Source organism: Caballeronia sp. INDeC2, from assembly GCF_023631325.1.
In the GTDB taxonomy this organism is placed as follows: domain Bacteria; phylum Pseudomonadota; class Gammaproteobacteria; order Burkholderiales; family Burkholderiaceae; genus Caballeronia.
The window spans coordinates 1-56,899 of record NZ_JALQDG010000031.1; the positions used below are offsets into that span (position 1 = coordinate 1).

At 63.6% G+C, this 56,899-nt stretch carries 53 protein-coding genes (1 of these 53 cut by a window edge); 16 read left to right on the forward strand and 37 right to left on the reverse strand.

The genetic code is table 11. The annotated features are described in order from the left end of the window. Positions 1-270 precede the first annotated feature (270 nt). Together NCS28_RS20255 and NCS28_RS20260 are read right to left on the reverse strand one after the other, a co-directional pair. Positions 271-645: a DUF4148 domain-containing protein gene (locus NCS28_RS20255; protein WP_250515554.1), complete on the reverse strand. Its 375-nt coding sequence runs from the start codon at positions 643-645 to the stop codon at positions 271-273. A gap of 369 nt (positions 646-1,014) precedes the next feature. Next, entirely contained in the window at positions 1,015-3,402 is a 2,388-nt protein-coding gene (locus NCS28_RS20260; protein ID WP_502801228.1) for a penicillin acylase family protein, read from the reverse strand. A 234-nt stretch (positions 3,403-3,636) separates the two neighbouring features. On the opposite strand from NCS28_RS20260, the gene NCS28_RS20265 reads away from it, so the two are divergent. Continuing rightward, positions 3,637-4,017 carry a nuclear transport factor 2 family protein gene (locus NCS28_RS20265; RefSeq protein WP_250515556.1) on the forward strand — a complete coding sequence of 127 codons (381 nt, stop codon included), beginning with the start codon at positions 3,637-3,639 and terminating at the stop codon, positions 4,015-4,017. Between the two features lie 35 nt (positions 4,018-4,052). Here the strand turns inward: NCS28_RS20265 and NCS28_RS20270 are convergent, their stop codons facing one another. Continuing rightward, the gene (locus NCS28_RS20270; RefSeq protein WP_250515557.1) at positions 4,053-4,358 is read right to left on the reverse strand and encodes a hypothetical protein; all 306 of its coding nucleotides are present in this window, start codon (positions 4,356-4,358) and stop codon (positions 4,053-4,055) included. On the opposite strand from NCS28_RS20270, the gene NCS28_RS33225 reads away from it, so the two are divergent. Both NCS28_RS33225 and NCS28_RS20275 read left to right on the forward strand, forming a co-directional pair. Continuing rightward, a complete protein-coding gene (locus NCS28_RS33225) occupies positions 4,357-4,488 on the forward strand; it encodes a hypothetical protein (RefSeq protein WP_284505307.1) in 132 nt (43 codons plus the stop codon). The two genes, NCS28_RS20270 and NCS28_RS33225, sit on opposite strands and share 2 nt — an antisense overlap. Before the next feature lie 35 nt (positions 4,489-4,523). Beyond that, a complete protein-coding gene (locus tag NCS28_RS20275; protein ID WP_250515558.1) occupies positions 4,524-6,653 on the forward strand; it encodes a phosphocholine-specific phospholipase C in 2,130 nt (709 codons plus the stop codon). Positions 6,654-6,702: 49 nt separating this feature from the next. Here the strand turns inward: NCS28_RS20275 and NCS28_RS20280 are convergent, their stop codons facing one another. Next, positions 6,703-6,879: a hypothetical protein gene (locus NCS28_RS20280; protein ID WP_250515559.1), complete on the reverse strand. Its 177-nt coding sequence runs from the start codon at positions 6,877-6,879 to the stop codon at positions 6,703-6,705. A 211-nt stretch (positions 6,880-7,090) separates the two neighbouring features. On the opposite strand from NCS28_RS20280, the gene NCS28_RS20285 reads away from it, so the two are divergent. From NCS28_RS20285 to NCS28_RS20300, 4 genes are read left to right on the forward strand one after another with little or no spacing between them, the layout of a single operon-like run. Continuing rightward, complete coding sequence (locus NCS28_RS20285) at positions 7,091-8,047, forward strand: HlyD family secretion protein (protein ID WP_250515560.1); 957 nt, start codon at positions 7,091-7,093, stop codon at positions 8,045-8,047. Beyond that, positions 8,044-8,988, forward strand: coding sequence for an ABC transporter ATP-binding protein (locus NCS28_RS20290; protein ID WP_250515561.1), 945 nt, complete (start codon positions 8,044-8,046; stop codon positions 8,986-8,988). The genes NCS28_RS20285 and NCS28_RS20290 overlap by 4 nt, the downstream gene beginning before the upstream one ends. Continuing rightward, positions 8,985-10,127, forward strand: a complete 1,143-nt coding sequence (locus NCS28_RS20295) for an ABC transporter permease (RefSeq protein WP_250515562.1) — start codon at positions 8,985-8,987, stop codon at positions 10,125-10,127. The genes NCS28_RS20290 and NCS28_RS20295 overlap by 4 nt, the downstream gene beginning before the upstream one ends. 10 nt (positions 10,128-10,137) lie before the next feature. Next, on the forward strand, positions 10,138-11,556 hold the full coding sequence (locus NCS28_RS20300) for an efflux transporter outer membrane subunit (protein ID WP_250515563.1): 1,419 nt from the start codon (positions 10,138-10,140) through the stop codon (positions 11,554-11,556). On the opposite strand, the gene NCS28_RS20305 is transcribed toward NCS28_RS20300, so the two are convergent. From NCS28_RS20305 to NCS28_RS20380, 16 genes are all read right to left on the reverse strand, one after another. Next, positions 11,549-13,078, reverse strand: a complete 1,530-nt coding sequence (locus tag NCS28_RS20305; protein ID WP_250515564.1) for a class I adenylate-forming enzyme family protein — start codon at positions 13,076-13,078, stop codon at positions 11,549-11,551. The two genes, NCS28_RS20300 and NCS28_RS20305, sit on opposite strands and share 8 nt — an antisense overlap. A 50-nt stretch (positions 13,079-13,128) precedes the next feature. Next, positions 13,129-14,031, reverse strand: coding sequence for an SMP-30/gluconolactonase/LRE family protein (locus tag NCS28_RS20310; protein ID WP_250515565.1), 903 nt, complete (start codon positions 14,029-14,031; stop codon positions 13,129-13,131). Positions 14,032-14,047: 16 nt separating this feature from the next. Continuing rightward, the gene (locus tag NCS28_RS20315) at positions 14,048-14,992 is read right to left on the reverse strand and encodes a 3-hydroxyacyl-CoA dehydrogenase (protein ID WP_250515566.1); all 945 of its coding nucleotides are present in this window, start codon (positions 14,990-14,992) and stop codon (positions 14,048-14,050) included. 26 nt (positions 14,993-15,018) lie between these two features. Then, on the reverse strand, positions 15,019-17,118 hold the full coding sequence (locus NCS28_RS20320) for an ABC transporter permease (protein WP_250515567.1): 2,100 nt from the start codon (positions 17,116-17,118) through the stop codon (positions 15,019-15,021). Between the two features lie 10 nt (positions 17,119-17,128). Then, positions 17,129-18,640 (reverse strand): sugar ABC transporter ATP-binding protein, encoded by a 1,512-nt coding sequence (locus NCS28_RS20325; RefSeq protein WP_250515568.1) that lies wholly within the window; start codon positions 18,638-18,640, stop codon positions 17,129-17,131. Between the two features lie 15 nt (positions 18,641-18,655). Next, complete coding sequence (locus tag NCS28_RS20330; protein ID WP_250515569.1) at positions 18,656-19,783, reverse strand: sugar ABC transporter substrate-binding protein; 1,128 nt, start codon at positions 19,781-19,783, stop codon at positions 18,656-18,658. 42 nt (positions 19,784-19,825) lie between these two features. Further along, positions 19,826-20,596: an N-acyl homoserine lactonase family protein gene (locus tag NCS28_RS20335; RefSeq protein WP_250515570.1), complete on the reverse strand. Its 771-nt coding sequence runs from the start codon at positions 20,594-20,596 to the stop codon at positions 19,826-19,828. Positions 20,597-20,610: 14 nt separating this feature from the next. Then, complete coding sequence (gene kce, locus NCS28_RS20340) at positions 20,611-21,543, reverse strand: 3,5-dioxohexanoate:acetyl-CoA acetone transferase (RefSeq protein ID WP_250515571.1); 933 nt, start codon at positions 21,541-21,543, stop codon at positions 20,611-20,613. Positions 21,544-21,558: 15 nt separating this feature from the next. Continuing rightward, complete coding sequence (locus tag NCS28_RS20345; protein WP_250515572.1) at positions 21,559-22,365, reverse strand: SDR family oxidoreductase; 807 nt, start codon at positions 22,363-22,365, stop codon at positions 21,559-21,561. Positions 22,366-22,400: 35 nt separating this feature from the next. After that, on the reverse strand, positions 22,401-23,114 hold the full coding sequence (locus NCS28_RS20350; protein WP_250515573.1) for a GntR family transcriptional regulator: 714 nt from the start codon (positions 23,112-23,114) through the stop codon (positions 22,401-22,403). Positions 23,115-23,300: 186 nt separating this feature from the next. Further along, entirely contained in the window at positions 23,301-25,220 is a 1,920-nt protein-coding gene (locus tag NCS28_RS20355) for a hybrid sensor histidine kinase/response regulator (protein WP_250515574.1), read from the reverse strand. Continuing rightward, complete coding sequence (locus tag NCS28_RS20360; protein WP_250515575.1) at positions 25,217-26,941, reverse strand: ATP-binding response regulator; 1,725 nt, start codon at positions 26,939-26,941, stop codon at positions 25,217-25,219. Before NCS28_RS20360 ends, NCS28_RS20355 begins: the two co-directional genes overlap by 4 nt. Next, positions 26,938-28,002: an anti-sigma regulatory factor gene (locus NCS28_RS20365; protein ID WP_250515576.1), complete on the reverse strand. Its 1,065-nt coding sequence runs from the start codon at positions 28,000-28,002 to the stop codon at positions 26,938-26,940. The genes NCS28_RS20360 and NCS28_RS20365 overlap by 4 nt, the downstream gene beginning before the upstream one ends. Beyond that, the gene (locus NCS28_RS20370; RefSeq protein ID WP_250515577.1) at positions 27,987-28,427 is read right to left on the reverse strand and encodes an anti-sigma regulatory factor; all 441 of its coding nucleotides are present in this window, start codon (positions 28,425-28,427) and stop codon (positions 27,987-27,989) included. Before NCS28_RS20370 ends, NCS28_RS20365 begins: the two co-directional genes overlap by 16 nt. Before the next feature lie 21 nt (positions 28,428-28,448). After that, positions 28,449-28,808, reverse strand: coding sequence for an STAS domain-containing protein (locus NCS28_RS20375; RefSeq protein WP_250515578.1), 360 nt, complete (start codon positions 28,806-28,808; stop codon positions 28,449-28,451). Between the two features lie 62 nt (positions 28,809-28,870). Next, a complete protein-coding gene (locus NCS28_RS20380; protein ID WP_250515579.1) occupies positions 28,871-29,788 on the reverse strand; it encodes an STAS domain-containing protein in 918 nt (305 codons plus the stop codon). A 373-nt stretch (positions 29,789-30,161) separates the two neighbouring features. Between NCS28_RS20380 and NCS28_RS20385 the strand changes: the two genes are divergently transcribed. Then, the gene (locus NCS28_RS20385) at positions 30,162-31,532 is read left to right on the forward strand and encodes a nucleobase:cation symporter-2 family protein (protein ID WP_250515580.1); all 1,371 of its coding nucleotides are present in this window, start codon (positions 30,162-30,164) and stop codon (positions 31,530-31,532) included. 131 nt (positions 31,533-31,663) lie between these two features. Continuing rightward, complete coding sequence (locus NCS28_RS20390) at positions 31,664-32,488, forward strand: alpha/beta hydrolase (protein WP_250515581.1); 825 nt, start codon at positions 31,664-31,666, stop codon at positions 32,486-32,488. On the opposite strand, the gene NCS28_RS20395 is transcribed toward NCS28_RS20390, so the two are convergent. After that, on the reverse strand, positions 32,485-33,303 hold the full coding sequence (locus tag NCS28_RS20395; RefSeq protein WP_250515582.1) for an exodeoxyribonuclease III: 819 nt from the start codon (positions 33,301-33,303) through the stop codon (positions 32,485-32,487). The genes NCS28_RS20390 and NCS28_RS20395 overlap by 4 nt on opposite strands. Positions 33,304-33,415: 112 nt before the next feature. Between NCS28_RS20395 and NCS28_RS20400 the strand changes: the two genes are divergently transcribed. Then, positions 33,416-34,609: an MFS transporter gene (locus NCS28_RS20400; RefSeq protein WP_250515583.1), complete on the forward strand. Its 1,194-nt coding sequence runs from the start codon at positions 33,416-33,418 to the stop codon at positions 34,607-34,609. Positions 34,610-34,613: 4 nt separating this feature from the next. On the opposite strand, the gene NCS28_RS20405 is transcribed toward NCS28_RS20400, so the two are convergent. Then, positions 34,614-35,618: an aldo/keto reductase gene (locus NCS28_RS20405; protein WP_250515584.1), complete on the reverse strand. Its 1,005-nt coding sequence runs from the start codon at positions 35,616-35,618 to the stop codon at positions 34,614-34,616. A gap of 129 nt (positions 35,619-35,747) precedes the next feature. Between NCS28_RS20405 and NCS28_RS20410 the strand changes: the two genes are divergently transcribed. Continuing rightward, positions 35,748-36,641 carry a LysR family transcriptional regulator gene (locus tag NCS28_RS20410; protein ID WP_250515585.1) on the forward strand — a complete coding sequence of 298 codons (894 nt, stop codon included), beginning with the start codon at positions 35,748-35,750 and terminating at the stop codon, positions 36,639-36,641. 7 nt (positions 36,642-36,648) lie between these two features. Here NCS28_RS20410 and NCS28_RS20415 read toward each other — a convergent pair whose 3' ends face one another. The 6 genes from NCS28_RS20415 to NCS28_RS20440 all read right to left on the reverse strand — a co-directional run bounded on the left by NCS28_RS20415 (position 36,649) and on the right by NCS28_RS20440 (position 42,290). Then, positions 36,649-37,527, reverse strand: a complete 879-nt coding sequence (locus NCS28_RS20415; protein WP_250515586.1) for an ABC transporter permease — start codon at positions 37,525-37,527, stop codon at positions 36,649-36,651. Next, a complete protein-coding gene (locus NCS28_RS20420; protein ID WP_250515587.1) occupies positions 37,524-38,345 on the reverse strand; it encodes an ABC transporter ATP-binding protein in 822 nt (273 codons plus the stop codon). Before NCS28_RS20420 ends, NCS28_RS20415 begins: the two co-directional genes overlap by 4 nt. A gap of 122 nt (positions 38,346-38,467) precedes the next feature. Continuing rightward, a complete protein-coding gene (locus NCS28_RS20425) occupies positions 38,468-39,490 on the reverse strand; it encodes an ABC transporter substrate-binding protein (protein WP_250515588.1) in 1,023 nt (340 codons plus the stop codon). Positions 39,491-39,533: 43 nt separating this feature from the next. Then, on the reverse strand, positions 39,534-40,469 hold the full coding sequence (locus NCS28_RS20430; RefSeq protein WP_250515589.1) for a TauD/TfdA dioxygenase family protein: 936 nt from the start codon (positions 40,467-40,469) through the stop codon (positions 39,534-39,536). Positions 40,470-40,578: 109 nt separating this feature from the next. Beyond that, a complete protein-coding gene (gene dinB / locus NCS28_RS20435; protein ID WP_250515590.1) occupies positions 40,579-41,757 on the reverse strand; it encodes a DNA polymerase IV in 1,179 nt (392 codons plus the stop codon). Between the two features lie 167 nt (positions 41,758-41,924). Continuing rightward, positions 41,925-42,290: a hypothetical protein gene (locus NCS28_RS20440; protein WP_250515591.1), complete on the reverse strand. Its 366-nt coding sequence runs from the start codon at positions 42,288-42,290 to the stop codon at positions 41,925-41,927. A gap of 280 nt (positions 42,291-42,570) precedes the next feature. On the opposite strand from NCS28_RS20440, the gene NCS28_RS20445 reads away from it, so the two are divergent. After that, entirely contained in the window at positions 42,571-42,756 is a 186-nt protein-coding gene (locus NCS28_RS20445) for a DUF3563 family protein (protein ID WP_250515592.1), read from the forward strand. 45 nt (positions 42,757-42,801) lie between these two features. Here NCS28_RS20445 and NCS28_RS20450 read toward each other — a convergent pair whose 3' ends face one another. Together NCS28_RS20450 and NCS28_RS20455 are read right to left on the reverse strand one after the other, a co-directional pair. Further along, complete coding sequence (locus NCS28_RS20450) at positions 42,802-43,485, reverse strand: response regulator transcription factor (RefSeq protein ID WP_250515593.1); 684 nt, start codon at positions 43,483-43,485, stop codon at positions 42,802-42,804. Between the two features lie 166 nt (positions 43,486-43,651). Then, entirely contained in the window at positions 43,652-45,001 is a 1,350-nt protein-coding gene (locus tag NCS28_RS20455; RefSeq protein WP_250515594.1) for an ATP-binding protein, read from the reverse strand. A gap of 468 nt (positions 45,002-45,469) precedes the next feature. On the opposite strand from NCS28_RS20455, the gene NCS28_RS20460 reads away from it, so the two are divergent. Both NCS28_RS20460 and NCS28_RS20465 read left to right on the forward strand, forming a co-directional pair. Further along, positions 45,470-46,987 (forward strand): MDR family MFS transporter, encoded by a 1,518-nt coding sequence (locus NCS28_RS20460; protein ID WP_250515595.1) that lies wholly within the window; start codon positions 45,470-45,472, stop codon positions 46,985-46,987. Between the two features lie 10 nt (positions 46,988-46,997). After that, entirely contained in the window at positions 46,998-47,750 is a 753-nt protein-coding gene (locus NCS28_RS20465; protein WP_250515596.1) for an AAA family ATPase, read from the forward strand. 6 nt (positions 47,751-47,756) lie between these two features. Here the strand turns inward: NCS28_RS20465 and NCS28_RS20470 are convergent, their stop codons facing one another. Both NCS28_RS20470 and NCS28_RS20475 read right to left on the reverse strand, forming a co-directional pair. Continuing rightward, on the reverse strand, positions 47,757-47,978 hold the full coding sequence (locus NCS28_RS20470) for a hypothetical protein (protein ID WP_250515597.1): 222 nt from the start codon (positions 47,976-47,978) through the stop codon (positions 47,757-47,759). A 220-nt stretch (positions 47,979-48,198) separates the two neighbouring features. Continuing rightward, positions 48,199-48,426, reverse strand: coding sequence for a hypothetical protein (locus NCS28_RS20475; RefSeq protein ID WP_250515598.1), 228 nt, complete (start codon positions 48,424-48,426; stop codon positions 48,199-48,201). 370 nt (positions 48,427-48,796) lie between these two features. Here NCS28_RS20475 and NCS28_RS20480 point away from each other — a divergent pair, with 370 nt between their 5' ends. Further along, positions 48,797-50,746 (forward strand): PAS domain-containing hybrid sensor histidine kinase/response regulator, encoded by a 1,950-nt coding sequence (locus NCS28_RS20480; RefSeq protein WP_502801222.1) that lies wholly within the window; start codon positions 48,797-48,799, stop codon positions 50,744-50,746. A gap of 442 nt (positions 50,747-51,188) precedes the next feature. Here the strand turns inward: NCS28_RS20480 and NCS28_RS20485 are convergent, their stop codons facing one another. Beyond that, positions 51,189-52,277 carry an FUSC family protein gene (locus NCS28_RS20485; RefSeq protein ID WP_250515599.1) on the reverse strand — a complete coding sequence of 363 codons (1,089 nt, stop codon included), beginning with the start codon at positions 52,275-52,277 and terminating at the stop codon, positions 51,189-51,191. 36 nt (positions 52,278-52,313) lie between these two features. Then, the gene (locus NCS28_RS20490; RefSeq protein ID WP_250515600.1) at positions 52,314-53,252 is read right to left on the reverse strand and encodes a LysR family transcriptional regulator; all 939 of its coding nucleotides are present in this window, start codon (positions 53,250-53,252) and stop codon (positions 52,314-52,316) included. 115 nt (positions 53,253-53,367) lie between these two features. Between NCS28_RS20490 and NCS28_RS20495 the strand changes: the two genes are divergently transcribed. Next, positions 53,368-53,781: a VOC family protein gene (locus tag NCS28_RS20495; protein WP_250515601.1), complete on the forward strand. Its 414-nt coding sequence runs from the start codon at positions 53,368-53,370 to the stop codon at positions 53,779-53,781. A gap of 72 nt (positions 53,782-53,853) precedes the next feature. On the opposite strand, the gene NCS28_RS20500 is transcribed toward NCS28_RS20495, so the two are convergent. The 3 genes from NCS28_RS20500 to NCS28_RS20510 all read right to left on the reverse strand — a co-directional run. Then, positions 53,854-54,132: a hypothetical protein gene (locus NCS28_RS20500; protein ID WP_250515602.1), complete on the reverse strand. Its 279-nt coding sequence runs from the start codon at positions 54,130-54,132 to the stop codon at positions 53,854-53,856. Between the two features lie 163 nt (positions 54,133-54,295). After that, positions 54,296-55,834, reverse strand: a complete 1,539-nt coding sequence (locus NCS28_RS20505) for a methyl-accepting chemotaxis protein (protein WP_250515603.1) — start codon at positions 55,832-55,834, stop codon at positions 54,296-54,298. A gap of 249 nt (positions 55,835-56,083) precedes the next feature. Further along, positions 56,084-56,899: the 3' portion of an MFS transporter gene (locus NCS28_RS20510; RefSeq protein ID WP_250515604.1), read on the reverse strand. Its footprint extends 549 nt past the window's final position; 816 of the gene's 1,365 nt are visible here — the last part of the coding sequence; its start codon lies off the right edge, out of view; the stop codon is at positions 56,084-56,086.

Genomic DNA, 56,899 nt, shown 5'->3' on the forward strand with positions numbered 1-56,899 from the left:
CATTACCAGCTCCGAAGAACCGGCCGCACCCAGCAATCAAGCGCCCACACTTATCGGCTGTTAGTTTTTAAAGAGCACATCGCAAGACCACTACCTCACCACCGTCTTGCGTCGCTGCATCAGCAGCAGAGAAACGAGATTATGACGGGCCGATGACGTCATCGCAAGTCCCTTCCGCAAATTATTTTTCGAGAGCTCAACAGGCGCCAAAAAGCCCGTGAGCGCGAAAGCCTTGACCGATCTTCTCGCGCTCGATAATCACCCGACGACTCAGCTTCCAAAAAACGGCGTACAGAATCCCGCAGGCCCGACGCAATCCGACGCCCGCATCGAACCGTGCTTCATCGACATGGGCGCGCGCATCGAGCCGGAACCGGAAGACGCGCCGCCGACACTCGTGCCGCCATATGCTTCGTTCGTTTCGTTGGTCTTCTGTTGTTCGGCGACCTTCGCTTCCGCGGCCTGAATATCCGCGGGATAGTTGGCCTGCTCGCCCGTGGCTGGCGAATAGCCGGCCTGTTCGAGTTGGACCAGCTCGGCCTTCACTTGTGCGCGCGTCAGCGGGCCGTTCTGGCTCTGCGCGAAAACGAGCGTGGGCGCAGCGACCACGGCGAGGGACACGACGAATTTGGCGATGGCGTTCATGATGTTCACACTCCGACAGAAAAGGTTGACCGGATCGCGGGCGATCCACGAACCTCATCGAACGCACAGGGCCCTTGCGCGGCTTCGACTCACTCGACCTAGGTTTCAAGCGTAGAGGCTTCGATTGGTTAACCCAGGCATAGGGCGATCTATTCCCACGGCAATGCACGAAGGCCGTCGAAAGAACATCAGGAGGGGAGACAGAAGAGGAAGGCGCGGAGGACGAACCGGATGAGGAGTCCGGCACGGCGCCAGCCAGCGCCCGTCCACCGCGATTAGATTGTGACGCAAGGCAGCGTGCGGATCATCGCTGCTCGCGTTGAAGATGCCTTGCCGATCTCGCAACAATGACGCGTGCGAACGCGATACTCAATGCGCGTCGGGCACGAGATGCACACGCTTCTCGGTCGCGGCTTCGACGGCCGAGCGCGAATAAAGCAACGGGAAGTACTGCCCGTCGAGCCACATTTGCGCGAGATCGCGGTAATGCGGGCTATCCGGATCGCCCGACTCGCCAGGCAGATTCACCGCGCGCGAGTCGTCCCAGTTGCCGACATCGACGACCAGACGAAACGAAGGTCCATTCGTCTCGCGGAAATCGCTCGCGCGATACGTCGACTGATTCGGCGTGTAAGCGCTGCCGCCCTTTCCGATCGGCCCGACATTGAGCTTCGCGCGCATATCCGCATCGACGACATCGGCCAAAGGATGCGCGTTCAGGTTCGTCTGCAGCTTGCCCCATTGCCACTGGCTCGCATCGTCGCCTTGCAGATGCCGCGTTTCTGCATAGGCGTCATGCAGACTTGAAAGCAAGACGGCGTTGCGCTTGGCCTGAGCGTCATCGCCGAAACGCGCTTCGGGATGTTCGAGCGTATCGAGCATCACGGCTGTATCGGGCGCGCCGAACGATGCCGCGGCGTTCTTCGGCAACACTGCTTCCTTGAATTTGCGTCCGAGATGCCGCGACAGCCACACTTCTTCGAGCGCGGCTTGCGGTGAATCCGCGCCCATGTGCGCGTCCCAGCCCTTGAGCATCGCGAGCGCGGCGCGCGTGTCTTCATCATCGCTCGAGAGCGGCGCGAGCAGTGCGACGAGCCTGCGTGCCGGAATCGAAACGATATCGTTCTGCAAGCGCTCCGAGTCTTCGATCGACACCTTCGGCAGCGACTTCAACACTTCATCGATACGCTGATGTCGCGACTCGTTGGTCCACTCGAAACCGAGCTTGCGCTCGGCGTACGGATAACCCGCCGGCAAATTCATTTCATTCGACGTAGTGAAATAGCCTTGCGCGGGGTTATAGACCGACGGCATCGCATCGCGCGGCCAGAAGCCCGCCCATTCATAGCGGCCATCGCCGGGCACGGGCATGAGGCCATCCCAGTTCGGGCGTATCGGCGCAAGTCCGCTCGGCACCCAGCCTATGTTGCCTTCCGTGTCGGCGTAGACCTGATTGACGGTCGGCGCGCCCCACGTCGCAAGCGAGGCCTTGAATTGCGCGTAATTCTTCGCGCGCATGTAACGCATCGAATCGAAGTACGGCGACATGCCGGGCGCGAGCCACGCCGTGCGCACGGCGAATGCGCGATGCCTGCTTTCTTCCGTGTAGATCACGGGACCGTGGCGCGTGAACAGCAGATCGGCGCTGACGGGCGACGCGCTACGCACCGCGATCTGTTCGCGCACGACGCGCATCGGCTCCCACTTGCCCTTATAGCGATACTGTCGCGGATTCGCCGGATTCAGCTCATACACGTAGAGATCTTCCTGATCGATATTGAAGATCGTGAGACCGTAAGCGATCGAACCGTTATGCCCGATAGAAATGCCCGGCGCGGAAGGCTCGCCCGCGCCGATGATATCGAGCGTCGGCGTGCTGATCTGCTGGATGTATCGAAGGCTCGGCGCCGCGTACGCGCGGTGCGGGTCGTTCGCCATGATGGCGCGGCCCGTCGCCGACTTCGACGGCGCGATCACCCAGTTGTTGCTGCCTTCGGTGACTTCCTCGGGATTGTCGGCTGCGGCGATCAACGTCGTCGATGCATCCGCGCTCTTCATCGATTCCTTCGTCACGCGCACGCCTTGCGTCGCGAGCGTGAAGACCTTGAGTACGTCATCGGGCAGACACGGATCGAGGCCGGCGGGCATCTGGGCCTTCCACGGCGGTTGCAGGCCGAAGCGCACGGAATCAGCATCGAGCAAACTCTTGCACGCGACACGCGCACGCGCGACTTCGCTCGTCAGGTTTCTCGTGAGGCCGTGACTGCGAATGCGCACGACGTCGTCGGCATTCCATTTCGCCGGCCAATAGCCGATCTTGCGAAATTCGTAGGGCATGCGCTCAGGATGCGCTGCAAGCCAGTCGATATACGCGTTGACGCCTGCCGCGAAGCGCGTCGCGGCCGGCTTCGCATCGGGACCATAGCGTTGCCATTCGGTCGCCATGTCGCCGCGATAAAGAAAGAGCCGCGTGGCCTTGTCCTGCTCCACGTATGCAGGGCCGAACACTTCCGAGAGTTCGCCGAGTCCGCGCCTGCGCCATAGATCGATTTGAAACATGCGGTCGCGTGCGGCGTTGAAGCCTTGCACGAAGAACGCATCGCTGTCGTTGGCCGCGAAGATGTGCGGTACGCCCCAGCGATCGATCAGAATGTCCGATGGCTGCGAAAGGCCCGCCACGGCAATCGTTTCGTCGGCGGGCACGCCGGCCAGCGCGACTTGCGCCGCAAGCTGCCCGAACAGCGACGCACCGATCATCAGTGCGAGCAGGCGTTGTCCCTTCCTTCCCTTCATCGTAGCGTCTCCATTTTTATGGGTGTCGATTCGAGTCACGCGGATACTCCAATGTAATGCGAATGCAAAGCACGCGCAAAGGCCGATTGATTCGACGGCGTCAAATTCGAGGAAAGATGTCGATCGAGAGCACGTTCATTCGTCGAAGCAGCAAAGGCGTGTTCGACGAAGCTCGCGCCTTAGCAAAGGAGATACCTGATGACTCCCCCCGCTCAAACTCCGGATCCGATCTCGACCGCGAAGCGCGTCTACGAGGCATATGTCACGAAAGACCGTGATGCGATGGAAGCACTCGTCGCGGACGATTTCCACTTCACGAGCCCGCGAGACAATCGTCTGGACCGTGCGACCTACTTCTCGCGATGCTGGTCGAATTCGCGCACGACGGACAGATTCACGTTCGTCCATCTCGTACGCGACGAAGACCGTGTGTTCGTGACTTACGATCTGCGCATGAAAGATGGAAGCGCGTTTCGCAACACCGAGATTCTCGCGATTCGCGATGGCAAGCTCGTCGAAGCCCAAGTCTTCTTCGGGTGGATGATTCCGCACGAGGCACCGGAGGGCGGCTCGGTTTAAACCTGATTTCGGAATCCGAATAGTTGCACCACACCTCAAATTCGCATGCATATTTCTTTCATTTGCGTTCGTAACACGCGAATCATCACATATAAATGAAAGAAATCGAACGCTGAACGCACTTCGCGCAAACGTTTCACAAAACTTTCGCGCAGCATCAGCACACTTGCGTCCGCCTTCTTCATTGCATGCGAACGCAAGAGGAGTCCGCTCATGCCATGCCGTTCCCTTCTTATCGCCGCGCTGCTGCTAGCGCTCTGCGCATGTGGCCCCGACGACGCCGCATCTTCCAGTTCGACATCGAGCGCAAACGCCGCCTCCGATAACACCGCGCTCGACATGGACGCGGCATCCCCCGCGCCCGCGAGCGATCCGGTCGTCAGCGCGCAAGCAAGTCTCGACGCGGACAGCCACCAAGTCGCACCCGTTCTGAGTTACGCGCCCGATTCCGACGACGCCGCGCGTCGTTGACCGCAGTCTTTCCCCAAGCACAAGGAAAATAACCGATGACATCGCCTAGCCGTCGCCGTTTCCTGCAAACTGTCGCCCAATCGGCGGGTGCCGCCGCCGCGCTCACCGCGTTGCCTGAATCGATTCGTCGCGCGTTGGCGGTCCCGGCCGCATCGCGTACCGGAAGCATTCAGGATATCGAACATATCGTCGTGTTCATGCAGGAGAATCGCTCCTTCGATCACTACTTCGGCCACATGCGCGGCGTGCGCGGCTATAACGATCGCTTCCCGATCCCGCTGCCCAACGGCAAGCCCGTATGGTTTCAGCCTTCGAAGGCAGATCCCACGAAATCTGTCTTGCCGTTTCATCTCGACACGTCGACGACGAGCGCGCAATGCGTCGGCGATCTCGATCACTCCTGGTACAAGACGCACGCCGCGATCGATGCGGGCCGCTACGATCAATGGTGCGCGAACAAGACCGACATGACAATGGGCTACCATTTGCGCAGCGATATTCCGTTTCACTACGCGCTCGCCGATGCGTTCACTGTCTGCGACGCCTACTTCTGCTCGCTGCCCGGACCGACGCATCCGAACCGCGCCTACCTGATGTCAGGCATGGTCGATCCCACAGGCACAAAAGGCGGCCCGCTTCTCGACAACAACGACTTCGTGGATGGCGACGGTCCCCCGAACTATCAACTGCTTTCGTGGACCACGTATCCGGAGCGCTTGCAGGAGGCCGGCATTTCGTGGCAGATCTATCAGCAAGGCCTCACCGGCGACGATCCGCTCAACGGCAACTACGGCACCAACATCCTGCAGAACTTCACGAACTTCATCGATGCGAAGCCCGGCACGCCACTCTATGAGCGCGCGCAAACCGTACGCACGATCGACGATCTGAAGGCCGATGTGCTCGCAAACCGGCTGCCGCAAGTGTCGTGGCTGTGTCCCCCCGCTGCCTTCTCCGAGCATCCCAAGTACACGCCCGCCTATGGCGCGGAATACACGTCGCAGGTGCTCGATGCGTTGACCGCGAATCCCGAGGTGTGGAGCAAGACCGTGCTCTTCATCATGTACGACGAGAACGACGGCTTCTTCGATCATATGGTGCCACCGCAGCCGCCGACCTCGCGCGCGCAAGGCCTGTCAACCGTGACGACGGACGGCGAGATTCATAACATCGTGAATCCCGCGCGCGGCGGCAGTTATACCGTCGACAATCTGCCTTACGGTCTCGGGCCGCGCGTGCCGATGACGATCGTATCGCCGTGGACGAAGGGCGGCTTCGTGTGCTCGCAGGTCTTCGATCACACGTCCGTGATCCGCTTCATCGAAGCGCGCTTCAACGTGATGGAACCGAACATCACGCCGTGGCGTCGCGCGGTGTGCGGCGACCTTACCTCGGCATTCGATTTCCGCACCACCGATTCACGCATGCCGCCGCTGCCCGATACGAGCAACTATCGGACGATCGCCGACAACCAGTGCTCGACGCAACCGCCGCCGACCGTACCCACGACGCCCGGCCCGATCGATGCACAGGAATCGGGGCCGCGCTTCGCCCGTGCGCTGCCTTATGAGTTACATGTGAATGGCCACGCGAAGGAAAAGCAAAATCAGTTTGTCATCGACTTCGCAAATTCGGGCCGCCAGGGCGCGCACTTTTATGTGTATTCCGGCAATCGCACCGATGGTCCGTGGCGCTATACCGTCGAAGCAGGAAAGTCCGCCCGCGAGACGTTCAATCTCACGGACACGAATGGCGTGTATGCGTTCACCGTGTACGGGCCGAATGGTTTCGTGCGCAACTATTCGGGCAACGTCTCGCGTCCCGCGGACAAGCAATCCGCGCGCACCGCGCGAGCCGAAGTGAAAACGCATTACGACATCGCGAACGGCAACCTCGCGATTCGCTTCGTCAACGACGGCAACGCGCATGCGAAGCTATCCGTCGTCGATAACGCTTACGGCGCGCATCCGCGTCAGGTGAACGTGCCGCCGGGCGCGACCGTCGAGGAAACGTGGATTCTTGCGGCGAGTCATCATTGGTACGACCTGACCGTCAGCGACCACGACGACGCAAGCTTCTCGCGTCGCATCGCCGGCCATGTCGAAACCGGACGACCGAGCATCACCGATCCGGCGGCCATTGCGCCGGTGACATCGGCAAGCTGAAGTATTTCGGCCCGAATGCGCCGCCGCGACAGGAATCGGGGCGGCGCATTCATTCGTCCTGCCGCGGCTGTTCCTGCAATGCCGCATCGCGGATGACTTCCGCAAATTTCTTAATGCCTGCAGCGGCCCGCTCACACTGTTGTATTCCTGATTCCTGATATGGCCTTCCAGTGCCACCAAAAAGGCCACAGTCCTGCGCGATCTTCAAAGAGTATCCATATTGCATTCGCCCTACGTCCATAAAGGCGAAGCACACGTGATACCCGATCACGCTTTCGTCAGCTATACATCTGATGAATTGTGCGAGAAGTAAGCTTCTCTGCGCAGTCCTCTCGTACCCTTGTCTTGACGCGCTCTGCTTGACAGCAACGACGCGCCTCGTTTATTGTTTGGTAGACCAACCAATACTTGAAAAAGACCTGATCACGGAGCGCGCCATGAGCCGCATCACCGGCATCTCGATCTGTTTACTTTTCGCCACGGTACTCGCGGCCTGTTCTCATCAGGATCACGACGTCTATCAAGGCTATGTCGAGGGGGAATTCGTCTACCTCGGTTCGTCGCAATCCGGCAAGCTCGCCGCGTTGTCCGTCGCGCGCGGGCAAACGGTCAAAGCGGGCGCGAGCACGTTCGCGCTCGAATCCGTCGATGAAACCGCCGCGCTCGATCAGGCACAACGCCAGTTCGCTGCCGCGCAGTCGCAACTCGAAGACATCCTCACAGGTAAGCGCGCGCCGGAGGTCGCTTCGGTGCGCGCGCAGCTCGCCCAAGCGCGCGCGAACGCACGCAAGGCCGCGTTGCAACTGAGCCGCGACGAAGCGCAGTTCAACGCCGGTGGCATCGCCAAAGGCCAACTCGACGATTCGCGCGCCAATGCCGATGCCGCCGCAGCGCAAGTGCGCGATCTCGCCGAACAGGTCGACATCGCGCGCTTGCCCGGCCGGCCTCAGCAGATACAGGCGCAGCGCGCGCAAGTGGCCGCGGCGCAGGCGTTCGTCGTCCAGGCTCAATGGAAGGTCGACCAGAAGCGAGTCGCGGCGCCGGCTGAAGGGCTCGTGTACGACACGCTCTATCGCGTCGGAGAATGGGTGCAGGCGGGCACGCCCGTCGTGCAGATGCTGCCGCCGCAGAACGTGAAGGTGCGCCTCTTCGTGCCGGAGAACGCAGTGGGCGGTCTCGCGGCGGGGCGCGCCGTATCGATTCATTGCGACGGCTGCGCGGAGGACATTCCAGCGAAGATCACCTACGTGTCGAATCAGGCGGAATACACGCCGCCCGTCATCTATAGCAATGAAAGCCGCTCGAAGCTCGTGTTCATGATCGAGGCGCATCCTCGACCGGCCGATGCGGCGAAGCTTCATCCCGGCCAACCCGTCGCGGTGAGGTTGCAATGAACGCGCAGGACACGCCTTACGTCATCGACGTACACAATCTCAACAAGCGTTTCGGCGACAAGCACGTCGTCAACGATGTGTCGTTGCAGGTCGCGCGCGGCGAGATCTTCGGCTTTCTCGGCCCGAACGGCAGCGGCAAGACAACCTCCATCCGCCTGATGTGCGGCCTGCTCACGCCAGATTCCGGCAGCGGCACGTGTCTCGGTTACGACATCGTGCGCGAGAGCGAAGAGATCAAGCGCAACGTCGGCTATATGACGCAGCGCTTTTCGTATTGGGAAGACCTGACCATCCGCGAGAATCTCGACTTCGTCGCGCGCATCTATCAGATGGAGAACCGCCGCGAAGCCGTGGATCGCGCGCTCGAAGCGCTGGGTCTGCAAAGCCGCGCAAAGCAACTGACGGGCTCGCTCTCGGGCGGATGGAAGCAACGCCTCGCGCTTGCCGCATGCATGCTGCACGAGCCGAAATTGTTGCTTCTCGATGAACCGACCGCGGGCGTCGATCCGACCGCGCGCCGCGACTTCTGGGAGGAACTGCATCGGCTCGCCGCGAAAGGCATCTCCGTGCTCGTCAGCACGCACTACATGGATGAAGCCGAGCGCTGTCACAAGCTCGCGTATATCGCGTATGGCAAGCTGCTCGCGCAGGGCACCGCGAATGAAGTCATCGCGTCGCAGAATCTCGCGACGTGGAGCATTCACGGTCAGCATCTCAGTGCGCTCTCGGAACGCCTGCGCAAGACACCGGGCATCGATCAGACGGTCGTGTTCGGCTCCGCACTTCACGTGAGCGGCAGCGATCATGCCGCGCTAGAACAAGCCGTACGTGATGCGACGAAAGACGGCGCAACGCATGCGGAGCGCATCGAAACCGGGCTTGAAGACGTCTTCATCTATCTGATGAGTCGCTCGACCGACAACTTCAAGGTGACGTCATGAAGGCCGGCAGCCGTTTCTCGATCACGCGCTGGTGGAGCATCGTGATGAAGGAGTTCCTGCAACTGCGGCGCGACCGCATCACGTTCGGCATGATCGTCGGCTTGCCGATCGTGCAGCTCGCGCTCTTCGGCTATGCGATCAACACGGACCCCAAGCATCTGCCGACAGCCGTGATCGTCGGCGATCAAAGCCCGTTTTCGCGCAGCTTCATCGCCGCGATGGAGCACTCCGACTACTTCGATATCGTCGACACGCTGCCCGACGACGACGCCGGTCATCGCGCGCTCGCGCAAGGCCGCGTGCTTTTCGTGCTCAACATACCCGCCGACTTTTCGCGCAAGCTGTTGCGCGGCGAGCGGCCCGCGCTGCTCGTCGAAGCCGACGCCACCGATCCGAACGCGGTCAGCAAGGCGAGCAATTCGCTGTCCGCGCTCGTGCAATCCGTGGCGAGCAAGGACCTCGCCGGCCCGCTCGCGCGCTTGAATGGAACGCCTGCCGCTTTCGACGTGCAAGTCCACAACCTCTACAACCCAGAAGGCATCACGCAATACAACGTCGTGCCGGGCCTGATGGGCGTGATCCTCACGATGACGCTCGTGATGATGACGGGCCTCGCGATGACACGCGAACGCGAGCGCGGCACGATGGAGAACTTGCTCGCGACACCCGTACGCCCCGTGGAAGTGATGACGGGCAAGATCGTGCCCTACGTGTTCATCGGTCTCATTCAGGCATCGATCATTCTCCTCGCCACACGCTTCGTATTTCATGTGCCGCTCGTCGGCAATCCGCTCGCGATCTATCTCGCCGCGCTGCTTTTCATCGCCGCGAATCTGACGGTGGGTATCACGCTGTCGTCGCTCGCGCAGAATCAGCTTCAGGCGATGCAACTGACCATGTTCTACTTCCTGCCGAACATTCTTCTGTCGGGCTTCATGTTTCCCTTCGCGGGCATGCCCGCGTGGGCGCAGTTCATCGGCAATCTTCTGCCGCTCACTTACTTCAATCGCCTGATACGCGGCATTCTGCTCAAGGGCAGCGGCTGGGCGGACCTGTGGCCGTCGGTCTGGCCGATGGCGCTCTTCACCGTCATCGTGATGGGCATTGCGTTGCGCTTCTACCGGCGCACGCTCGACTAGGGAGATGTCGATGAAACCGCTTCTATCCCTGTCCGCACTCGTGTTGTGCGGCTGCACGGTCGGCCCCGACTTTCACCCGCCAGCGCCGCCCGACACGCAAAGCTATGTCAAGACATCCGTGGCGGCGCAAAGCTTTCCCGCCATCGATCACGCATTGCCGCGCTGGTGGACGCAGTTCGGCTCCGATGCGCTGAACCGCCTCGTCGATCGCGCATTGAACGACAGTCCCACGCTCGAGCAAGCGCGTGCGAAGCTCGTGCAAGCGCGCGAAGGCTACCGCGCGCAAGCGGGCGCGACATACCTTCCCGCCATCGACGCCTCGCTCTCCGGCACGCGTCAAAAGGTGGATCCCGCCGCGTTCGGCGTGCCCATTCCGAGCCCTGGGCCGTTCACGCTTTACGATGCATCGGTCAGCGTGTCGTATACGCTCGATATCTTCGGCGGCGAGCGGCGCGCGCTCGAAGCATTGCGCGCGCAAGTGGATTACCAGTCGTTCGAACTCGATGCGGCGCGTCTTTCGATCGCGGGCAACGTCGTCTCGACCGCGATACGGCGCGCTTCATTGCAGCAGCAAATCACGCTCACCCAAAGCCTCGTCGATGCACAGATGCGGCAACTGTCCATCATGGAAGGCCGATTGCAGGCGGGCGGTGTCGCGCAATTCGATGTGCGCAGCCAGCACACGCTCGTCGCGCAAACGCGCGCAAGCTTGCCATCGCTTGTCACGCAACGCGATCAGGCCGATCACCGGCTTGCGGTGTTGCTCGGCGTCGAACCGTCCAAAGCAGAATACGATGCGATTACGCTCGACTCGCTGCATCTGCCCGACAGCGTTCCGCTCACGCTGCCTTCGACGCTCGCACGTGAACGTCCCGACATCCGCGCATCCGAGGCGTTGCTGCATCAGGCGAGCGCGAATGTCGGCGTGGCGACGGCCGATCTCTATCCGAAGTTCTCGCTATCGGCGGGCGTGGGAAGCCAGCGCACGAACATCCACGACATGCTCGACAGCCTGAACGTGTGGAATGCCGGTCTGAATCTCACGCAACCGCTCTTTCATGGCGGCGAATTGCGCGCGAAGAAGCGTTCATCGGAAGCGGCTTACCATGCGGCCATGCAAGCGTATCGACAAACCGTGCTGGACGCGCTCCAGCAAGTGGCCGATAGCCTGACCGCATTGCGCAACGATGGCGATGCATTGCAAGCGCGCCAGATCGCTGCGAGCGAAGCACAAGCGAATCTCGATACAACGAACGCGCGCTATACGGCAGGCGGCGTAAGCCGCTTCGATTCGCTCGACACGCAACGCGAGGCGCTGCAAACACAACTCGATTACGCGCTCGCGCGAGCGAATCGCCTTTCCGACGCAGCCGCACTCTTCCAGTCGCTAGGCGGCGCGGGCGAGGACACGAAAGCTGCAATCAATTAGCGAGCGTTCCGAGCCGATGCTTGAGCACCTTGCCGCTCGCCGATACCGGCAACGCATCGAGAATGCGGATCGACGAAGGCCGCTTGTACGGCGCGAGCCGCGCGCTCACCCATTCCACGAGTTCGCGTTCGTCCGCCATGCAGCCTGACCTCAGTTCGATAAACGCGAGCACGTCCTCGTTGCCCCGCGCGCGTCGCCCGATCACGGCGGAATGCAGCACCGCGGGATGACTGTTGAACGCCTGCTCCACCTCGGCGGGATACACGTTGAAGCCCGAACGGATGATGAGCTCCTTGCTGCGTCCGACGATATACAGATTGCCGTTATCGAAGCGCGCGAGATCGCCGGTCTTGAGCCATCCGTCCGCCGTCACCGTGGCCGCTGTCTGCGCCGCATCGCGGTAGTAGCCGAGCATCACGTTGGGGCCGCGTATCCATAATTCGCCGGTATCGTCGGTCTCGCTCTCTTGCGCGAGCGGCACGATGCGCGCCTCGACGCCGGGAATCAACGGACCGACTGATGCATCATGCGCTGGCGCATCGAGCAGCGTGTTGGACACCGTCGGGCTGCTTTCGGTCATGCCGTAGCCGTTGTGCAAGGGCACACCGTAGAACGCTTCGGCAGCAGTCTTCAGCGTCATGTCGAGCGGCGAGCCGCCGCAATAGACAAATCGCAGCGACGGCGCATTCAGGCCGCCGCGGGGCGTGAAATGATCGATCAGTTTCGCGTGCATCGCGGGCACGCCCTGAAATATCGTCATGCGTTCGTCGCCGAGCAAGTGTCCCGCGCGCTCGGCATCGAAGCGCGCCGCGAGCCGCAGCATCGCGCCCGCATAGAGCGAGCCGAGGCACATGGACGCAAGACCGAACACATGCGAGATCGGCAGCACGGCATAGACGCGATCATCGGAACTCACACGGCGCAACGTGCTCGATACAGCCGCAACGAAGAGCAGATTGCGATGCGACAGCATCACGCCTTTCGGTGTGCCTGTCGTGCCTGTCGTGTAGATAAGCGCGGCGCATTGCTGGTCCGATGGAAGGCCGTGCGGTTCTTGCACAGAAGCCGTATCGATGGCGCTCAGCGCAAACGCACCGATCGGCGTTGCTTCGAGCGATTCGATCGCAGCGCCATCGCGTTGCGCGTGACGCGCGGCATCGTCGGATGCTTCGACGGTATAGAGCGCGATGCGCGGCGTCGCATGCGCGCGGATCGCATCGAGTTCGACGGCGGACAGGCGCGCATTCACGACGAGCGCCCATGCATCGAGACGGCTCACCGCAAAGAGCGATGCGACGAGCGCGACGCTGTTCTCGCCGATCAGCATCACGCGATCGCCGCCTCGCACGCCCGCAGCCGCAAGACGCGCGGCGAGTGCATCGACGGCTGAGTCGACTTGTGCATACGTGAGCGTGCGCGCGTCCTCATGCAACGCGATGCGATCGGGATGCGCCTTCGCGCCGCGCGAGACGATCGCGTCGATGCGCGCGGGCAGCGACGCAATGAGCTTGTTCGTATCCATGTCGAGCGATACCGTCCGTGACCTTAAGTCCGAATGATAACGCTCATGCATCATCCCGCGAAACGTGGCTCGGGAATACCGCGCACGCCGAGGCCCGTCACCGCGAACAAGCCGCCCTTGTCGCGCTCTTTCTGCGGAATGCCCCACATCGGGCGGCCCATCGTCGATACATAAAGGATGTCGAGATTCGGCCCGCCGAACATCACGCTGGTCAGATTGCGCACCGGGAACGGCACGATGCGATCGAGCTTTCCGTCGGGCGCGAAGCGCAGGATGCGCCCGCCGAACACGAGCGCGGACCACACATAGCCGTCTTCGTCGACGGTCGCGCCATCGAACGTGCCGGCCATGTCATGCGCGGATGCAAACAAACGCTTGTTCGTCGCAGCGCCCGTTTCAATGTCGTAGTCGTATGCGTACATCTCCTTGCTGTACGTGTCGGTGAAGTAGAACGTCTTGTTGTCGGGGCTCCAGCATGGACCGTTCGAACAACTGATGCCGCTGTCGAGCCGCGTGACCTTGCCATCCGTATCGAGTCGATAGAGGCCGCCGCTGCGCGTCGAGCGCTGGCCGCGATCGGCGTCGTATCGATCGAAATCGTAAGACATGGTGCCCGCGACGAAGCGGCCGCGCCGATCCACCTTGCCGTCGTTGAAACGCGTCTCGGGATCGTCGCTTTCCGGGTCGGCGATGAACTGCACCGTCTGCGCGTCGAAGTCGTAGAAATGCAGGCCGTTGGCGAGCGCGACCACCGCGCCGCCTTGCTCGCGCAAAGCCATCGAGCCGATATGACGCGGCACGAAAAAGCGCTTCACGTCGCTGCCATCGGCGCGGCAGCTATATATCTCCGCAGCCGTGCTGTCGATCCAGTACAGGCGCTCCTCTTTGACATCCCAGAGCGGCCCTTCGCCGAGATGATTGTTCGCATCGACCAGCAAGCGTACTTCGGCCATCGTCGTCTCCTTGTGGTTAGGCTTCACCGTCCTCGACATCGCGCCGATGCGCAAGCAACGCCATCAAACGGCGATCGCGCCAGCGGCTGCGTTCCTCGATGCTTTCGCGCGGCAACACGGCGCGGCGTTCCGTATCGAGCTTGTGGAGCGTATCGTCGGACCAGTCGAACGGCTTGCGCCCCGATGCGATCGTGCGATACGTGCCGCCATAGCGCGTCGCGTAATCCGCCACGCCGCCGGGCGCGTTGAGATCGATCGTTTCGAACGGGCCCATGAACGACCAGCGCATTGCGAGCCCGTCGCGGATCACGGTGTCGAGATCGGCCGAGCTCGCATAGCCTTGTTCATAGAGACTCAATGCTTCGTCGAGCAGCGCGCCTTGCAGGCGATTGAGTAGAAAGCCCGATATTTCCCGCCTGACGGTCACGGGCTTTTGTCCCGCTCGTTCGTAGATGGCGCGGGCGCGTTCCAACGTTTCATGCGAGGTCCACGGCGCGCCGCACAATTCGACGAGCGGCACGAGCGAAGGCGGATTCACCGGATGCGCAACGAGGCAGCGCGCGCGGCCCGCGATACCTTCGGTGAATGTCGATGCGGGCAGCCCCGAAGTCGAACTCGCAAGCAACGCATCGGGCTCCGTCAGACGGTCCAGTTCGACGAACAGCGCGCGCTTCGCCTCTACCACTTCCGCGATGTTCTCTTGCACGAGATTCGCATCGGCGACGGCATCGGCGAGGCCTTCGCATGCGGTGATGCGGGACACGATCGTATCGACGGATTCATCGATCAGATCGAATGACGCGAGATCCTCGAGGCTGTTGCGGATCGACGGAATCGCACCCGCGAGCATCTCCTTCGATGCATCGTGGATCTTCACGTCGAAGCCGCTCTTCGCGAACACGATCGCCCACGCGCGGCCGATGCGTCCCGAACCGATCACCGCAATGTTCTTCGCTTGCATCTGTGTCTCTTCCTCGTTCGAGTTGGTCAGCCTTTCTTGTCCCGCAACGTGATGACAGCCGCCAGCACGACGAGTCCGTTGATGATGTCCCGCACCGCGGGCGGCACGGTGGTTCCCGCGAGCAAGGTCCCGAGCGCCGTGAGCAGCAGCGCGCCGCCGAACACGCCGAGATAGTGCCCGCGTCCGCCGGTGATGAGCGCGCCGCCGACCACGACGACCGCGATCGACGGCAACAGATACGGATCGCCCATGCCGAGAAATGCTTGCGAGCTGAACCCCGCGAGCAGCAGGCCGACGATCGCCGAGCAAAGACCCGAGAGGCAATACACAGCGATCAGCGTGCTGCCGACGCGCACGCCCGAGAGCTTCGCCGCGACCGGCGAATTGCCGACCGCATACACGCGCCGCCCGAACGGCGTGCGATGCAGCAGCAGCAACGCGACGACGAGAAACACCGGCACGCTCCATGCCGCGAGCGAGAGCGGACCGAATCGTCCGTTGGTGAATTCGCTGATCATCGAGGGCGACCATCCTTGCGGCGAGCCGTTGCAATAGATCAACGTGAGGCCTTGCAGCAAGCCGTTCGCAGCAAGCGTGACGACGATGGGCGGCAAGCCGAGCATCACGACGCCCACGCCGTTGAACACGCCGACCACCAAGCCGACGAGCAGCACCGCCGGCACCGCCCACGCGGCCGCTCCGTTCATGCCGTGCGTGAGTCCCGTCAACAGCACGCCTGATAGCGTGATGAGCCAGGGCATCGAAAGGTCGAGTCCGCCTGTGAGAATCACCGCGCCCTGCCCCAGGCCGAGTATCGCGAGAAACAAGGTCAGCGTGAGCAGGCTCGTGTAGAAGTTCGCGCTGACGAGCACGCCGGGACCATAGACGAAGCCCGTGATGATCACCACCGCGAAGAACAGCACATAGGCCGGAACGACATACTTGACCCATTCGCGATTGCGTTCGATCCAGTCGGCGATCGGCCGGCCCTTCAACTCCGTGTTCTCGACCGGACGAAAGTCGTCGACTTCGAACGTGACGCGTCGCGCGTTTCTGTCGTCGCGTGCGCGCGTTCCCGTTCGCATCGCCTTGAACCACTGCGCGGCGTGACGCGCGCATTCGTGCGCCGCCGATTGCTTGCCGATCGACGAACCCAGCACCGCGAGCATCAGGATCACCGCTTCCGCGATCGTCGTGAAGAACGCCGACACGTTCAGCACGAGCAGGATGTTCACGGTGATCATCAGCGTCATCGCGGCGAACACGGTGCCGACGCAGCCACCGCGCCCGCCGCCGAGCAGCGTGCCGCCGAGCACGACGGCGGTGAACATCGACAGCAGCAAGGGACGGCCGACGAGCGGATCGGCCGAACCCGTCTGCGCCGATACATACAAGCCCGCCGCCGCGTAGAACATGCCCGCGAGCGCATAGGTCGAGATGCGATAGCGCGTGACCGGCATGCCGTTCGCGTACGCGCCGTCGGGATCGCTGCCGAGCGCATAAAGCCCCACACCGAAGCGCGTGCGCTTGATGAACGACCAGATCAGCAACGCGATGATCAGCAAGGCCGCCGACATCGGCATCTTGTCGGGAATGAGATCGGCGGTGAGCAGCGCGCCGAACTGGTCGCCGACGCTGCCGCCCGGCTTGTTCTGAATCAGCAGCGTGAGGCCTTGCACCATGAACATCGTCGCGAGTGTGACGACGATCGATTGCAGGCGAAACCATGCGATCAGCGCGCCGTTCACGAGGCCGATGCCACCGCCGATCGCAAGAATCAGCGCGGCGCCCGCCCATTGTTCGACGGGCGATCCCTGCACGAAGCGCACCGCGAGCACGTTCGCGAGCGACACGACCGCCGACGCCGACAGATCGAAGCCGCCCGACAACACGACGATCGTCTGCCCGATCGCCGCAAGCGCGAGCGTGGTGGCGCTCGAAATGACCGAACCGATGTCGTACAGTCCGACGGGCGTCGCGGACAGCGAAACCCACGCGGCCAGCATCGCTAGCAACGCGCTGATCGCGATGATGAGCCCGCGATGATGGTCAATGCGCGCGCCCCAACCCAGACGCGCGCCCGGCCGCACGACCTCGCTATCGGGCGACGCAACGGCTATCTTCATGAGCAACCTCTCAACTGGAAAGCATCTTGCGCATCACGTTCTCTTCGGTGAGCGCGTCGCCCGTCAATTCGCCGACATTGCGGCCGCGATACATCACCGAAACGCGATCGCACACGTTGACGAGTTCGGGCACATCGGTCGAATAGAACAGCACGGAGCCGCCCGCCGCCGCGAACGCGCGCATCAATACGAAGATCTGATGCTTGGTGCCGACGTCGATGCCGCGCGTCGGATCGAACATGAGCCAGACGCGGCTTTGCGTGAGCAGCCATTTGGCCATCGCGATCTTCTGCTGATTGCCGCCCGAGAAAGACAGACACGGCTTGTAGAGCGCGCGCGGATTCACGTCCATCTGCGCGAGCGAGCGGCGTATCGCGGCCTGCTCGCGCTTTCGATCGATGAGGCCGAAGCGCGAATAGCGGCCGATGACGGGCAACGACACGTTCTCGCCGCCGGGCAAACGCAGGAACAGGCCTTCGGTCTTGCGGTCTTCCGGCAGAAAGCTCGTCGATACGCCCGCCTTCAGCGAATCCGCGGTCGAGGTCAGCGTGACCGGCTTGCCGTCGATGCGTATTTCGCCATCGTCGATATACGTCGCGCCGAAGAGCGCCTCGAACAGCTCGCGTTGGCCCATGCCCTGCAGCGCCGCGATGCCGTGTACTTCGCCCGGCTTCACGACGAGATCGAAATCGGTCACGACACCATCGACGCGAACGTTGCGCGTCTCGATCGCCGGCGTCGCGTCGTGCTTCACTGAAGCGACCTTCGGCGGATACTTCGCCTCCATCGAGCGGCCGATGACGAGGCGGATCACTTCGTCGTCGGAGATATCGGCGGCGTCGAATGCGCCCACGTCGCGGCCATTGCGATACACCGTGAGGCTGTCGCAGAACTCGCGCACTTCCTGCATGCGATGCGAGATGAACACGAAGGTCACGTCGCTCACCCGCAGTTCGTCGATGCGCCTCGACAGCCACGCGACATCGCGTCCCGAGAGCGCCGAAGTCGGCTCGTCGAGCAGCAGCACTTTCGGCCCGCGCACGATCGCCTTCGCAATCTCGATCTTCTGCCGCACCGGCAACGAAAGATCGCGGATATACGCGCCCGGACGCACGTCGGACAGTTCGAGTCTGTCGAGCCATTCCGCCGCTTGGCGCTGCGCGTCGCGCTTCTTGATGCGCCCGAGAAAACCCGTCGGCTCATACGACATCAACAGGTTCTGCGCGACCGTGAGATCGCGCACGAGCGTCATCTCCTGAAACGCCGTCTGCACGCCCGCGCGATGCGCGTCCTTCGGGCTGCGCATCGTCACGTCGCGGCCCATCACGCGGATGCTGCCCGCATCGGGCTGCATCAATCCGGACAACAGCTTGACCGTGGTGGACTTGCCCGCGCCGTTCTCGCCGAGCAGCGCATGCACCGCGCCGCGTTTCACCGAGAACGACGCGCCGTCGAGCGCGACGGTCGCGCCGAAGCGCTTCGTCACCTTCGACAGATCGATTGCCAGCGATGCGTCGTTCATCGTCATGCCTCGATCTCAGTCCTGATTGCCCGTCAGGGCCGCATTGAAGCCCACTTCCTTCGTGTCTTCCGAATAGATGTCCGCGAACCAGCCCGGCGGCACCTTGTCAGGCGGAAACGCGGTGCAGCCCGCCTTCAGTTCGTCGATGCTGCCGGTCTTGCACAGCTTCGATTCCGATGTCAGCACGAGCGGCAATTTCAGCGTCACGCGCGGCGGGAAGTCGCCGCCATCGAGCTTCTTCACGGCCATCTTGAGCGCCATCGCGCCCGAGTACGGCGGCGCACCATACGAGATCGAGCGATAACCGATCGAGCGATAGCCGCCCTGCCCCTTCACTTCACCCGGCGGCAGCATCTGGACGCGATGCCCGTTCGACGATTCGCCCGCGCACGGCTTGATCTTGTCGTCGGCGATGCCCGCTTCGAGCTGCATCGACGCCGCCGTGAAGCAGCCCACCTGCATCCACAGGCCGTCGATCTTGTCCCAGCTATTCGTCGCGAGAATCTTCGAGAGCTCGGTCTTCGCGGTCGCCTGACTCCACATGCCCGTGCCTTCCGCGACGATCTTGATGCCCGGGAACTTCGCGAACACGGCCTTCGCCGCTTCGGTGCGCGCGCGGTCCACCGACGTGCCCGGCACGCCCGTGATCATCACGACGTTGCCCTTGCCGTTGAGCGTCTTGGCGAGCCATTCGGCGGTGACGGTGCCGGCCTGATGCTGATCGATCGTCACGTTGTGCGCGCATGGCTCGGTCACTTCGCCGTCATACGCCGCGACGACGACGCCCTTCGAGCACGCATTCTTGATCGCGCGATTGAGCGCCGTCGGCGAGATCGGATAGATGACGATGGCCTTCGCGCCGGCCTGCACCATCGAATTGATCTGCTGGATCTGCTTCTGTGCATCGGTGCCCGCGACCTGCACTTCGAGATCGACCTTGTCCTTGAGCGCGGGCGTATTGGCCATCGCCTTGACCATGTTCGCGGCTTCCGTCTGCCAGTCGTTGCCGACATAGCTCATCGACAAGAAAATCTTGTACTTGCCGGCCGCATGCGCCTGGCCCGAGACGGCGAGCGCCGCCGCGAACGCGAGGCCGAGCGCGGCCCGTCCCGCATGACGAATCGACTGCGTCAGTGCTTTCATGTCTTCCTCCGGTCTTCGTATGTTATGAAGCGGGCGCTTCTGTCAACGGACGTGCGGCAGACGAGCGCTCGCGGGCAAAGCGATACCCGCACTGCCGGGCACGACGTTCGGGTCGTGTCCGGGTATGACGAAATCGGCGATCTGGCGGATACGCGAAAGCGAGCCGATCTCCGCGAGCGTTTCATGCACGATGCCCACCGGCACCAGATCGACGATGTTCTCCATGCAGCTCGCGCAATCGCCCGCGATCAGCACGACGCCTTCTTCCGTATCGACCGCGACTGACTGGTGCCCCGGCGTATGTCCGGGCGTCGGCACGACGCGCACGCCGGGCACGATATCGGTCACGCCGTTCACGAACTGCCAGCGAAAATACGCGAGCGGCTCCCGGCCGATCAGGAACTCCTGGTAATACGTGGCCTGCGTCGGCAATGGATGACCCGCGTATTCCCACTCCGCCGCCTGCACGACGAAGCGCGCGTTCTTGAAAAGCGTATTGCCGCCGGAATGGTCGTAATGCAGATGTGTGTTGATGACGACATCGACGTCGTCCGCGCTCCAGCCCACGTACTCCTTCAGCGCGCGTTCGAGCTTTTCTTCGGGCGCCTGCTCGCACGGGCACACGAAGTTCGAGACCCAGCCCGGATCGTGTATGCCGGTATCGACGACGATCTTCTTCTGCGCGCCGACGATCGCCGTAGACCACACCGGCACCTTCATCTGCTGGCCGAAGTAGCGGCCATACACTTGCGACGAGCGATCGACGGTGAGCCAGCCCGTCGGCATCGCGACTACTTTGAGCCTGGCGTTCACGATGCCCTCCGTCGTCAGAAGTTGGTGTCGCTCGCGCCCTTGAGCGCAAGCATCTCGCGCGCTTCGGCGGGCGTCGCGATATCGAGCGAAAGTCCTTCGATTACCTGGCGGATCTTGCGCACCTGCGCCGCGCTCGATTCGGCGAGCCTGCCGGGCTCGATCCACAGCGAGTCTTCGAGACCGACACGCACGTTCGATCCTTGCGCGACGCCGATCGAACCGAGCGGAATCTGATTGCGGCCCGCGCCGAGAATCGACCACACGTAGTCCTTGCCGAAAAGGCGATCGGCGGTGCGCTTCATATGCGCGAGATCTTCGGGATGCGGCCCTATGCCGCCGAGCAAACCGAACACGCTCTGCACGAAGAACGGCGGCTTCGCGAGCTTGCGATCGACGAAGTGCGCGAGGTTGTAGAGATGCGAGATGTCGTAGCACTCGTACTCGAAACGCGTGCCGTTCGCGCTGCACGAGGTCAGAATGTATTCGATATCCGCGAAGGTGTTCTTGAACACGAGATCGCGGCTGTTCTCCAGATGCTTGCGCTCCCATTCGTACTTGAGGTCTTTGAAGCGCTCCAGCATCGGATAGAGGCCGAAATTCATCGAGCCCATGTTGAGCGATGCGACTTCCGGCTTGAAGTGATGCGCGGGCTTCAGTCTCTCCGCGACGGTCATGTGCGGACTGCCGCCCGTCGTGATGTTGATGACGGCATCGGTATTCGCCTTGATGCGCGGCAGGAACTCCTGAAACACGGCGGGATCCTGCGTCGGATGACCGTCGTTCGGATCGCGTGCGTGCAGATGCAGAATCGCCGCGCCTTCCTGCGCGGCCGCGAGCGCCGCATCGCCGATCTGTTGCGGCGTCAGCGGAAGATACGGCGACATCGAAGGCGTATGGATCGCGCCGGTCGGCGCGCATGTGATGATGACCTTGCGTTTCGTTGCCATGTGATCCTCGTTGTTTTACAGGACTTCCACGTTGCCGCACACCGAGATCGCCTGCCCCGAGATGCCGCTGCCCGCGGGCGAGCACAGAAAGAGCGCGGTGGCCGCGACTTCCTCGGGCGTGGTCATGCGGCGCAGCGAGATCTTCGCGAGATATTGCTTCTCCATCTCTTCATAAGAGAGGTTCAGCTGTTTCGCGCGTGCGTCGATCACGCGCTCGATGCGCGGTCCCTTCACGATGCCCGGCTGTATCGCATTGACGCGGATATTCGAAGGCCCCAGCTCGATCGCGAGGCTCTTCGTCATGCCGACGACCGCCCACTTCGTCGCGGCGTATGGCGTGCGGAATGCATAGCCGAGCCGTCCCGCAACGGAAGACAACGCGATGATCGTTCCGCCGCCATGCGCGTCGCGCAGCAGCGGCACCGCGCGGCGCGCGAAGTAGAACTGCGCGTTCAGATTGACGTCGACGGTCTGCTCCCACTCGTTCACGTCGAGTTCGTCGATACCGCCCGTCGGCCCCGCGATGCCCGCGTTGTTCACGAGCACATCGAGTCCGCCGAGTTCGCGCTGCACATCGGCGAACACGCGCTCGACGGCATCCTTGTCCGCTACATCCGCGAGCGTCGCCGTGATCGCGTTGCACTCCGCGTTCGCTTCGGCTTGCGCCAGTGCGTCGATCGCGTCGGGGCTCGCATCGCAGACGTGCACGCGCGTGCCTGCATCGACGAACGCGCGCGCAATCACGAGCCCGATGCCCGACGCGCCGCCCGTGATGAGCACGCGCAGGCCCGCCTGCGGTTTCAGCATCTGAAGTACCGTCATGCATGTCTCCTTTCTTGTTGTCGTTGCCGTGCAGCTCAGGCGCTTGCCTCGTTCGACATGTCGCCGCTTTGCAGGCGCTCCTGCAAATCGGCGGCCGCATCGCCGATGTCTTCTTCGATGCCCGCGCGCGCGCCTTCACCGTCGCCTCGCCAAAGCGCTTCGACGATATGCCGATGCGCGGCCATCGAACGGCGCATATGGGGAATGTCGGGTGCGACGAGATTCAGGAACGGGCCGATGCGCATCCAGAGGTTCTGGATCGTCGCGAGCGTGAGATCGCTTGCGCCGTGCGTGTAGATGGCGATGTGGAATTCGAAATTGCTGCGCAGATACGCGGGGACGTCACCCGCTTCGACATGCGCGTCCATCGTGTCGAAGGTCGCCTGCAATGCTTCGAGATGCGCGCGCGTCATGCGCGACGCCGCGCGCTTCGCGACCGCGCCTTCGAGCGCGATGCGCACATCGCGCAGTTCGTCGAGCAAGTCGAGCGTCATCGGCGGGACCATCAACGCACGGCCGGGGCCGTCGATCAATGCGCCTTCCGCCTGCAAACGCGTGAGCGCGGCGCGCACCGGCATCGTGGAAGAGCCGACTGCTTCCGCGACGCTGCGCAGGCTCAGCAATTGTCCGGGCGCGAAGCGGCCCGTCATGATCGCTTGCCTCAGTTGGGCATAGACGCGGCCGGCCATCGTTTCGCGTGCAACCAGTTCGAGCGCGGGCAGGTCCGTCGTCGATCGTGTCGCCACCATGTGCCTCCGTACTTTCGTTCGGCTGCTGCAATGTCTGCGTATCGTGTGACCTGTGATCACACATCGAGTGACTAGAGTGTCGGACGCGCAGGGGCGTGAGTCAACCTTGAATTGCTAGGTGAAAACGCTGATCCCGGAATCGGCCAAAGGCGCGATGCGGCGCTGCGGAATATTTCGGAATCCCGATCAAGCGAACTTGCCGGAGACCGCCCGTTGAATCTCTGCGAACGCGACCGGCTTCACGAGATGATGATCGAAGCCCGCTTCCTTCGAGCGCTGGCGATCGTGCGCCTGCCCGTAGCCGGTCACCGCGATCAGCAACGCATCGGCGGTTGCGGGGCGCGCGCGCATTTCGCCCGCGAGGCTGAAGCCGTCCATTCCCGGCAAGCCGATGTCGAGCAGCACGATTTGCGGCGCGAAGACATCGGAGAGCGCGAGCGCTTCGGCCGCGTCGTGGGCCATGCGCACGTCGAAGCCGTCCGCTTCGAGCAGCAGCGCCATCGCGGTGGCCGCGTCCACGCTGTCGTCGACGACCAGCACGCGCTTGCCGCCCGCCACGCTCGGCAGCACGTCGCCGACGCCCTGCGCGGCCACTTGCGCATCCAACGCGAGCGGCAACCATACGATGAACTCGCTGCCCGTCTGCGCGCCCGCGGAAAATGCCTCGATACGCCCGCCCTGCAACTCGACGAGCGTCTTCGCCAACGGCAAGCCGATCCCGAGGCCGCCCTCCGATCGTTCCAGCGACGTCTCCGATTGCACGAACAGATCGAAGATATGCGGCAGCATGTCGGGCGCGATGCCGATGCCCTTGTCGCCCACGACGATGCGCACTTCGTCGCCGAACTGTTCCGCCTCGATCGCGATCTCGCCCTCTTCGAGGCTGTACTTCGACGCATTCGACAGCAGATTGCCGAACACCTGCGCGAGCCGCACGTTGTCGCCGACGATATAGAGCGGCGCATCCGGCAGCTCCACCGTCAACGTATGGCGCTTTCGTTCGAGCGCGGGCTGCACGGTCTCGATGGCCGCCGCGATCGCCACCGCGAGATCGACCGTTTCCTGGCGCAGCGTGATCTTGCCCTGCGTGATGCGCGCGACATCGAGCAGATCGTCGACGAGACGGCTCAGATGCCGCACTTGCCTGTCGATGATCGCGCGCACCGTCGCGAAGTGCTGCACGGACGGCTCGCGGCCGGGATCGAGCAAGTCGACCGCATTGCGGATCGGCGCGAGCGGATTGCGCAACTCGTGCGCGAGCATCGCGAGGAACTCGTCCTTGCGACGGTCCGCTTCGCGCAGCAGCAGTTCGGCGGCCTTGCGCTCGGAGATATCGTTGACGATGCCCGCGATGCGATACGGCTGCGCCGGATGTCCCGCCGCGCCGCGCACCGGAAACGCGCGCTCCGCCACCCAGCGCGGCCCGCCGCTCGCGCGCACGATGCGATATTCGACCTGATACGGCGTGCCGTTCGCGAGCAGTTGCCGATACGCGTCGGCAACATGAGCGCGATCGAGCGGAAGAATGTCGCCGGACCAGTGATCCGGTCCGGGCACGGGAGCGGGCGCGCCGCCGCCCGTATCGAAGAGATGCGCGTAAGCGGGGCTCACGTAAAGCAATTCGCCGGATGCGGGATCGAGCATCCAAAACACATCGTCGATATTCTCGGCAAGCTGGCGGAAGCGCTCTTCGCTCTCGCGCAGCGCGTTTTCCGCGAGCCGCACGCGCAACAACGCACGTACGTGCGCGATCAGTTCGGCGGGTTCCACAGGCTCGGTCAGATAGCTGTCCGCGCCGCCTTCGAGACCGCGAATGCGATCGAGGCTATGCACCGCCGCCGCCGATGTCTGCAGCACGAGCGTGCTCGCGGTCTCAGGAGACGCCTTGATCTGCCGGCACACTTCGAGCCCGTTGATGTCGGGCAGCTTCACGTCGAGCAGCACGAGATCGGGCGCTTCGGCGCGCACGCGTTCCAGCGCGGCGGTGCCCGTCGGCGCTTCGATCACGTTGAAGCCCGCGCGCGACAGGATGCGCGTTTTCGCATAGCGTGCGCCGTCGTTGTCGTCGACGTTGAGGATCAGCACCTCGTTCCAGTCGCTTCTCATGATGGTTCCTTGCCCGTCACCGCGTCCAGCACGCCCGGCAGCGTCCCGCCGCCGACCGGCTTCTCGATGAACGCGGTCGCGCCGAGCGCCTGCGCTTCATCGCGATCCTCGGCATCGCCGAGCACGACGACCGGAATGCTGCGCGTCGCGGCCTGCGCGCGCAACGCGGCGAGCCAGATCCAGGCTTCCGACGGCGCCGGGCGCACGGCGAGCAGGAGCGCGGCGGGCTGCGTGCGCGCGAACAGGCGGCCGGCTTCGTCGAGTGTCGCGGCGCTCATCGCACGATACGACGAATCGCGCAGCGCGGCCTCGCAATCGAGACGCTCGATCGGACTGCTCGCAACGACCAGCACGGCGGGCCGCGTATCGCTTGCGGCATGCTGCGCCGCGTCGAAGTCCGCGCCGTAGCGAGCGGGAATCGTCGCGCTGAAGGTCGAGCCGCGCCCGACTTCGCTCACGAGCGACACGTCGCCGCCGAGCAGCTTGCAGAGCTTGCGGCATAGCGGAAGGCCCAGTCCCGTGCCTTTCACATATTGCTGAAGGCGGTTCTCGACTTGCCCGAACTCTTCGAACACGACTTGCTGATGCTCGGGCGCGATGCCGATGCCCGTATCGCTGACGGAAAACGTGATGAGCCGGCGCGCTTCGTCATAGCTCGCGGCGACGCGCACTTCGCCGCGCTCGGTGAACTTGAGCGCGTTCGACACGAAGTTGCGCAGCACTTGCGCGACCTTGGCTTCGTCGGTGCGGATGGGCGGCAGGCCTTCGCACGAATCGAACACGAGCTCGACCGCGCCGCCCGGCGACAGCGGCCGCAACATGCCGCGCAGCGCTGAAAACAAGGTATCGACTTCGAACTCGGTCGGGCGCACTTCGATCTTGCCAGCCTCGATCTTCGCGAGATCGAGCAGGTCGTCGACCGTTTCCGACAGGTCTTCCGCCGCCTTGCGGATGAAGCGCACCTGCTTTTCCTGCTCTTCGGTCAGCTCGCCGTCGATACGATCCAGCAGGAGCTTCGACAACGCGCGGATCGACGAGAGCGGCGTGCGGAACTCGTGGCTCATGTTCGACAGAAAGCGCGACTTCGATTCATCCGCGCGACGCAGATGATCCGCGCGCGCATCGAGCTCCGCATAGAGCGCGACGACGCCGCGATTGGTGTCTTCGAGTTCGCGCGTGAGACGCGTCAATTCTTCCTGGCGTTCGCGCAGATCGGCCAACGCGGCGATCAGTTCGCGATTCTGGCGCTGCAATTCCGCCGCAGTGTCTTCGCCCGACGGACGCGAAAGCGCGTTGCCGACCGCCTGCATGTCGCACGGCACGCCATCGGGCAAGGCCTTCGCGAGCGAGATCGACGTGATGCCGTCGGCTTCGTCGGCGATCGCGCATTGATCCATCAGACGCTGCGCCGCGAGCAGCCCGAGCGCGGATTGCGCGTTGTCGTTGCGCATCGCGCGCAGTCGCTCGCCCGCGCCGGCGGCCGTCAGAAAACGCACGACGAAGCGCCGCCCGCGCGTGGCGTGATCGACGAGAAATTCCGCGCGCGCCGGCTGCCCCGCGGTCAGCACCGTGCGCGCCGCTTCGAGCACGGACGTGGAGATGCGCGTCTGGTCCTGCGGCGAAAAACCGAGCGCCGCGCTCGCGTCGCGCGCCTTCACGCGGGCCGCGACCATGTCGCGCTCGTTTTCGATGTGCATCGCGTAGAGCGGCTGCGTCATCATGCGCCTCCGGTCACGCGGGCGACGAACACGGTGACATCGTCGCGGCCGCGCGCGAAGTCGCGATACAGCACGGCCGCGACGAGCGCCGGATGACGCATCGCGAGACCCGGATAGCGCGCGAGATCCCAGCGCGATGCGAGCCCGTCCGAATGCAGCACGACGAGCGCGTTCGGCAGATACGGCACGTCGAACAACTGCGCGCGCCGCGCCGCATGCCCGACGATGCCGCTGTGCGACACGAGATGCTTGTGCGAGCTTTCCGTCCACACGCTCGCCGAAATATTGCCGATGCCCGCGAACGAAACCGGCATGTTCGTCATCCACGCGGACGCCGGCATGCGCGCGATGCCGACCGCCGCGCCGCGTGTCGGGCGCAGCGCGTCGTTGGCGGCGTCCATGATGCGGTCGAGCGGCTGGTCGCCGTTTGCGGCAAGCGCCTTCGCCGCCTCGATCGCCGCGACGTTCGCGAGCGGACCGTGACCGAGGCCATCGGCGACGAGCACGGTGAATTCGCCCTCATTTACGTGGCATGCCCATGCATCGCCGGAGACGGTTTCCGTTTGCAGCGGCAAATTCACGACGCCGTAGGTCAGTTGAGCGGCAGGCCGGTTCGGCGCGCCCGGCGCGTTCCAGAACACGACGCGCAGCACCGTGCCGCGTCCCGGCGCGCTCCAGATGTCGAGCGCGTCGGACAGGCGTTCGATCGCGCCCATACCGGTGCCGGGACTGCCGGCGGTCGTGTAGCCGTCCTCGAAGCAGCGATGCAGATCGTGTATGCCCGGCCCGCTGTCGATGCACAGCACTTCGATGCCGTAGCGCTGAGTCGCGCCCGCGCCCGCATCGACGAGCGGCCGCACGAGCAATTCGCCGCGCTCCGCGTGCTTCAGCAGATTCGTGCCGCATTCGGTGACGACGATCGCGAGCTCGCCCGCGGCCGTCTCGTTGAAGCTTAAGCCCCGCGCGAGTTCGCCGATCGAGCGCCGCGCATAGGCGATCTGACTCGCCTCGGCGATCTCGTAGCGTTGCTGCGCGGCCATCGATTCCTTCAGAACGGTTTCCATTTCGTGATCGAGACCTGCGTGCCCGCGCCCGGCGCCGAACGGATGTCGAATTCGTCGCACAGGCGTTTTGCGCCGCCGAGGCCGAGGCCCAAGCCGCTGCCCGACGTGAAGCCATCGGACAGCGCGCGCTGGATATCCGGAATGCCCGGGCCGTTGTCGACGAATTCGAGTTTGAGGCCGCGGCGGCCGTTGCGCTCGACGAGGTAGCAATGCACGTCGCCTCCCCCGCCATAGATGAGCGTGTTGCGTGCCAGCTCGCTCGCCGCCGTCACGAACTTGGTTTGATCGATGAGAGACAGGCCCTGCGCGACGGCCCGCTCGCGCACGAACTGGCGCAGCCGCACGATCTGTTCGTCGGAGCGGATCGGCAGCGTGTCGGGCGTCGAGGCGGACGTCGGCGCGGCTGTGGAGTTGAAGATCGTCATGGCGTCGTTCGCATGCGGCCGTCAGACCGTGCCGTTCCCTGCGAGGAGCGCCATGCCCTTCTCCACGTTGAGCGCGGTGCGCACGCCCGAGAGCGTGAGCCCGAGTTCGACGAGCGTGATCGCGACCGAAGGCTGCATGCCGACGACGACCGTCTCCGCGTCGAGCACGCGCGCCATCGCGGCCGTGTTGCCGATCATGCGTCCGATAAACGAATCGACCACATCGAGGGAGGAAATGTCGATCAGCACGCCGCGCGCGCTGTCCTTCACGATCCGGCTCGTCAGATCGTCCTGAAGCGCGAGCGCGAGCCGGTCGTGCATGTCGACCTGAATGGTGACGAGCAGAAGCTTGCCCATCCTGAGAATCGGAATGCGTTCCATCGCTTGAGGCCCCGTTCAGTCGCGTTGCGTTCGATGCGTGCTTCGAATGGCGAGATGCGGCGTCATTCCGATTGCAGCGAATCGAAACCATCGCTCGAACGGGCCGCGCGCGATGCCTCCTGCGCGAGCCCCGCCGTCACCGACTTGCCGGTGCGCTGCAGCGCGATGACGAAGGCCGCGGCGAGCGTCGCCTTGGTCGTGACGTTCGACAGATTGACGCCCAGATGCACGATGGTCTGCGCGATCTGCGGACGAATGCCGCTGATGATGCAGTCCGCGCCCATCAGCCGCGCCGCCGCGACGGTCTTCAGCAAGTGCTGCGCGACGAGCGTATCGACGGTCGGCACGCCGGTAATGTCGATGATCGCGATCGCCGCGCCCGTCTCCACGATCTTCTGCAGCAGGTTCTCCATCACGACCTGCGTGCGCGCGGAGTCGAGCGTGCCGATGAGCGGCAGCGCGAGAATGCCGTCCCACAACTGCACGACGGGCGTCGAGAGCTCGAGCAGTTCCTGCTGCTGGCGCACGATGACCTGCTCGCGGCTCGTCTGAAACACTTCGGTGGTGAAGAGACCGAGTTCGTCGAAGAGCGTGCTGATCGTCTGCGTGAGATCGGCGAGCGTCGCGGCGTCGTTGCCGAGCGCGTCGCGCAAACGCGCGAAAAGCGGCTGCTTCAGCGAGAACACGAACATGGCGGTCTCGACCGGCGTGAAGCCCTGACGCGCGCGCTGCTGGGACATTTCCGCGAGAAACGCGCGCACGTCCTGCCACGCGGGGGATTTGAAATCGACGCTATCGGACGTGCCGAGCGCCGCCATCAGAAGCGAGACGAATTGCGCGAACTGATTGCGCAGTTCCGCTTCCCCGACGAGCCCGCGCCGCGAAGCGATGGCGTGCTGCTGCGCAAACCACTCCGCGAGCAGTTGCTCCTGATTGCTGGTGAACAATTGGGCTAGCCGCATTCCGCCGACCATTTCCATGCCGAAGATCCTGTGCAAATGATGTTATCGGGCGCCGAGCCCCGGACGTTGGTTGTTGCGTCGCCGCGAAGAGTAGCGAAATAAACGCGACGCAAGGCGCTGGGAATGTAGCACGCCATCCCAAAATTCGACAGTCCGCCAAGCCTTGTGGCGCAAGGGATTCGCGGAATATTTCACGCGATGGCGAGCGCGCGTAGAGGAATCGGCAAATGCTTCCGATCGTTCGATGCAAGGTAGACGAAGTCCGGTCAAATGTCCTGCGCTTCGCGACCTCATGGAATGCCGTGTATAGCTGCGCGAATATTTTTTCGCCTATCGCCCGATGCAATACTCGGTCGACCGACTCAACGTCATTCGACCCGCCGGAGCGCATATGTCCCAAACGATTCATCCCGTCGACGAAGTGCTGCCCATCGGACAGATGCTCGCGGTCGGCATCCAGCACGTGCTCGTCATGTATGCGGGGGCGATCGCGGTGCCGCTCATCATCGGCGCGGCGTTGAAGCTGCCGAAGGAACAGGTCGCGTTTCTGATCAGCTCGGACCTTTTCGCGTGCGGGATCGTGACGCTGGTGCAGTGCATCGGCGTATGGAAGTTCGGCATTCGCTTGCCGGTGATCATGGGCGTGAGCTTCGCGCCGGTCGGACCGATGGTCGCGGTGGCGTCGTCGGGCGCGGGCCTGACGGCGATCTTCGGCGCGACGATCGCGGCGGGCGTGTTCGCGGTTGTGATCGCGCCGTTCTTCGGGCGGCTGATGCGCTTCTTTCCGCCTATCGTCACGGGCACGATCATTCTCACGATCGGCATGACGCTCTTTCCGGTGGCGATCAACTGGGCGGGCGGCGGGCGCGGCGCGCCGAGCTTTGGCGAACCGAAGAACCTGGTGATCGCGGCGGTCGTGCTGCTCGCGATTCTGCTCATCAACAAGTATCTGAAGGGCTTCGTCGCGAATATTTCGGTGCTGCTCGGCATGGCGATCGGCTTCGTGATCGCACTGCCGCTGGGCTTCGTCGATTTCGCGGGCGTCGGTCAGGCTGCGTGGTTCGCGCCGGTGCGGCCGTTCGCGTTCGGCTTGCCGACGTTCGATATCGCCGCGATTGCATCGCTATGCCTCGTGATGGTCGTCATCATGGTGGAATCGCTCGGCATGTTCCTCGCGCTCGGCGATCTCGCGATGCGGCCCGTGTCGCGCATCGATGCAACGCGCGGACTGCGCACCGATGGTCTCGGCACGGTGATCGGCGGCATCTTCAATACGTTTCCGCATTCGTCGTTTTCGCAGAACATCGGGCTCGTGGGGATTACGGGCGTGAAGAGCCGCTGGGTCGTTGCGGTGTCGGGCGTGATTCTGATTTTGCTGGGGCTGTTGCCGAAGCTTTCGAATCTGATTGCTTCGATACCGGTCGTCGTGCTCGGCGGGGCGGGTATCGCGATGTTCGGGATGGTCGCGGCGACTGGCGTGAAGATCCTGAGCAAGGTCGATTTCGATAGCAAGAACAATCTGCTCATCATTGCGATCAGTCTTGGCGTGGGGGTGATTCCGCTTGCAGCGCCGACGTTTTTTGCGCGTATGCCGGCGTGGGCGGGGCCGTTGACGCATAGCGGGATCACGCTTGCTGCTGTCGTTTCTATTTTGCTCAATGCGCTTTTTAATCGGGAGCGGGATTCCGGGGACGTGGAGAGGGAGATCGCTGCGGAGATGCCGTTGAGTTTGCGGCAGGGGGAGGGGGACATTAGGGAGTGAGCTTGGGAGTTTTGCGTCTGGTTGCGTAGTTGCGTAAGGCTGGCTTTATGGAAAAACGGTGACGACAGCGAACAAACGAACAAAAACCAAACCCACTAACATAGGAAAGCCCCAACCTTGCCCCGAACCCGATGCCCGAAGCCCTGTGGCTCCTTCTAACCGCGATAGCACTAACCTACGCCATCGCCCTGACGGGGCTGTATTGGCTGCAAGGCCGCCTCGTCTATCCGCTAGAACAGATCGAAGCCTTCAAAAGCGCAGAGTTAGAAGATCGGACCGAAGCGGTCGACATAAAAACCGAAGACGGCCTCATCCTGACCGCCCGTTACAAAGCACCTCAAAAGAAAACCGCCCCAACGATCATCCTCTTCCACGGCAATGGCGAAGACCTCGCCCAACGCGGCCACATCGCGCTCGAGATGATCGAAGCCGGCTACGGCGTGCTCCTCGCCGAATATCGCGGCTACGGCGGCAATCCCGGCACGCCGCACGAAGCCGGCCTCTACGCCGATGCCCGCGCCGCCCACGCCTACGCATCCGCGCGATCATCGAACATCGTGCTGCACGGCTATTCGCTCGGCTCGGGCGTCGCCGTACAGCTCGCCAGCGAAGCAAAAATCGATGCGCTGATGCTCGAATCCCCGTTCACGAGCATCGTCGATGTAGCGGCGAAGCGCTTCTGGCTCTTCCCCGTGCGGCTACTCGCGCGCGACCGCTACGACAGCCTTTCGAAAATCGCCTCGGTGCGTGCGCCGATTCTGATCTACGGCGGCACGAAAGACGGCGTGATCCCGCCCGCGCACTTCCGGTGCCTCTTCGACGCCGCGCGCGGCGACAAGCGTCTCGCGCTCATCGAAGACGCCGACCATCTCGACGTCTGGTCAATGGGCGGCCGCGAGCACGTCATGCAATTCCTCGCCTCGCTGCAACCGGCACGGGACACGCTGCAAGCCTAAGCGTTCGTCGCTTTCTTTCGCGTGCGCCCGAGCTTGAGCGTGACCCACGTCGGCGCATGATCGCTTGCATGCGGCTCGCCGCGCACCCATTTATCGACGCCCGCGCCCTCCAGCTTCTTCGCGAGATCCTTGCTCAGCAAAATATGATCGATACGCAAGCCCGAGTTCGTCTGCCAATGATTGCGGAAGTAATCCCAGAACGTATAGATGCGCTCATCGGGAAAGGTCTTGCGCAACGCATCCGTCCAGCCTTGAGCGAGAAGTTCCGCATAAGCCGCGCGGCTTTCGGGCTGCAGGAGCGCGTCCTTCAGCCACGAGCGCGTGTTGTAGATATCCTCGTCGGTGGGCACGACGTTGTAATCGCCCGCGAGCACGACGGGATGTCCGCTGTCGAACAACGTCTTCGCGTGGGCATTGAATCGTTCGAACCACGCGAGCTTGTAATCGAACTTCGGGCCCGGCTGCGGATTGCCGTTCGGCAGATAAAGACAACCGATCAGCAAGCCGCCCACGGCCGCTTCGATATACCGGCTATGCGTGTCGTCTTCGTAACCGGGCAGCCCGCGCCGGCTCAGCACCGGCTCTGCATCCTTCGCGAGAATCGCCACGCCGTTCCACGACTGCTGGCCATGCCATAGCGCGCCATAACCCGCGTTCGCGATTGCATCGGCGGGAAACTGCGCGTCCGTCGCTTTCAATTCCTGCAGACAGACGATATCGGGCGATTCGCGTTCGAGCCATTTCAACAAGGCGTCGAGACGCGGACGGATGCCGTTGATGTTGAAGGTCGCGATTTTCACTCGGCGTCTCTCCATCGGTGGATCGGAATCGATCGTACACGCGTCGCAGTTTGCGTGCCGCGGCATGGGCGAGCGCGCCGGCGCAAAATCTGCCAAAGTCACTGAACTCCGCACGCTCCTTGCATCCATGTCCGAAGGCTCCGTTCACTGGCAGCGCAATCTCTACGTCTGCGTATTCGGCTCGTTCACCACCATCATGGCGATGACGCTGCTCCTGCCCTTCCTGCCGCTCTACGTGCAGCAACTCGGCGCGACATCGGTGGAAGCGTCGGTGCAATGGTCCGGCATCGCGTTCGGTGCGACCTTTCTCGCGGCCGGGCTCGTCGCGCCGCTATGGGGACGTCTCGCCGACCGCTACGGCCGCAAGCCGATTCTGATTCGCGCGAGCCTCGGCATGGCGATCACCATGTCGCTGCTCGGCGTCGTGCAGACGGTCTGGCAACTCGTCGCGATGCGCTTTCTCGCGGGGCTCGTCGGCGGCTATGCGAGCGGCGCCATCGTGATGATCGCGACGCAGACGCCGAAGCACCGCACCGCATGGGCGCTCGGCACGCACGCGGCGGGCATGATGGCGGGCAATCTCGTCGGGCCGCTCGTCGGCGGGCTGCTGCCGGGGCTCATCGGCATACGCGCGACGTTCTTTCTCGCGGGCGGCCTCATCTTCTGCTCGTTCATCATGACGACGCTGCTCGTCAAGGAAGAGCGCCGCGCGCCGGATCATGCGAAAACGAGTCCGCGCGGCGGCTGGCGCGACGTGCCGCTCCTCACGCCCGTCATCGCGATGCTCGCGAGCGCGATGCTGCTCATGTTCGCGAACATGTCGATCGAACCGATCATCACGGTGTACGTGTCGCAGCTCGTGCATGACCCGAAGCAGGTCACGCTCGTCGCGGGCTTCGTGATGTCCGCCGCCGCGCTCGGCAGCGTTCTCGCCGCGCCGCGCATCGGACGGCTCGCGGATCGCATCGGCGCGCCGAAGGTAATCGTCGCGTGTCTCACGGTTTGCGGCGTGCTGCTGATTCCGCAGATGTTCGTCACCGACGGCACGCAGCTCGTCGCGCTGCGCTTTCTGATGGGCCTCGCATTGGGCGGCCTCTTGCCCGCGATCACGAGCGTCGTGCGTCACAACGTGCCCGATCACGCAGCCGGATACATCCTCGGCTACGCGACATCGGCGCAATACATCGGGCAGGTGACGGGACCGCTCGCGGGCGGCTTCATCGCCGCGCACTCGGGCATGCACTCCGTCTTCGCGATGACGAGCGTGCTGATGTTCGCCGGCGCCGCGTTCAATGCGTGGGTGTTTCTGCGCGCGCGATGAGCGCTTACTTTTTCTCGCTGTCGAGGTGCGCCATCTGCACGGCCTCGTAGCGATCGCCCGCCGCCGCGCCCTTCGGCACCGCCGCTTCGATCGCGGCGAATTCATCCTTCGTGAGCGTCACGTCGAGCGCGCCGAGCGATTCCGTCAGGCGATCGCGGCGGCGCGCGCCGATCACGGGAACGATGTCATCGCCCTGCGCCAGCACCCATGCAATCGCGATCTGCGCGACGCTCACGGCCTTCGCATCGGCGATCGTGCGCAACGCATCGACGAGCGCGAGATTGCGTTCGACATTGCCCTGCTGAAAGCGCGGACTGTTCGCGCGCCAGTCGCCAGATTGCGCAGCGTCTTTGCTCCAGTGTCCGCTGATGAGCCCGCGCGAGAGCACGCCATACGCCGTGATGCCGATGCCGAGCTCCCGGCACGCCGGAAGGATCGCGTCCTCGATGCCGCGCGAGATCAGCGAATACTCGATCTGCAGATCGCACACCGGACGCACGGCGGCGGCCTTGCGGATCGTCTGCGCACCCACTTCCGACAGCCCGACGTGACGCACATAGCCCGCGTCGATCATGTCGGCGACGGCGCCGACGGTGTCTTCGACAGGCACGTTCGCATCGAGCCGCGCGGGGCGATAGATGTCGATATGATCGACGCGAAGCCGCTGCAACGTGTAAGCGAGTGAATTCTTCACGGCGACGGGACGGCCGTCGAACCCGATGAAATTGCCGGCCGGATCGCGCATGCCGCCGAACTTGACGCTGAGGATCGCCGAATCGCGGCGCGAAGGCGGCGCACTCTTCAGCGCCTCGCCGATCAGCATCTCGTTGTGGCCCATGCCGTAGAAGTCTCCGGTGTCGAGCAGCGTCACGCCCGCTTCGAGCGCCGCGTGAATCGTCGCGATGCTTTCCGCGCGATCCGATGGCCCGTACATGCCCGACATGCCCATGCATCCGAGCCCGATGGCCGACGATTGCGGTCCGGTCTTGCCGAGTCTGCGTTGTTCCATGATGGTTCTCTCCTGTAGGACGTGCGCCGCCAATGCGGGCGATGGAGAGGATTATGAGAGCAAAACACGCGTGCGATAATCCGCCTCAATGCGAATGGGCTGTGCGCCTGGGCGAACAATGAGCGAGTCATGAGCGAACCCGATCTGTCGGACCTTCACGCGTTTCTGGCCGTCGCGCGCTCGCGCGGCTTCAGGCAGGCGGCGCTGCTGCGCGGCGTGTCGGCGTCGTCGCTGAGCGAGGCGATCCGAAGGCTCGAAACACGGCTGGGCGTGCGCCTTCTGAATCGCACGACGCGCAGCGTCACGCCGACCGAGGCAGGCGAACGGCTGATCGAACGCCTTGCGCCCGCATTCGCGGACATCGCGGGCGCGCTCGATGCCGTCAACGGCTTTCGCGACAGCCCGACCGGCACGCTGCGCCTCAACGTGCCGCGCATCGTCTCGCGCGAAATACTGCCGCCCATCGTCGCGCGCTTTCTGACGGCGCATCCGGGCATCAAGCTGGAAATCAGCGCGAGCGATACGTTCATCGACGTGCTCGCCGCCGGTTTCGATGCGGGCATTCGCTACGACGAGCGCATCGAGCGCGACATGATCGCGGTGCCTATCGGGCCGCGCAGGCAACGCTTCGTCGCGGTCGCGTCGCCGTCTTATCTCGACGCGCGTGGCGAGCCGAAGCATCCGCACGATCTGGTGAATCACGCGTGCATCGGGCATCGCTTCGACAGCGGCGTGCTGGCGGTGTGGGAGTTCATGCGAGGGAAGGAAGTGATTCGCATCGCGCCGCAAGGTCCGCTCGTCACGTCGTCGATCGAGATCAGCAGAAGCGCGGCCGTCGCCGGACTGGGTCTCGTCTATACGTTCGACGAATTCGTGCGCGAGGCCATCGACAGCGGCGTGCTCGTGCCGGTGCTCAAACCGTGGTGGCAGAGCTTCACGGGCCCGCGCCTTTACTACCCGAGCCGCGCGCACATGCCGGGGCCGCTGCGCGCGTTCATCGACTTCATTCGCGACGAAGCCTGATCGCAGCTTACTGCTGCACGCCCCAGCGACGCACTGTCACGCGCTCGACGGTATCGAACACGAGATGCTCGACCGCAAGCCCGATCACGATGACCGCAGCAAGCCCGGCAAACACGCGGTCCGTATAGAGCTCGTTGCGGTTCTGGAAGATGTACCAGCCGAGGCCGCCCTTGCCCGAGCTCGCGCCGAACACGAGTTCCGCCGCGATCAGCGTGCGCCACGCGAACGCCCAGCCGACGCGCAGCCCCGCGAGAATCGACGGCATCGCGGCGGGCACGAGGATCAGCATCACATGACGCATGCCGGTCAGGCCATAGTTGCGGCCCGTCATGCGCAAGGTCGAAGGCACCGCCTGGAATCCGGAATAGGTGTTGAGCGCGAGCGGCCACAACACCGAATGCACGAGCACGAACAGCAGGCTTCCGGTTCCGAGGCCGAACCACAACAACGCGAGCGGCAGCAATGCGATGGACGGCAGCGGATTGAACATTGCGGTGAGCATCGAGAGAATGTCGCGGCCGATGCGCGTCGATACCGCGAGCGACGTCAGCACGAACGCGAGCGCCGCGCCGAGCGCGTAGCCGCGCAGCAATACCGACATCGAAATGCCGACTTTCTCGATCAGTTCGCCCGAGGCGATGCCCTGCACGAATGCGACGAAGGTCGCGGTGAAGGTCGGCAACAGGAGATCGTTATCGACGGCGCGCGCGGCGATTTCCCATATCGCGATCAACACGAGCGCGATGATCGACTTGCGCAGCCACGCGCGATCCACGAGCCGCTTCGCAAGCGGCAGCGGCGCTTCATGTTCGACGCCGGCGAGCGCAGTGGGCGTGACTTCGTACTCGGGCCGCACGGGGGGCGCGGTCAGTTGCGGCGTGCTCATTGCGCGTCCTCTTCGAACAGCAGACGATGAATGCGCGCGACGCTTTGCTGAAACTCCCCGCGACCCATGCTTTCCTGCGTGTATTGATGACTGTTCAGTTCGGCGCGCACGCGCCCCGGATGCGGCGTCAACAGCAGAATACGATTGCCGACGATGAGCGCTTCCTCGATCGAATGCGTGACGAACAGCAACGTGAAGCGCTCGTCGCTCCACAGGCGCAAAAGCTCTTCCTGCATGCGGCGGCGCGTGAGTGCGTCGAGCGCGGCGAAAGGCTCGTCCATCAGGAGCACGCGCGGTTGCATCGCGAGCGCGCGCGCAATGGCGACGCGCTGCTTCATGCCGCCCGATAGCGTGTGCGGATAGGCGTCGGCGAATTTGGCAAGGCCGACCTTGTCGAGATAATGCAGCGCGCGCTCGCGTGCCTCGGCGCGGCCGAGCTTGCGCGCGACGCGCAACGGAAAGGCCACGTTCTGCAGGACCGTCTTCCACGGCGGCAATTGATCGAATTCCTGGAACACGACGATGCGATCCGCGCCCGGCCCGCGCACGCGCTCGCCGCCGATTTCGATGCTGCCCGCCACAGGCTCGATGAAACCCGCGACGGCCTTGAGCAAGGTCGATTTACCGCAGCCCGATGGCCCGAGCAGCACGAAGCGATCGGCGCCGTACACATCGAAGCTGACATCGTGCGTCGCACGCACGAGACGCTCCGGCGTGCAATATTCGAGCGTCACGTTCTTCGCGCTGAGGAGCTTGCCGCTCACGGAAGCCTGACTATCGGCTTCCTGCGAATAAAGCGCCTGGGGATTGGCGGCCATGATCTGCCTGCTGGATTGCAAACGAACACGATACCGGCGCGCGCGTCTCACGCGAACCAATCAATGCGCATATCGAATTCGCGCTCGCCGATAAGCGCGATAAGCCCGACAAACGCGCTTGTTCAGCTTCCGTCCTTCGTCGCCGGATCGCTGAAGAAGTAGTCCTGCCACGACTTCGGCTCGTTCTTGATCGCGCCGACGCGATGCATGAACTGCGCGAGCGCGAGCGTGTTTTGCGGCGCGACCTTGAATTGCACCGACGGATCCTTGATCACCTTGATGAGCAGATCGCGATCGATTTTCGCGTTGTTCACGCGCAGATAGATATCGGCGGCCTGTTCGGGATGCTGTGTGATGTAGCGCGCGGCATCGGCGAGACCGGCGACGAACGCGCGATACGTCTTCGGATTCTCGTTGCGGAATTTCTCGGTCGCGTAGAGCACGGTCGCGGAACTCGGGCCGCCGAGCACATCGTATGAATTGAGCACGATATGCGCCTTCGGATTGCCCGCGAGTTCCTGCTGCTGAAACGGCGGATTGCCGAAGTGCGCGTTGATCTCCGTGCCGCCCGCGATGATCGCGGCAGTCGCATCGGGATGCGGCACGGCCTGCGTGAGCTTGTCGAGGCGGTCGAATTGCTTGTCGCCCCACTGCTTCGCCGCCGCGTATTGCAGGATGCGCGACTGCACCGACACGCCGACCGCCGGCACCGCGATGCGGTCCTTGTCGCTGAAATCGGCGATGGTCTTCACGCGCGGATCGTTCGATACGAGGTAATACGGAAAATTGCCGAGCGACGCGACGCCCTTCACGTTCTGCCGTCCGTGCGTGCGATCCCAGATCGTCAGCAAGGGACCGACGCCCGCCGCCGCGATATCGACCGAACCGGACAAGAGCGCATCGTTCACGCTCGAACCGCCCGAGAGCTTGGCCCAGTCGACCTTGATATCGAGGCCTTCTTTCTTGCCTTCCTGCTCGATGAACTTCTGATCGCGCGCGACATTGAGCAGCAGATACACGACGCCGAACTGCTCGGCGATGCGCAATGTACCTTCGGCATGCGCGCTCGCCGTTGTAATGCCGAGCGAGACCGCGAGCGCGGCGACGAAGGTGCGCAAAGCGCCCTTCCCTGATCGAGAATGCATCGAAAAAACCCCGTGAATCAAGCGATATTCGTAATTGGAAAGGCTAGAAAGGCGCGTCGCCTTCGATGGTCGTGCGATACAGCTTGCGGCGCTGATCGTCCGGCGTGCCGGCCGCGAGATGCATGACCGAGCGATTGTCCCAGAACACCATGTCGCGCTCGCGCCATTGATGGCGATAGATGAACTCGGGCCTTGTGCTGTGCGCGAACAGGTCCGCGAGCAGCGCGCGGCTTTCGTCCTCGGGCAGGCCGATCACGCGCGTCGTGAAATGCTCGCTGACGAAGAGCGCGCGGCGACCGGTCTCCGGATGCGTGCGCACGATAGGATGCGTGACCGGCTTGACCTGCGCGATCTGCTCCGCCGACAGATTGGGCCGCCACGGACTGCGCTGCTGCAGCTCGGCGTATTTGGCGAGATAGGTATGTTCGGCGGCACGGCCTTCGATCGCATCGCGAAGATGCGCGGGCAGCGTGTCCCACGCGAGATGCTGATTCGCGAAGAGCGTATCGCCGCCGACCGCGGGCAATTCCTGCGCATGCAAGAGCGACCCGAGACTCGGCTTGTCCTTGTACGAGAGATCGGAATGCCAGAAATGGCCCGCATCGCCGAGGCCGATCGGCTTGCCGCTCTCGACGATGTTCGAGACGATCAGCACTTCCGGGTGGCCCGCGAGCGCGAACTGATGCAGCACGTGAATCTGCAACGGGCCGAAGCGCTTGCTGAACGCGACCTGCTCGTCGGGCGTGATGCGCTGATCGCGAAACACGAGTACGTGATGATCCAGGTGCGCGCGATGAATGCGCGCGAAATCGGCTTTCGACAGCGGCTTCGACAGATCGAGCCCGATCACTTCGGCGCCGAGCGGCGCGTCGAACTGGCGAATCTCGATGGATTGATCGGCGGCTTCGTCGGATGTGGCGAGTGAAGCGAGAGCAGGATTGAGGTCGGTCTGTATCGTCACGGTCGAATCGATAGCCATCGATAACTTCGGGGAAGTTTTCAATCTAACGCGCGGCGATCCGGCGGACAACGAAGGATCCGAGCTTAGGTTATGCACCGATGCGATAAAGCGTGGGAGGCGCAGGCGCTCACTCGCCTGCGGCGTCGAAAGGCAATTCGACCTGCACCGGCTCGACGAAACCGCTTTCATCGCGCCCGGCGAGCGCGCTCACGCGAACGCCCAGCAGCCTGATCCGGCGATCGAGCACGATGCGCTTCAGGCACTCGGTCGCGGCGCGGCGGATCTCGACGGGATCGGCCGTCGCCACCGGCACGGTCAGATCGCGCGTCACGGTGCGGAAGTCGTCGAAACGCAGTTTGATGCCTACTGTGCGCCCGACATAGCCCTTGCGCTGCAAGTCTTCGGCGACGCGGGTGCACAGGCCCGTGAATTCCACCGAGAGCGTCGCGCGATCCTGCTTCGGATGAAAGTCGCGCTCGAACGTGGTCTCGCGACTCATCGACTTGGGCGTCGAGCTCACGACGACGGGCCGCTCGTCCTGTCCCTGTGCGATGCGCGCGAGCCACGCGGCGTAGGTGCCGCCGAAGTGCGTCTGCAAAAACCCGGGATCGGCGGCGGCGATATCGCCCACGGTCACGATGCCGAGCGCCGCGAGCTTTTCGCTCGCCTTCGGGCCAATGCCGTTCACCTTGCGCGCGGCGAGCGGCCAGATGCGCGTCGGCAGGTCGTCCATCGTGAGGATGGTGAGGCCGTCCGGCTTGTCGAGCTCGGAGCCGATCTTCGCGAGCAGCTTGTTCGGCGCGATGCAAATAGAGCACGTGAGTCCGGTCGCGTCGCGCACGGCGTCCTTCATCCGCTGGCCGATATCGGCGGGCTCGCCGGGCAGATCGCTGACATCGATATAAATCTCGTCGATGCCGCGGTTCTCGATCTGCGATGTGAACGTCGCGACGGCCGCCTTGAACAGGCGCGAGTAATGGCGATAGGACTCGAAATCGGTCGGCAGGAGGATCGCGTCGGGCGCGAGCTGCGCGGCCTTCATCATGCCCATCGCCGAAAAAACGCCGAACTTGCGCGCCTCGTACGTGGACGTGGTCACGACGCCGCGGCCCGCATAGTCGCGCAGGCGTCTGAAGCGGCGCGAGCCGTCGGGGAGCGTCTCGGGCGTGGCGCTGCGGCCGCCGCCGACCACGACCGGCATGCCGCGCAGCTCCGGATAGCGCAAAAGTTCGACCGATGCGAAGAACGCGTCCATGTCGAGATGCGCGATGCGGCGCGGCGGGGACGCGGAAGACGGCGTGTCCATTGCGGCGATCAGAACGTCGCTGCGCAGCGGGACGCGCCCAAGGCGAAAACGGCAGGAACGAACGCACCGAACATGCTGAGACAGTGCCGCCAGGCAATAAAAGTGGCTTACTGTACATCCATACAGTGATTCGCGCTAGAGCCCTCCCCGTGCGCCGGGGTGCCGCGTCATTCCGGCGTGCGCTTTTCGGCCAGTGCGCGGCGGCAATCGTCGAAAACCTGCCGAACGACATCCGACTGATAGTTGAGGTCTTCGCTGTCGAGGATTTCCTCGACGGCGTCGCGCGCCCAGTCCGCTTCGAGCATTGCGCAATGCTGCGTGGCGATCTGCCGTGCGATGGCGGCGAGCTTCGCGACCGTGAGCCAGTCGGCGAGCCGCTGATGCCGGTCGAGCCATTTGTGCGCGGCCTGCACGTGAAACGAGGCCGCGGGCCAGTCGCCATTCAGGTAATACGCGCCGAGACTGCCGCACGTAAGCCAGCAGAGCAACTCGACGCGGTCGCGGGCACTGAGGATACGAGACACATCGTTCATGGCGGCCTTCACGAGAGACGATCGACGAACGCGGATGACACACGGCGTTTCACATCGAAACCCGCATGTAACCCGTATAAAAAGCACGATAGCACGGGATGGTGCGACGCGGCGGTGCCTGCCAGCGATGCGTTCCGATTCACGGTGCGTTGGCGAACGCTTCGTCATGCGAAGAGCGCAACCGGCCATTAAAGGCGCTCTCATTTTTCTCTAATTCGCCGGGCATAACCTGCTTTCGTCGGCCCACTCATCGGCCTTCTTTCAACGACGGGAGCACATCATGTTTGAACGTTTTTCGAAATCGCTGGGCAGCCTTTTCTTCAATCGCGATGCCAGCGACGAATACCTCGCTTCATCGAGCGATCTCGCCGATCTCGAACGCCGCATGCGCCAGGTCGAAACGCAGGATCACGATTACAGCATGTACTTTTGCGGCGCGCTCGGGCGGCCTCACGACCGGCCATGAGCCGTGAGCCATGAGCCATGAGCCGCGCCGCCGATGCAACGTGCGTCATTTCGTTTCCTCACGGCCCGCCTGCCCGAGCATCACGGTCCAGCCGAGCCCGCGCACGTTGCGGATCACGCTCGCACCGAATTTCTTGCGCACCGAATGGATCAGCACGTCGACCGCGTTGCTCTCCACTTCCTTGCCCCAGCCGTAAAGACGGTCTTCGAGCTGATCGCGCGAGAAGATCGTCCCGGGACGTTCGAGCAGCGCGTGCATCAGCGCGAATTCACGCGCGGACAGCACGCCGGAATTCTCCCCGCAAGTAAGCGTGCGCTGATCGAGATTGAGGCAGATGGAATCGTCGCCGAGACGCGAGACCGCGTAGCCTGCCTTGCGCCGCAGCACCGCGCGGATGCGCGCAAGCAGCTCGGGCATGTTGAAGGGCTTGAGCAGATAGTCGTCGGCGCCGAGATCGAGGCCCTGAACGCGTGTATCGACATCGTCGCGCGCGGTGAGAATCAGCACCGGCGTCGCGTTGCCGGCACCGCGCGCCTGCCGCAACAACTCGATGCCGGTCATGCCCGGCAAGCCGAGATCGAGCAGCACCACGGTGTATTCGGCGGCATCGAGCGCCTCGCGGCCGGCATTGCCGTCGCGCACCCAGTCGACGGCATAGTCGGCGTCCTTGAGCGCACGCATGAGGCTCGTGCCGATCTGCACGTCGTCTTCGATCAGGAGAATTCGCATGTTCCACCCCGCGCTTCGCGAGAAGGGCGCGCGCCACGCCCGGAATGCGGCCCGAAGGATAAGAAAACGTACGACCGGTCGTTTTGAATCTTTTACTGACCGATAATAATCGCTTCGCGCCGCGCAGCGAATGCATTGTAATCGGCGTAAAAGCGGGCGCAAATGCTTATGTGTTCAATGCCGGCACAGCTATGTTTTCGCTGACTTCCTCGACAGGAAAACTGATCGACGCGACGATGCCCGAGTGCCCGTCGCCGCGGTTTTTCAGCGTGACGTCGCCGCCGTAGCGCGCGGCGATCGCCTTCACGATGGACAAGCCGAGTCCGCTGCCCTCCACGTCCGGATTTGCCCGGAAAAAGCGATCGAATACGCGCGGCAGCAGCGCTTCGTCGATGCCGGGACCGTTGTCGACTACATCGACCCAGACCATATCGCCGTCGCGCCGCATGCGCAGATCGATGGTGCCGCCATCCGGCGTATAGCGCACCGCGTTCGAGACGAGATTCTTTACCGCCATGCCGATGTCCGTCTCCACCGCGCGCACGTGCGCACTCACCATTTCTTCCGCGCCGATGTCCATGCCGCGCGAGATCGCGATCGGCAGCACGTCGGCGACGGCGCCCGTCACCACGTCCGCGAGATCCACGCGCGCGAGCGGTGCGCCGTTCACGGGCGCGTCGGCGCGCGCGAGCCGCAACAGTTGCGCGATCAGCTTGCCGCTGCGCGCGATGCCCTTGCGCAGTTCCTGAAAGCGCTCCTGATTGCCGGCGACGATATGCGGCGCGAGATTGTCGGCCTGAAGCTGAAGCGCGGTAAGCGGCGTGCGCAGCTCGTGTGCGGCATCGGCGATGAACTTGCGCTCCTTTTCGATGGAGCTCGCGAGGCGCTCGATCATCGTGTTGATCGAATCGATGAAAGGCGCGATCTCCGTGGGCACGCCGACGGTCGACAGCGGCTGCAGATGACCCATGTCGATGGCCCGCACCTCGGCGCCGAGTTCGTTCAACTGACGCAGCGAACGCCGCACGACGAGCGCGACCGCGATCCATACGAGCGGCAGCAACACGGCGATCGGCCAGAGCGTTTGCGTCGCGGCTTCCTGCGTGATCTCGCGGCGCACGGACGAGCGCTGCGCGACCTGAATCGTCATGGTGGGCTCCTGGCGCGTGAAGATGCGCCAGTGCTCGTCGTTGACTTCGGCGCCGGAGAAACCCGCTTGCGCGTCGCGCGGAAAATGCAGCGAAGGATCGGTGGTGCGGAACGGCAAAGCCTCATCGGGCTTCCAAACGACGACGACGACATCGCGATCATCCTGCGAGCCGCGCGCGGGATTTTTCGGTATGCCTTCGGCGAAGCCGTCGCGCATGCGCGCCGCCACCTGTTCGAGGCGCATGTCGAGCAGCGCGCCCATGCCTGTCTTGCTCAACTGATACGAACTCACGCCCTGCACGATGCCGATCATGCTCACGAGTAGCCCGAGCGCGACGACGAGTTGATTCTTCAGTGATTTGATCATTCGGGGCCGACGCTTCGGAAAGGAACGGGGCGATTCACCAGTCCGTTCGATTCTAGGCGACATTCCCGCAGATTTCGGTCTGAAAGACGACATGTGCGTGACAGATGCGCGTGAGCGCCGGAAGAAAAAAGGCGCCGGTCCGGTCAAGACCGACGCCAAGGGCTGAGGAGTTATGAGAAACGTGGAACCGCCCGAAGGCGCTAGGGGGAAAGCGCGCCGCCCGTCCACGTAATGAAGCGTAGGCGCGAAGAATTAGCGTTGAATGAGGGTGCGCACCGGGCCTCGTCGAGCAGCGTTTGCCGCGGCGGGATAACATTGCATCCGGCGCTTCTTCATCGGCGACATTGCTTCGGCTGCAAGGAATCCGCAAGCCTGAGCGTCGCTGCCGCATCTCCATCTTTAAGCATCGCCCGCCTCTCGCGCATCGGCTTCGGTTCGCGCCGCGCGCGATTCGCCATCCATCACCGCATGTCACAGAACAGAAAAACCGCTCGTCCCCTCGTCATTGCAGCGGTCATGGCCTCGATGGCCATGGTCGCGATCGAAGCCACCATCGTCTCGACCGCGATGCCGCAAATCGCGACGCAACTCGGCGGTCTCAATCTCTATAGCTGGGTGTTCTCGTCGTTCCTGCTCACGCAGACGGCGCTCACGGTGGTATTCGGCAAGCTCGCGGACCTGTACGGGCGCAAGCCGGCCATTCTCGCGGGCATCGCGATCTTTTTGATCGGTTCGGTGCTCGCGGGCTTCGCCTGGTCGATGCCCGCGATGATCGTGTTCCGGCTGATCCAGGGCGTCGGCGCGGGCGCGATTTTGCCCGTCGCGCTGACGGTCGTCGGCGATCTTTATCCGGCGCGCGAGCGTGGCAAGGTGCAGGGCTATCTCGCGAGCGTCTGGGCGGTGTCCGCCGTGCTCGGACCGATGGTCGGCGGCCTTCTGATCCGCCAGTTCTCGTGGGCGTGGATCTTCTGGATCAACGTGCCGATCGGCATTCTGGCCGCGCTGCTCTTCACGCTCTTCCTGCACGAGGAAAAGCGCCACGACCGTCCGGCGATCGACCTCGCGGGCGCGCTCTTCTTCGCGGCCGCCGTCGCCGCGCTGATGATGACGCTCACCGACGCCGGGCACGCGAGCAATGTGCGCGTGGGCACCGAGATCGCCGTGCTGGTGCTCGCCAGCGTGTGCTTCGTGGTGCAGGAACGCCGCGCCGCCGATCCGATGATCTCGTTCGGACTGTGGTCGCATCGGCCGATCGCGGCGAGCAACGTCGCGACCCTGCTCGCCGGCATGGCGATGATGGGCCTCACCACGTTCCTGCCGATGTACGTGCAGGGCGTGATGCATCGCACGCCGGTGGAAGCGGGCCTCGCGCTCACGATGATGATGATCGGCTGGCCGAGCGGCGCGACCTTCACCTCACGCTCGTTCAGCCGCATTGGGCTACGGCGTCTGTTGATGATCGGCCCCGTGTTCATTCCGCTCGGCGCGTTGCCGTTCGTGCTGCTCGGTCCGCAATCGAGCGCGATCTGGGCAGGCGTCGGCTCGGCGGTGCTGGGCTTCGGCATGGGCATCACGAGCGTGTCGTGTCTCATCCTGATTCAGGAAATCGTGCAGCCGCACGAACGTGGCAGCGCGACCGCATCGAACCTGTTCTCGCGCAATCTCGGCAACACGCTCGGCGCGGCCGTGTTCGGCGCGGTGCAGAACTACGGCCTCACGCATACCGACGGCCTGCCGCCCGTGCACGCGGATCAGTTGAAGCAACTGCTCTCTTCCGTGCCCGGCGACTTCGCGACCAATGGCGAGATCCGCCTCGTGCTGCATCACTCGCTGCATCTCACGTTCACGGCGATGTTCGTGATCGCGCTCGGCACTGTCGTTTCGATGCTGTTCATGCCGAAGATCGAGATCGGGCGCGCGAAGGAAACGGTCGAGAAAGTCGGCGCGGACAGCGCGAAAAACGCGGCGAATCAGGCGTTCCATTGAGTCATCGGCGATGATCTCGACCCAGTACATCAGCCGCATCACGCTCATGCGCGACAAGGCGCCGTCCTTCGACGCCTGGCCGTTCTCGCTGCCCGCCGTCCGTGCGCTCGAAACGCTCGAGCCGCATGCGAAGGTCACGTTTCTCGTCGGCGAAAACGGTTCGGGCAAGTCGACGCTGCTCGAAGCGATCGCCGTCTCGATGGGCTTCAATCCCGAAGGCGGCACGAAGAACTTTCGCTTCGGCACGCGCGCGTCGCATTCGTCCTTGCATGAATATTTGCGGATCGCGAAAGGCTTCAAGCGGCCGCGCGACGGCTTCTTCTTGCGCGCGGAAAGCTTCTTCAACGTGGCGACGGAGATCGAACAACTCGACGACGAACCCGGCTTCGGCCCGCCCATCATCTCGTCATACGGCGGCAAGTCGCTGCACGAGCAATCGCACGGCGAATCGTTTCTCACGCTGCTGATGGAGCGCTTCGGCGGACAAGGGCTTTATCTGCTAGACGAACCCGAAGCTGCGCTGTCCCCGCAACGCCAGCTCGCCGCGCTTGCACGCATCCACGATCTCGTCAACGACGATTCGCAGTTCGTCATCGCCACGCATTCGCCGATACTCATGGCTTACCCCGATGCGTGGATCTATCAATTCACCGCGGACGGCATCGAGCGCGTCGCCTATGAAGACACCGAGCACTTCAAGGTGACGCGCGCGTTTCTCACGAACCCCGAACGCATGTTACGCACGCTGCTAGGCGAGCGCTGAGCGTCTTCAGTCTTGCGACTGAAGCAGCGGGCTTTCGTGCTTCACCGTCGCGACGCTTGCGCTTGCGGGCCGACTATCACTGGCGAGTGTTTCCGTATCGGCGAGATAGCGCGAGAGCAGCGCGTTGTCGTCCATGTAGTACGTCATGGGACCGTGGCTGCGCGCGAGCGCATAGCATCCGGCGATCAGCGCCGCAACGAGAACGATGCCGATGAGTCTTCCTGTCATGGTAGTGCTCCTGAATGGTTCCAAGATTCACTTCACGGGTCTCTTCGCACTGCCTGCCACAGGCTCGACCTTCCGAAATGTGCACGCAGTGTACGTGCGAGCGCTCGACTTGAAATCCCTCCAAAAGCACGGCTCGGATTAGGTGTGCCGCATCGGCAGGACCACGAGCGAACGCGTGCCGCCGGCGTGATCGGCGGCACGCGAAGTCACGCACCTACGCTCAGTCCTGCGCCTGCATGAGCGGAGTGTCCTCCTTCGATTTGTCGACGCTCGCGTCGTTGCCTCGCTGGGCGTCCTGCGCGATGGTCTGCATGTTCATGCCTTGCTGCGACATGGGCGCGCCGTCCATCGGCGAGTAATACGGCGCGGGGCCGTAGCCGCTTGCCATGGCATAGGAAGCGCCCGCGAGCGCCGCGAGGAAGATGATGCCTTTGAGATTGCCGGTCATGATAGTGCTCCTGAGGGTTTCACATAGCCACTTCAATCGGCCTCATTGCACTGCCTGCCAGCAACCGACCTTCTGAAATGTGCACGCAGTCTACGTCGGCGGAGCGGCGTTGAAATCCCCTCAAAAGCAAGGATAGGAATGGATGGATCGATCGATCGTGTATGAAGCGCGTTGCGCATTCATATGTTGTCCTCGACAGCGACCGATACCGCGGCCGCGTCGATCGCAAGGAACGTTCCGTGACGGCTTCACAGCGGGCCGGTGCAAGGCGCCGCCAGCAGTTAAACTGTGGCTAGCGGTTTTGTCCACATGCCGTCCACCCCGGCAACCGCGATTGATCACTTTCACCGCTGCGCCGACTATCAGGACCATGACCAGATCGAGATCAGCCGTTCCCCAGCACGGCATCGCAGGCCCGGCTTCGATCGAACACGCGCTGAACGACGCGCAGTATCACGCGCTCGTCGATGCGATCGAAGACTGCGCGATTTTCATGCTCGACCTCAACGGCCGCATCACGAGCTGGAACACGGGCGCGCGCAAGATCAAGGGGTATGAGGCGCACGAGATCATCGGTCAGCATCTGTCGCGCTTCTATCCGGCCGAAGCGGTGGCGCGCGGCTGGCCCGAATACGAGCTGAAGCAGGCGTACGCGATCGGCCGCTTCGTGGATGAAGGCTGGCGAGTACGCAAGGACGGCACGCTGTTCTGGGCGAACGTCGTCATTACGGCGGCGCGCAATACGAAGGGCGAGATCATCGGCTATGCGAAATGCACGCGCGATCTCACCACGAAGCGTGCAGAGGAGGAGAAGCTGCGACTGTCGGAAGAGCGCTTTCGTCTGCTTGTGGAAAGCGTGAGCGACTACGCGATCTTCATGCTCGACCCGTCCGGGCATATCGCGAGCTGGAATACGGGCGCGATGCGCATCAAGGGCTATCAGCCGGCGGAGATTCTCGGCAAGCACTTCTCGACGTTCTATTGCCCCGAGGATCTCGCCGCGAACGTTCCCGAGATCGAACTACAGACCGCGATTCGCACGGGCCGCGTGGAAAACGAAGGCTGGCGCGTGCGCAAGGACGGCTCGCTCTTCTGGGCGAACGTGGTCATCACGGCGGTGTACGACGAGCATCGCGTGCTGCGCGGCTTCGCGAAGGTCACGCGCGACATGAGCGAGCGCAAGCGCCTGGAGCAACTCGAAGTGTCGTCGCGGCGCATCAGCGAATTCCTAGCGACGCTCGCGCACGAGCTGCGCAATCCGCTCGCGCCGGTGCGCAATGCCATCGGCGTGATGCAGATGGAAGCGGACATGCCGCCGCGCGTGGCCGCGTGCCGCGACATCATCGACAGGCAGACTTCGCACCTCGGCCGGCTCGTCGACGATCTGCTCGACATGGGCCGCATCACCACGGGCAAGATCGATCTGCGCATGGCGCGCCTGGATGTGAGCGATATCGTCGCGCGCAGCATCGAGCTCGTGCATCCGTTCACCGATGAGCGCATGCAGCGCGTGGTCACGAAGCTGCCGCCGGAGCCGGTTCATGTCGTGGGCGACAGCACGCGGCTCGTGCAGGTCGTGCAGAATCTGTTGAACAACGCGTCGAAGTTCTCGCCGCGTGCGAGCACGATCACCGTCGCAGTGGAGCCCGAGTCGACGGCGCTGCTGCTGAAAGTGATCGACACGGGGCGCGGCATTTCGCAAAAGGGCCTCGTGTCCATCTTCGATCTTTTCGTGCAGGAAGATCACTATCTGAATCCCGGCGAAGCGGGGCTCGGTATCGGGCTTACGTTGTGCAGGTCGATCGTCGAGATGCATGGCGGTTCGATCAGCGCGGCGAGCGGCGGCCCGAATCAGGGCAGCACTTTCACGGTGCGCCTGCCCTATGCATCCGACGACGATGCGCCACGGCCGCATCGCGTGCTCGCACAGAATGCGATGCCCGCCGTGGGCGACGGTCTTCGCATCGTCGTGATCGACGACAACCAGGATTCGGCCGACAGCCTCGCGATGCTGCTGCAGATGAAGGGGCATGACGTGCGTATCGCGTATCACGGCAAGGAAGGCCTCGATGTCGTCCGGCATTTTCCGCCGGATCTGATTCTGCTCGATCTGGCGTTACCCGATATGGATGGGTATGCGGTGCTGCGGACGCTGCGCTCGCAACGGCTCATCGGGCGCGCGAAGGTGGTCGCGATGACGGGGTTCGGGCAAGAGAGCGACAAGGAGCGCTCCGCGCAGGCGGGGTTCGATGCGCATTTGGTGAAGCCGGTGGATTTTGATGTGCTGGATGGGTTGTTGGAGAGGGGGTTGGGCGGTTGATGAGCGTTGCCGTGCGGCGCTTCGCCTGCTCGCATACCGCTTGACTCCAACAAGCGTCAACTTAGCGCGGCTTCATCGAAAGACACACAAAAGCGGGCTGTCGTTCACCCCGCCGCTTATATTCATGAGAGAAATCCTGAAGAGCTTGTGAAGAAACGAGGCGAAAATCTAAAGGCCTATCTGTCTCAGCTTGGCATACCGGAAGAGAATTTCTGGATTGAGCCGCACATTCTGAGCGAAAAGGAAGCTCATGATTCGAGAGGGAATCTGAACATTGCTCAGCTTGGTGTAACGCTATATCCGATCTGCGGAGGCGGTTGCGACCGACTCTGCAACGATCCTCGCGTTAAGCCGGTTATTAAGGCGATCAGATAGCCGAAGTCGAATTCGAGGTAACGTCGAAGCGACTGCCACCCCGACAGGCACAACGCCCACGACTCCATCACCCCCTCACCAACCTCAACGGAAAAATAACCCTCGACGCCATCAACCCCAACGTCCCGCCAAGCAGCGTCTCCCAAGCCCGCGCCGTCAGCACTTCCACCGAATGCACCCCGCTTGCCGCCATCGTCACGATGAGCACGAAAGCAAACGCCCCACACGCCACGTCATACCGCTCCGGCAACGCCATCGCGTAGGCAATCATTGCGAACGCGGACAGCGTCCACACGACGAGCGGCCAGTGCTCCGCGAGCGGCAGGCACACGATCCCGATCGGCACCCCGACGAGCGTCCCATAGATGCGTCGCCGCACGCGCTCCGCCGTCCCGACCGCCGACGTCGCAACGACATACACGCAAGCCGTGATCGCCCACGCGGATTCCGCCAGCCCGAACGCGCGATTCAGCGCCACGACGACGAGCGCACCGCACGCCGCCTGCAAGCCCATCGCGAACGCGGGCGATATCGCGTGCCGTCCATAAGCCGGCTCGGACGCCAGCGCCGGCAGCACGGCCGGATGCTCCGCCGGCCCGCTCAACACGCGCGGCACGATGGCCGCGAGCATCCCGATCAGCAACGCGATCAGAATCGCCCCCGAATCGCCGGGCCTGAGATCCATCCCATAAGCGAGAAGCTGGCCGATATAAAGCTGTGAGCCGATGCCCGCGCCGGTCAGCCCGAAACGCTTCAGATAGCCCGCGAGAAACGCGCCCGTCACGAGAAGCAGCTCCGCGCCGCCGCGCCCGAACTCGCGAAGCGTCGGGCCGAAGAGCGCAAAGGTCAGCGCGCCGAACGCCGCGCCGATGCACAGAACGGCGAGATCGCGGCTCGATTCGAAACGCGTCGTGCGCGCCTCCGACACGCTCGCCCACAGCGCGAACCCGCCCGCGAGCCCGCCGACCGACACGCCCGGCGGCACGCTCTGCGTCACGTCCTGCAACGCGCCGAGCGCCGCCGCGAGCCCATACGCGGTGACGAGCCGCAAACCCTTGATGCGCCGATGCGTGCCCGGATCGACCTGATCGAGCCACGCGAGCGCCAGGCGCATGTGCGCATCGCCGCGCCTGTCGCCGATTTCGTGCTCATCCATGAGAAGCCACCGAAGGAAACGCGTCTGCAACGCATTCTAGGCGATGCCGCGCGCCGGGTTCCGCCCGCGTGCGCGTTTGAGAGGGGTTTTGACGGCGCCCCGTCCCGCCGCCTCGACGATGCAGCCGGCAAGCCGCGTCGCCGCATCCGGCTCGTCCGCACGCACGCGCCGCGCGCGCTCGACGAGACCGATCTCGCGATGAAACGTATCGTCGCCGAGCTCGAGCGCCACCGCGCCACGCGGCCATGCACCGATGCCGTCCGTCACCGGCACGAGCGCCACGCCCAGGCCGCGCGCCACCAGTTGTGCGATGCCCGGCAGTTCGTCCACTTCGATCGAGTCGCGCACCGCGATGCGGCGCTTCGTCAGAAACGTGTCGACCTGCCGGCCGCCGAACGAGCGCCGGTCGTAGCGAATGAACGGCTCCGTTTCGATCAGCTCGCGCCAGTCAGCGTCCTTCTTCGCGGCGGGCGCGAGCAGTACGAACGGCTCCGCGACGAGCGTACGCCATCGCAGTTCCGCGGGCAGCGAGAACGGCGGGCGGATGATGACGGCCATGTCCATCTCGCCCGCATCGACGCTTGCCAGCAGATTGAGCGACACGCCCGGCACGAGCCGGATGCGCCACGCGGGCAGCACGCGCCGGAACGCGCTGATCGCCTCGGGCAAGAGCACCGCATGCGCCGACGCGATCGCGCCCACCGAAAGCGAGCCGCCGCGCCCGTCCTCGCCTTCCGGTTCGGCGAGACGCGCGTACAGCGCGATGAGTTCGTCGGCGAGTTCGAGCGTGCGCCGGCCTGCCTTGTTGAGCGTCGCGGAGCGGCCCGTGCGGTCGAAGAGCGCGACGCCGAGATGCGCTTCGAGACGCTGCATCTGCGCACTCACCGCCGATTGCGTCAGGCCGATATGCGCGCCCGCGCCCGCGAACGTGCCGTGGCGCGCCACCGCGATAAAAGTCTGAAGTTCGCGCAGCATGTCGATTCATCGAAAATATTGGGGCTGACTCCCTCAATATATCGTTTTTCAACACGTTTATTCATCAATAAACTGAGGGGCACTGGTCCCCCCATATCGAACAAGGAGTCACGCCATGCCGCCGTTCCACCTCGCGTTCCCCGTCCACAGCCTCGCCGCCGCGCGCGAGTTCTACGGCGAGTTGCTCGGCTGCCCGGAAGGCCGCAGTTCCGACGCCTGGGTCGATTTCGATTTCTATGGGCATCAGATCGTCGCGCATCTCGCGCCCGAAGAAACCGGACATGGTTCGACGAGCGCCGTCGATGGCGACGCGGTACCGCTGCGCCACTTCGGCGTCGTGCTGTCGATCCCGCAATGGGAAGAACTGGCCGACAAGCTGCGCGCCGCGGGCACGCGCTTCGTCATCGAGCCGCATGTGCGCTTCAAGGGCGAAGTCGGCGAACAGGCGACGATGTTCTTCCTCGATCCGTCGGGCAACGCGGTCGAGATCAAGGCGTTCGCGGATATGTCGTCGCTGTTCGCGAAGTAAGACTTCGATAGACCCAAAAGCGAACGGGACGCCATGCGGCGTCCCGTTCGTCATGTCATCCCGCTTGATGCGTCACTGGCCCGAGCCGCTCGCGCTGACCGGCGCGCCCGGTCCGCTCGGCGTCGCCGTGCCGCCCGGCGCGTCGGACGGGCCCGCGTTCATCGGGCTCTTTTGCATCTTCTTCGAATGCGTGGACTTGTGGGACTTCGACTGCGCGTGCTGCGTCGTCGTTTGCGCGTTGTCGCCGGCCTGCAAGCCCGTGGTCGAGCTCGGCGGATTGTCCTGCGCGAAAGCGGAGGCACACACGAGAGCGAAAGCGCCGGCAGCGGCGGAAAGGGCGAAACGTTTCATATCGGACACTCCTGTTGGCTGTTTGCGAAATGCGATGTTTGCGGCGGGTTCTGCCTGCTGGCCGCGACGCCTGGAGCCGCGGCCGGTTCGCACGATACGAGTCAGCACGCGACATGCCACGGTCTGACGATTCGCAAACGGAGTGCCGTCGAATGAAAGGCGTTCAGGTTCTGAACACCGAGACCGCGCGCTTCAACTCCTCGGCCTGAACGGCGAGCGCGGCGGCAGCAGCCGTCGCCTGCTCGACGAGCGCCGTGTTCTGCTGCGTGACGGCGTCCATCTGCGTGATCGCGACGCCGACCTGCTCGATGCCCTGCGTCTGCTGCGACGAAGCCGACGAGATCTCGTTCATGATGTCGTTCACGCGCGTGACCGACGTGAGAATGTGCTTCATCGTGTCGCCGGATTGCTGGGCGAGATCCTGCCCCGCCGTGACGTTCGTCACCGATTCGTCGATGAGCGTCTTCACGTCCTTCGCCGCCGCCGCGCAACGTTGCGCGAGCGCGCGCACTTCCGATGCGACCACCGCGAAGCCGCGCCCATGCTCGCCCGCGCGCGCCGCTTCGACCGCCGCGTTCAACGCGAGAATGTTGGTCTGGAACGCGATGCCTTCGATCACGCCGATGATATCGACGATCTTCTCCGAGCTCCCCGCGATCTTGTCCATCGTCGCGACGACGCCGAGCACGACGCCGCTGCCGCTTTCGACCGTCGACGACGCGCTCGCCGCGAGCTGGCTCGCCTGCCCCGCGTTGTCGGAATTGAGGCGCACGGTCGACGTGAGCTCTTCCATGCTCGATGCAGTTTCCGCGAGCGAAGCCGCCTGCTCTTCGGTACGCGACGACAGATCGTGATGGCCGTCGGCGATTTCGCGCGACGCCGCCGTGATGCCGTCCGCGACGAGCTTGATCTGCGCGATCGTCTGCGTGAGGCGCGACTGCATCGCGTGCATCGAATGCATGAGGCTCGAATCGTCGCCCGGCTTCACCTGCACGGACTGCGCTAGATCGCCCGCCGCGATGCGCTGACACACGATCGACACATCGCGCGGATCGCCGCCGATGCTCTTCAGCACGCCGCGGATGATGAGCGACATCGCGAGCGTCAACGCCGCGCCGATCACGCCGATGAGCATGAGCGACCTCAGCACGATCGCGTGAAAGGCCGCGTCGATATCGTCGATGTATGCGCCCGTGTAGACGTGCCAGTCCCATTCGTGCACGTAGTCGCCGTAGGTCAGCTTTTGCAGCGGCTCGGTCTCGCCGGGCTTCGGATAGAGATAGGTCGTGACATGCGAGCCGTCGAGACCGTGCTTGACGATTTCGCCGGTGAAATGCTTGCCGGTGGCATCGACGAAATCGTTGATCTTGTTTTCCGTGTCCGGGCGCACGGGGTTGAGCACCTGAAACATCTTCGAATCGAGGATACCGAGATAACCGCTCGCGCCGTAGCGGATCGCGCGCACGCTGGCGATCGCCAGCTTCTTCGCTTCGTCCTCGGGCAGCGCGCCGCTTTGCGCCTGCTTGACGTAGAACCTGACGACGCTCGTCGCCGATTGAACCTGTTCGGCAAGCGCGTTTTCACGGTTGCGCATCAGCGAGTGTTTCGTGGAGATCGCGTTGAGCGCGCATAGAAGAATCAGACTGAGCCATACGAAGCCCACGGTGCTCATGAGCTTGGTCTTGAAGGATAGTTTTTTCACGATCTGGTTGAAGGAGCCGATGAAAGCGCCGGGGCAGGCGCTCGCTTTGCGGCTTGCGATCGTGGCCGTCTTACGTTTGCGTCGAGAGCCGCAACGTGGCCCTGCAATCGAAAGCCGTATGCAACTTAACGGCAAGCGGATTGCGTTCTTGAGGCGTCGGAGCAGCCCGCGATGCGGGCCGTGTAGAGAGAAACGCCCCGCATGACCGAAGCCACGCGAGGCGCTATGTCTGACGAAAACCGCGCTGGATCAATGCCCGACCGGCTCCGTTGCCTTGAGGTCGCTCGCCATCGCCGTCTGCGGATGCGCGGCCTGCTTGATGAGGAGCGCGACCGCCGAGACGATCCCCGCCACCGCGATCGTCGCGAAGATGCCGCCGAAGGTGAAATGCAGGCGCGTCAGTTCGGCGACAAGGAACGACCCCGCGATGCCGCCGAAGCGCCCGATGCCCAGCATCCACGCGACGCCCGTGCCGCGGCCCTGCGTCGGATAGAACGCGGCGGCAAGCGCGGGCATCGACGATTGCGCGGTGTTCATCAGCACGCCCGCGAGGAACACGACGAGCACGAGCATGCCGACGTTGCCCACGGCCTGGCCGATCATATACACGCTCACGGCGGTGAGCGCATAGCATGCCGCGATGATGCGGTTCGCGTTGAACTTGTCCATCAGCACGCCGCACAGCACCGCGCCGACGCCGCCGAGCGGGAACAGCGCGGAGATGAGCGTCGCTTTCTGCGGCGTCAGTCCGGATTCCTTGAGCAGGATCGGCATCCAGTTTATCGACGCGTAGAAGATCACGAGGCCCATGAAGTAGGCGAGCCACAGCATGATCGAGCCGACGATGTACGAGCGCGACAGCACCACGCTCATGCCGCTCTGCCCCGCCGCGGCGGGCGCGGCTTCGGTCATGAAGAACGAGCCCGCCTGCATCGCGTCGGACGAGATGCGCGCGAGCGTCGCGCGAATCTTCTCGACGGGCTTCGCCTTCGCCACCAGATAGCGCACCGATTCCGGCAGCGTCGCGATGAGCAGCACCGACAACACGAGCGGCGCGATGCCGCC

Bases quoted from the DNA above. Each gene is read 5' to 3' on its own strand.
- NCS28_RS20345 (WP_250515572.1), bottom strand. From the start codon at position 22,365: ATGACGGTACTTCAGATGCTGAAACCGCAGGCGGGCCTGCGCGTGCTC.
- NCS28_RS20395 (WP_250515582.1), bottom strand. From the start codon at position 33,303: ATGGAGAGACGCCGAGTGAAAATCGCGACCTTCAACATCAACGGCATC.
- NCS28_RS20410 (WP_250515585.1), top strand. From the start codon at position 35,748: ATGAGCGAACCCGATCTGTCGGACCTTCACGCGTTTCTGGCCGTCGCG.
- NCS28_RS20425 (WP_250515588.1), bottom strand. From the start codon at position 39,490: ATGCATTCTCGATCAGGGAAGGGCGCTTTGCGCACCTTCGTCGCCGCG.
- NCS28_RS20400 (WP_250515583.1), top strand. From the start codon at position 33,416: ATGTCCGAAGGCTCCGTTCACTGGCAGCGCAATCTCTACGTCTGCGTA.
- NCS28_RS20275 (WP_250515558.1), top strand. From the start codon at position 4,524: ATGACATCGCCTAGCCGTCGCCGTTTCCTGCAAACTGTCGCCCAATCG.
- NCS28_RS20460 (WP_250515595.1), top strand. From the start codon at position 45,470: ATGTCACAGAACAGAAAAACCGCTCGTCCCCTCGTCATTGCAGCGGTC.
- kce (WP_250515571.1), bottom strand. From the start codon at position 21,543: ATGGCAACGAAACGCAAGGTCATCATCACATGCGCGCCGACCGGCGCG.
- NCS28_RS20325 (WP_250515568.1), bottom strand. From the start codon at position 18,640: ATGAACGACGCATCGCTGGCAATCGATCTGTCGAAGGTGACGAAGCGC.
- NCS28_RS20270 (WP_250515557.1), bottom strand. From the start codon at position 4,358: ATGTCGAGCGCGGTGTTATCGGAGGCGGCGTTTGCGCTCGATGTCGAA.
- NCS28_RS20360 (WP_250515575.1), bottom strand. From the start codon at position 26,941: ATGATGACGCAGCCGCTCTACGCGATGCACATCGAAAACGAGCGCGAC.
- NCS28_RS20320 (WP_250515567.1), bottom strand. From the start codon at position 17,118: ATGAAGATAGCCGTTGCGTCGCCCGATAGCGAGGTCGTGCGGCCGGGC.
- NCS28_RS20330 (WP_250515569.1), bottom strand. From the start codon at position 19,783: ATGAAAGCACTGACGCAGTCGATTCGTCATGCGGGACGGGCCGCGCTC.
- NCS28_RS20430 (WP_250515589.1), bottom strand. From the start codon at position 40,469: ATGGCTATCGATTCGACCGTGACGATACAGACCGACCTCAATCCTGCT.
- NCS28_RS20470 (WP_250515597.1), bottom strand. From the start codon at position 47,978: ATGACAGGAAGACTCATCGGCATCGTTCTCGTTGCGGCGCTGATCGCC.
- NCS28_RS20485 (WP_250515599.1), bottom strand. From the start codon at position 52,277: ATGGATGAGCACGAAATCGGCGACAGGCGCGGCGATGCGCACATGCGC.
- NCS28_RS20405 (WP_250515584.1), bottom strand. From the start codon at position 35,618: ATGGAACAACGCAGACTCGGCAAGACCGGACCGCAATCGTCGGCCATC.
- NCS28_RS20285 (WP_250515560.1), top strand. From the start codon at position 7,091: ATGAGCCGCATCACCGGCATCTCGATCTGTTTACTTTTCGCCACGGTA.
- NCS28_RS20450 (WP_250515593.1), bottom strand. From the start codon at position 43,485: ATGCGAATTCTCCTGATCGAAGACGACGTGCAGATCGGCACGAGCCTC.
- NCS28_RS20300 (WP_250515563.1), top strand. From the start codon at position 10,138: ATGAAACCGCTTCTATCCCTGTCCGCACTCGTGTTGTGCGGCTGCACG.
- NCS28_RS20355 (WP_250515574.1), bottom strand. From the start codon at position 25,220: ATGAGAAGCGACTGGAACGAGGTGCTGATCCTCAACGTCGACGACAAC.
- NCS28_RS20390 (WP_250515581.1), top strand. From the start codon at position 31,664: ATGCCCGAAGCCCTGTGGCTCCTTCTAACCGCGATAGCACTAACCTAC.
- NCS28_RS20295 (WP_250515562.1), top strand. From the start codon at position 8,985: ATGAAGGCCGGCAGCCGTTTCTCGATCACGCGCTGGTGGAGCATCGTG.
- NCS28_RS20490 (WP_250515600.1), bottom strand. From the start codon at position 53,252: ATGCTGCGCGAACTTCAGACTTTTATCGCGGTGGCGCGCCACGGCACG.
- NCS28_RS20265 (WP_250515556.1), top strand. From the start codon at position 3,637: ATGACTCCCCCCGCTCAAACTCCGGATCCGATCTCGACCGCGAAGCGC.
- NCS28_RS20445 (WP_250515592.1), top strand. From the start codon at position 42,571: ATGTTTGAACGTTTTTCGAAATCGCTGGGCAGCCTTTTCTTCAATCGC.
- NCS28_RS20315 (WP_250515566.1), bottom strand. From the start codon at position 14,992: ATGCAAGCGAAGAACATTGCGGTGATCGGTTCGGGACGCATCGGCCGC.
- NCS28_RS20305 (WP_250515564.1), bottom strand. From the start codon at position 13,078: ATGGATACGAACAAGCTCATTGCGTCGCTGCCCGCGCGCATCGACGCG.
- NCS28_RS20365 (WP_250515576.1), bottom strand. From the start codon at position 28,002: ATGGAAACCGTTCTGAAGGAATCGATGGCCGCGCAGCAACGCTACGAG.
- NCS28_RS20465 (WP_250515596.1), top strand. From the start codon at position 46,998: ATGATCTCGACCCAGTACATCAGCCGCATCACGCTCATGCGCGACAAG.
- NCS28_RS20475 (WP_250515598.1), bottom strand. From the start codon at position 48,426: ATGACCGGCAATCTCAAAGGCATCATCTTCCTCGCGGCGCTCGCGGGC.
- NCS28_RS33225 (WP_284505307.1), top strand. From the start codon at position 4,357: ATGGACGCGGCATCCCCCGCGCCCGCGAGCGATCCGGTCGTCAGCGCG.
- NCS28_RS20350 (WP_250515573.1), bottom strand. From the start codon at position 23,114: ATGGTGGCGACACGATCGACGACGGACCTGCCCGCGCTCGAACTGGTT.
- NCS28_RS20255 (WP_250515554.1), bottom strand. From the start codon at position 645: ATGAACGCCATCGCCAAATTCGTCGTGTCCCTCGCCGTGGTCGCTGCG.
- NCS28_RS20290 (WP_250515561.1), top strand. From the start codon at position 8,044: ATGAACGCGCAGGACACGCCTTACGTCATCGACGTACACAATCTCAAC.
- NCS28_RS20440 (WP_250515591.1), bottom strand. From the start codon at position 42,290: ATGAACGATGTGTCTCGTATCCTCAGTGCCCGCGACCGCGTCGAGTTG.
- NCS28_RS20260 (WP_502801228.1), bottom strand. From the start codon at position 3,402: ATGATCGGTGCGTCGCTGTTCGGGCAGCTTGCGGCGCAAGTCGCGCTG.
- NCS28_RS20370 (WP_250515577.1), bottom strand. From the start codon at position 28,427: ATGACGATCTTCAACTCCACAGCCGCGCCGACGTCCGCCTCGACGCCC.
- dinB (WP_250515590.1), bottom strand. From the start codon at position 41,757: ATGGACACGCCGTCTTCCGCGTCCCCGCCGCGCCGCATCGCGCATCTC.
- NCS28_RS20310 (WP_250515565.1), bottom strand. From the start codon at position 14,031: ATGGCCGAAGTACGCTTGCTGGTCGATGCGAACAATCATCTCGGCGAA.
- NCS28_RS20455 (WP_250515594.1), bottom strand. From the start codon at position 45,001: ATGATCAAATCACTGAAGAATCAACTCGTCGTCGCGCTCGGGCTACTC.
- NCS28_RS20500 (WP_250515602.1), bottom strand. From the start codon at position 54,132: ATGAAACGTTTCGCCCTTTCCGCCGCTGCCGGCGCTTTCGCTCTCGTG.
- NCS28_RS20480 (WP_502801222.1), top strand. From the start codon at position 48,797: ATGACCAGATCGAGATCAGCCGTTCCCCAGCACGGCATCGCAGGCCCG.
- NCS28_RS20375 (WP_250515578.1), bottom strand. From the start codon at position 28,808: ATGGAACGCATTCCGATTCTCAGGATGGGCAAGCTTCTGCTCGTCACC.
- NCS28_RS20420 (WP_250515587.1), bottom strand. From the start codon at position 38,345: ATGGCCGCCAATCCCCAGGCGCTTTATTCGCAGGAAGCCGATAGTCAG.
- NCS28_RS20495 (WP_250515601.1), top strand. From the start codon at position 53,368: ATGCCGCCGTTCCACCTCGCGTTCCCCGTCCACAGCCTCGCCGCCGCG.
- NCS28_RS20415 (WP_250515586.1), bottom strand. From the start codon at position 37,527: ATGAGCACGCCGCAACTGACCGCGCCCCCCGTGCGGCCCGAGTACGAA.
- NCS28_RS20280 (WP_250515559.1), bottom strand. From the start codon at position 6,879: ATGCAATATGGATACTCTTTGAAGATCGCGCAGGACTGTGGCCTTTTT.
- NCS28_RS20385 (WP_250515580.1), top strand. From the start codon at position 30,162: ATGTCCCAAACGATTCATCCCGTCGACGAAGTGCTGCCCATCGGACAG.
- NCS28_RS20380 (WP_250515579.1), bottom strand. From the start codon at position 29,788: ATGGAAATGGTCGGCGGAATGCGGCTAGCCCAATTGTTCACCAGCAAT.